The organism is Microbacterium sp. p3-SID336 (assembly GCF_025143365.1).
In the GTDB taxonomy this organism is placed as follows: domain Bacteria; phylum Actinomycetota; class Actinomycetes; order Actinomycetales; family Microbacteriaceae; genus Microbacterium.
The window spans coordinates 1-45,009 of sequence record NZ_JALXPE010000034.1 but is presented as its reverse complement, the minus strand read 5'-3'; the positions used below and the strand labels follow the sequence as shown (position 1 = coordinate 45,009).

46 protein-coding genes, 4 tRNA genes and 1 pseudogene are annotated in these 45,009 nt (G+C 70.6%); 19 read left to right on the top strand and 32 right to left on the bottom strand.

The window, feature by feature from the left end:
• Positions 1-10: 10 nt before the first annotated feature.
• On the bottom strand, positions 11-673 hold the full coding sequence (locus tag M3C17_RS11625) for a GntR family transcriptional regulator (RefSeq protein ID WP_259977914.1): 663 nt from the start codon (positions 671-673) through the stop codon (positions 11-13).
• 85 nt (positions 674-758) lie between these two features.
• Between M3C17_RS11625 and M3C17_RS11620 the strand changes: the two genes are divergently transcribed.
• Genes M3C17_RS11620 through M3C17_RS11610 form a run of 3 tightly spaced genes read left to right on the top strand, consistent with a single transcriptional unit; the run spans position 759 to position 4,782 of the window.
• Positions 759-1,904 (top strand): glycerate kinase, encoded by a 1,146-nt coding sequence (locus tag M3C17_RS11620; protein WP_259977913.1) that lies wholly within the window; start codon positions 759-761, stop codon positions 1,902-1,904.
• Positions 1,905-1,930: 26 nt separating this feature from the next.
• The gene (locus M3C17_RS11615) at positions 1,931-3,355 is read left to right on the top strand and encodes a cytosine permease (RefSeq protein WP_259977912.1); all 1,425 of its coding nucleotides are present in this window, start codon (positions 1,931-1,933) and stop codon (positions 3,353-3,355) included.
• Positions 3,352-4,782, top strand: coding sequence for a C69 family dipeptidase (locus M3C17_RS11610; protein WP_259977911.1), 1,431 nt, complete (start codon positions 3,352-3,354; stop codon positions 4,780-4,782). Before M3C17_RS11615 ends, M3C17_RS11610 begins: the two co-directional genes overlap by 4 nt.
• Positions 4,783-4,788: 6 nt before the next feature.
• On the opposite strand, the gene M3C17_RS11605 is transcribed toward M3C17_RS11610, so the two are convergent.
• The 4 genes from M3C17_RS11605 to serS form a co-directional block, all read right to left on the bottom strand.
• On the bottom strand, positions 4,789-6,021 hold the full coding sequence (locus tag M3C17_RS11605; protein ID WP_259977910.1) for an LCP family protein: 1,233 nt from the start codon (positions 6,019-6,021) through the stop codon (positions 4,789-4,791).
• Positions 6,022-6,074: 53 nt separating this feature from the next.
• Positions 6,075-6,159, bottom strand: a tRNA-Ser gene (locus M3C17_RS11600).
• Positions 6,160-6,201: 42 nt separating this feature from the next.
• Positions 6,202-7,023 carry an HAD family hydrolase gene (locus tag M3C17_RS11595; protein WP_259977909.1) on the bottom strand — a complete coding sequence of 274 codons (822 nt, stop codon included), beginning with the start codon at positions 7,021-7,023 and terminating at the stop codon, positions 6,202-6,204.
• Positions 7,020-8,324, bottom strand: a complete 1,305-nt coding sequence (serS, locus tag M3C17_RS11590) for a serine--tRNA ligase (protein ID WP_259977908.1) — start codon at positions 8,322-8,324, stop codon at positions 7,020-7,022. The genes M3C17_RS11595 and serS overlap by 4 nt, the downstream gene beginning before the upstream one ends.
• A gap of 57 nt (positions 8,325-8,381) precedes the next feature.
• On the opposite strand from serS, the gene M3C17_RS11585 reads away from it, so the two are divergent.
• Entirely contained in the window at positions 8,382-9,380 is a 999-nt protein-coding gene (locus M3C17_RS11585) for a diacylglycerol kinase family protein (protein WP_259977906.1), read from the top strand.
• A gap of 16 nt (positions 9,381-9,396) precedes the next feature.
• Here the strand turns inward: M3C17_RS11585 and M3C17_RS11580 are convergent, their stop codons facing one another.
• From M3C17_RS11580 to M3C17_RS11570, 3 genes are all read right to left on the bottom strand, one after another.
• The gene (locus M3C17_RS11580; protein ID WP_259977903.1) at positions 9,397-10,143 is read right to left on the bottom strand and encodes a hypothetical protein; all 747 of its coding nucleotides are present in this window, start codon (positions 10,141-10,143) and stop codon (positions 9,397-9,399) included.
• A 58-nt stretch (positions 10,144-10,201) separates the two neighbouring features.
• A complete protein-coding gene (gene cls / locus M3C17_RS11575) occupies positions 10,202-11,662 on the bottom strand; it encodes a cardiolipin synthase (protein WP_259977902.1) in 1,461 nt (486 codons plus the stop codon).
• Between the two features lie 86 nt (positions 11,663-11,748).
• Positions 11,749-11,922: a hypothetical protein gene (locus tag M3C17_RS11570; RefSeq protein ID WP_259977900.1), complete on the bottom strand. Its 174-nt coding sequence runs from the start codon at positions 11,920-11,922 to the stop codon at positions 11,749-11,751.
• 111 nt (positions 11,923-12,033) lie between these two features.
• Here M3C17_RS11570 and M3C17_RS11565 point away from each other — a divergent pair, with 111 nt between their 5' ends.
• The gene (locus M3C17_RS11565; protein ID WP_259977899.1) at positions 12,034-13,146 is read left to right on the top strand and encodes a DUF4192 domain-containing protein; all 1,113 of its coding nucleotides are present in this window, start codon (positions 12,034-12,036) and stop codon (positions 13,144-13,146) included.
• Positions 13,147-13,156: 10 nt separating this feature from the next.
• On the opposite strand, the gene lysS is transcribed toward M3C17_RS11565, so the two are convergent.
• A complete protein-coding gene (gene lysS, locus M3C17_RS11560) occupies positions 13,157-14,686 on the bottom strand; it encodes a lysine--tRNA ligase (RefSeq protein WP_259977898.1) in 1,530 nt (509 codons plus the stop codon).
• 80 nt (positions 14,687-14,766) lie between these two features.
• Here lysS and M3C17_RS11555 point away from each other — a divergent pair, with 80 nt between their 5' ends.
• On the top strand, positions 14,767-16,635 hold the full coding sequence (locus tag M3C17_RS11555) for a DUF2207 domain-containing protein (protein WP_259977897.1): 1,869 nt from the start codon (positions 14,767-14,769) through the stop codon (positions 16,633-16,635).
• A gap of 331 nt (positions 16,636-16,966) precedes the next feature.
• Here the strand turns inward: M3C17_RS11555 and M3C17_RS11550 are convergent, their stop codons facing one another.
• From M3C17_RS11550 to M3C17_RS11485, 14 genes are all read right to left on the bottom strand, one after another.
• A complete protein-coding gene (locus M3C17_RS11550; RefSeq protein WP_259977896.1) occupies positions 16,967-17,659 on the bottom strand; it encodes a DUF2520 domain-containing protein in 693 nt (230 codons plus the stop codon).
• A 2-nt stretch (positions 17,660-17,661) separates the two neighbouring features.
• Positions 17,662-19,635, bottom strand: coding sequence for a PH domain-containing protein (locus M3C17_RS11545; RefSeq protein WP_259977895.1), 1,974 nt, complete (start codon positions 19,633-19,635; stop codon positions 17,662-17,664).
• A gap of 83 nt (positions 19,636-19,718) precedes the next feature.
• Positions 19,719-20,300 (bottom strand): PH domain-containing protein, encoded by a 582-nt coding sequence (locus tag M3C17_RS11540; protein ID WP_259977894.1) that lies wholly within the window; start codon positions 20,298-20,300, stop codon positions 19,719-19,721.
• Positions 20,251-20,733: a DUF3180 domain-containing protein gene (locus M3C17_RS11535; RefSeq protein ID WP_259977893.1), complete on the bottom strand. Its 483-nt coding sequence runs from the start codon at positions 20,731-20,733 to the stop codon at positions 20,251-20,253. Before M3C17_RS11535 ends, M3C17_RS11540 begins: the two co-directional genes overlap by 50 nt.
• Positions 20,730-21,269, bottom strand: a complete 540-nt coding sequence (gene folK / locus M3C17_RS11530; RefSeq protein WP_259977892.1) for a 2-amino-4-hydroxy-6-hydroxymethyldihydropteridine diphosphokinase — start codon at positions 21,267-21,269, stop codon at positions 20,730-20,732. Before folK ends, M3C17_RS11535 begins: the two co-directional genes overlap by 4 nt.
• The gene (folB, locus tag M3C17_RS11525) at positions 21,266-21,661 is read right to left on the bottom strand and encodes a dihydroneopterin aldolase (protein WP_259977891.1); all 396 of its coding nucleotides are present in this window, start codon (positions 21,659-21,661) and stop codon (positions 21,266-21,268) included. The genes folK and folB overlap by 4 nt, the downstream gene beginning before the upstream one ends.
• A 33-nt stretch (positions 21,662-21,694) precedes the next feature.
• Positions 21,695-22,504, bottom strand: coding sequence for a dihydropteroate synthase (gene folP / locus M3C17_RS11520; protein ID WP_259977890.1), 810 nt, complete (start codon positions 22,502-22,504; stop codon positions 21,695-21,697).
• A complete protein-coding gene (gene folE, locus M3C17_RS11515; RefSeq protein WP_259977889.1) occupies positions 22,504-23,112 on the bottom strand; it encodes a GTP cyclohydrolase I in 609 nt (202 codons plus the stop codon). Before folE ends, folP begins: the two co-directional genes overlap by 1 nt.
• 1 nt (position 23,113) lies before the next feature.
• Positions 23,114-25,114, bottom strand: coding sequence for an ATP-dependent zinc metalloprotease FtsH (ftsH, locus tag M3C17_RS11510; protein ID WP_259977888.1), 2,001 nt, complete (start codon positions 25,112-25,114; stop codon positions 23,114-23,116).
• A gap of 84 nt (positions 25,115-25,198) precedes the next feature.
• On the bottom strand, positions 25,199-25,750 hold the full coding sequence (gene hpt, locus M3C17_RS11505; protein WP_259977887.1) for a hypoxanthine phosphoribosyltransferase: 552 nt from the start codon (positions 25,748-25,750) through the stop codon (positions 25,199-25,201).
• A gap of 54 nt (positions 25,751-25,804) precedes the next feature.
• Positions 25,805-26,317 carry a hypothetical protein gene (locus M3C17_RS11500; RefSeq protein WP_259977885.1) on the bottom strand — a complete coding sequence of 171 codons (513 nt, stop codon included), beginning with the start codon at positions 26,315-26,317 and terminating at the stop codon, positions 25,805-25,807.
• A gap of 3 nt (positions 26,318-26,320) precedes the next feature.
• A complete protein-coding gene (locus M3C17_RS11495; RefSeq protein ID WP_259977884.1) occupies positions 26,321-26,746 on the bottom strand; it encodes a hypothetical protein in 426 nt (141 codons plus the stop codon).
• 80 nt (positions 26,747-26,826) lie between these two features.
• Complete coding sequence (locus M3C17_RS11490) at positions 26,827-28,728, bottom strand: alpha/beta hydrolase family protein (RefSeq protein WP_259977883.1); 1,902 nt, start codon at positions 28,726-28,728, stop codon at positions 26,827-26,829.
• On the bottom strand, positions 28,725-28,991 hold the full coding sequence (locus M3C17_RS11485) for a hypothetical protein (RefSeq protein ID WP_259977881.1): 267 nt from the start codon (positions 28,989-28,991) through the stop codon (positions 28,725-28,727). Before M3C17_RS11485 ends, M3C17_RS11490 begins: the two co-directional genes overlap by 4 nt.
• 139 nt (positions 28,992-29,130) lie before the next feature.
• On the opposite strand from M3C17_RS11485, the gene M3C17_RS11480 reads away from it, so the two are divergent.
• Positions 29,131-29,733 carry a DUF937 domain-containing protein gene (locus M3C17_RS11480; protein ID WP_259977880.1) on the top strand — a complete coding sequence of 201 codons (603 nt, stop codon included), beginning with the start codon at positions 29,131-29,133 and terminating at the stop codon, positions 29,731-29,733.
• Between the two features lie 254 nt (positions 29,734-29,987).
• Here the strand turns inward: M3C17_RS11480 and tilS are convergent, their stop codons facing one another.
• The gene (tilS, locus tag M3C17_RS11475; RefSeq protein WP_259977878.1) at positions 29,988-30,980 is read right to left on the bottom strand and encodes a tRNA lysidine(34) synthetase TilS; all 993 of its coding nucleotides are present in this window, start codon (positions 30,978-30,980) and stop codon (positions 29,988-29,990) included.
• A gap of 155 nt (positions 30,981-31,135) precedes the next feature.
• Here tilS and M3C17_RS11470 point away from each other — a divergent pair, with 155 nt between their 5' ends.
• Positions 31,136-31,792: a TMEM175 family protein gene (locus M3C17_RS11470; RefSeq protein WP_259977876.1), complete on the top strand. Its 657-nt coding sequence runs from the start codon at positions 31,136-31,138 to the stop codon at positions 31,790-31,792.
• 43 nt (positions 31,793-31,835) lie between these two features.
• Positions 31,836-32,327, top strand: coding sequence for an inorganic diphosphatase (ppa, locus tag M3C17_RS11465; RefSeq protein ID WP_210676590.1), 492 nt, complete (start codon positions 31,836-31,838; stop codon positions 32,325-32,327).
• A 98-nt stretch (positions 32,328-32,425) separates the two neighbouring features.
• On the opposite strand, the gene M3C17_RS11460 is transcribed toward ppa, so the two are convergent.
• Positions 32,426-33,775, bottom strand: coding sequence for a peptidoglycan DD-metalloendopeptidase family protein (locus tag M3C17_RS11460; protein WP_259977873.1), 1,350 nt, complete (start codon positions 33,773-33,775; stop codon positions 32,426-32,428).
• 210 nt (positions 33,776-33,985) lie between these two features.
• On the opposite strand from M3C17_RS11460, the gene M3C17_RS11455 reads away from it, so the two are divergent.
• From M3C17_RS11455 to M3C17_RS11445, 3 genes are all read left to right on the top strand, one after another.
• A tRNA-Glu gene (locus tag M3C17_RS11455) sits at positions 33,986-34,058 on the top strand.
• 30 nt (positions 34,059-34,088) lie between these two features.
• A tRNA-Asp gene (locus M3C17_RS11450) sits at positions 34,089-34,162 on the top strand.
• A gap of 68 nt (positions 34,163-34,230) precedes the next feature.
• A tRNA-Phe gene (locus M3C17_RS11445) sits at positions 34,231-34,303 on the top strand.
• 99 nt (positions 34,304-34,402) lie between these two features.
• Here M3C17_RS11445 and M3C17_RS11440 read toward each other — a convergent pair.
• The 3 genes and pseudogenes from M3C17_RS11440 to M3C17_RS11430 all read right to left on the bottom strand — a co-directional run.
• Positions 34,403-34,666 (bottom strand): annotated as a pseudogene (locus M3C17_RS11440) (ArsR/SmtB family transcription factor); the annotation flags it as partial.
• Between the two features lie 31 nt (positions 34,667-34,697).
• Positions 34,698-35,540, bottom strand: coding sequence for an alpha/beta fold hydrolase (locus tag M3C17_RS11435; protein ID WP_259977872.1), 843 nt, complete (start codon positions 35,538-35,540; stop codon positions 34,698-34,700).
• 33 nt (positions 35,541-35,573) lie between these two features.
• The gene (locus tag M3C17_RS11430; protein WP_259977871.1) at positions 35,574-36,053 is read right to left on the bottom strand and encodes a DUF1579 domain-containing protein; all 480 of its coding nucleotides are present in this window, start codon (positions 36,051-36,053) and stop codon (positions 35,574-35,576) included.
• Positions 36,054-36,358: 305 nt separating this feature from the next.
• On the opposite strand from M3C17_RS11430, the gene M3C17_RS11425 reads away from it, so the two are divergent.
• From M3C17_RS11425 to M3C17_RS11410, 4 genes are all read left to right on the top strand, one after another.
• Entirely contained in the window at positions 36,359-37,024 is a 666-nt protein-coding gene (locus M3C17_RS11425) for a DUF998 domain-containing protein (protein ID WP_259977915.1), read from the top strand.
• Positions 37,025-37,057: 33 nt separating this feature from the next.
• Entirely contained in the window at positions 37,058-37,426 is a 369-nt protein-coding gene (locus M3C17_RS11420; protein ID WP_259977870.1) for a YciI family protein, read from the top strand.
• Positions 37,423-38,658: an RNA polymerase sigma factor gene (locus M3C17_RS11415; protein ID WP_259977869.1), complete on the top strand. Its 1,236-nt coding sequence runs from the start codon at positions 37,423-37,425 to the stop codon at positions 38,656-38,658. The genes M3C17_RS11420 and M3C17_RS11415 overlap by 4 nt, the downstream gene beginning before the upstream one ends.
• A 106-nt stretch (positions 38,659-38,764) precedes the next feature.
• Entirely contained in the window at positions 38,765-39,223 is a 459-nt protein-coding gene (locus M3C17_RS11410; RefSeq protein WP_259977868.1) for a DUF1772 domain-containing protein, read from the top strand.
• A 12-nt stretch (positions 39,224-39,235) separates the two neighbouring features.
• On the opposite strand, the gene M3C17_RS11405 is transcribed toward M3C17_RS11410, so the two are convergent.
• The 4 genes from M3C17_RS11405 to M3C17_RS11390 form a co-directional block, all read right to left on the bottom strand.
• Positions 39,236-39,643: a hypothetical protein gene (locus tag M3C17_RS11405; RefSeq protein WP_259977867.1), complete on the bottom strand. Its 408-nt coding sequence runs from the start codon at positions 39,641-39,643 to the stop codon at positions 39,236-39,238.
• A 119-nt stretch (positions 39,644-39,762) separates the two neighbouring features.
• Complete coding sequence (locus tag M3C17_RS11400) at positions 39,763-40,608, bottom strand: transposase (protein ID WP_259977865.1); 846 nt, start codon at positions 40,606-40,608, stop codon at positions 39,763-39,765.
• A gap of 26 nt (positions 40,609-40,634) precedes the next feature.
• A complete protein-coding gene (locus M3C17_RS11395; protein WP_259977864.1) occupies positions 40,635-41,960 on the bottom strand; it encodes a VCBS repeat domain-containing M23 family metallopeptidase in 1,326 nt (441 codons plus the stop codon).
• 143 nt (positions 41,961-42,103) lie between these two features.
• Positions 42,104-42,391 (bottom strand): hypothetical protein, encoded by a 288-nt coding sequence (locus M3C17_RS11390; RefSeq protein WP_259977862.1) that lies wholly within the window; start codon positions 42,389-42,391, stop codon positions 42,104-42,106.
• 130 nt (positions 42,392-42,521) lie between these two features.
• Between M3C17_RS11390 and M3C17_RS11385 the strand changes: the two genes are divergently transcribed.
• The 3 genes from M3C17_RS11385 to M3C17_RS11375 all read left to right on the top strand — a co-directional run.
• Complete coding sequence (locus M3C17_RS11385) at positions 42,522-42,824, top strand: hypothetical protein (RefSeq protein ID WP_259977861.1); 303 nt, start codon at positions 42,522-42,524, stop codon at positions 42,822-42,824.
• A 29-nt stretch (positions 42,825-42,853) separates the two neighbouring features.
• Positions 42,854-43,378 carry a hypothetical protein gene (locus M3C17_RS11380; RefSeq protein WP_259977860.1) on the top strand — a complete coding sequence of 175 codons (525 nt, stop codon included), beginning with the start codon at positions 42,854-42,856 and terminating at the stop codon, positions 43,376-43,378.
• 204 nt (positions 43,379-43,582) lie between these two features.
• A partial coding sequence (locus M3C17_RS11375) for a hypothetical protein (protein WP_259977858.1) occupies positions 43,583-45,009 on the top strand: 1,427 nt, incomplete at its 3' end.

Here is a 45,009-nt window from a genome sequence, read left to right as displayed (position 1 = left end):
GATCTCGGCGTCAGGCGTCCTCGTCGAGGAACGTCAGCAGACGGTCCTGCGCGTTCTGGAGATGCTCGCGGCCCCGCTGCTCGGCGAGTTCGGGATCGGCCGCGCGGATCGCGTCGAGGATCCCGCGGTGCTCCCGTTCGATCACCTGAGGGTCCAGGAGGTGGTTCACCTGCACCTGGGCGAGGCACAGCCGCATCCGATTGATCACCTTGTCGTGGATCGCGCTCAGCCCCGGGCTCTCCAGCAGATCGACCAGCGCTCGGTGGAACTGCACGTCCGCATCGACCAGGCTCACCACGTCGCCCTCGCTCGCCGCCGCGCGAAGCCGCGCGATCTCGCTGTCCGCACCATCCAGCGATCGATCGTGCGCAGCGAGCAGGCGGTACACCCCGGTCTCGATGACCGAGCGGGTCAGGTACATGTCCCGGAGCGTCTCCGGGGTGAGCGTCAGCACGCGCGCCGCGTGATGAGCGGGCCTCTCCAAGAGCCCTTCGGCGATCAGCCGCTCGACGGCGACGCGGGCGCTCGGCCGCGACACCTTGAAGTCCTGGGCGATCGCCGCCTCGGCCACGCGCGCACCAGCCGGGATGCGCTGGGTCAGGATGCGCTCGCGGAGCACCGCGGTGAGGGAGTCTGCGACCGAGACCACCGAGAGCGTGCTGCTGTCGTCCATCCGCCCAGAATATCCGGTCTCGAGGTGTGCAAGACGTGCGTACATGTATTACAGTTTTGCTCGCACCCCGACGACGAGGAGTCTCATGCGCATCCTGGTGGCGATGGACAAGTTCAAAGGCACAGCCACAGCCGCTGATGCCTGCGCCGCCGTCCGTCGAGGTCTCGGTGCCGCCCGCGCCGATCTGGTGGTGCGCGACCTGCCCATGGCCGATGGCGGAGACGGCACCCTGCAGGCCCTGATCCACGCCGGTTTCGTCGCGGAGGACGTCGTGGTGCGCGATGCGCTGGGCGCGCCGCTCGACAGCACGATCGCCCACCAGGACGGCGTGTGGCTGATCGAAGTCGCGACGGTGTGCGGGCTCGGAGGGCGCCGCCCCACGACCGACGAGGCGGAGCGCGCCGACTCGTCCGGTGTCGGCGATGCCGTGCGGCACGCCCTCGACGCGGGTGCCACGGCCGTGCACGTCGCCCTGGGCGGCAGCGCGACGAGCGACGGCGGCGCGGGGATGCTGCGGCAGCTGGGTGTGCGTCTCCTCGACCGCGCGGGGGCACCGCTCCCCCGCGGCGGCGCGGCGCTGACGGACCTGCACCGCATCGACTGGTCCGGGCTCGACCCCCGCCTGACCTCGGTCGCGCTGACCGGACTGTGCGACGTGGACACGCCACTTCTGGGGACGGACGGCGCCGCGGCGGGATTCGGACCCCAGAAGGGTGCCGACGCGGGCGCTGTCGCGCGACTCGAAGCCGGCCTGGCCCGCTTCGCCGAGGTCGCGACGCACGACCGACCGCCGTCCGGTGCCGTCGATCCGCGACACCCCGGAGCGGGCGCGGCTGGCGGGCTCGGCTGGGGCCTGCTGCTGCTCGGAGCCGAGCTGCGCAGTGGCGGCGAAGCCGTGGCCGAGGTGATGGGGCTCGACGCGGAGATCGCCCGGAGCGACGCGGTGATCACGGGCGAAGGCCGGCTCGATGCACAGTCCCTCGCGGGGAAGGTGCCGTCCGTCGTCGTGCGGATGGCCGCGCGCCATGGCGTTCCGGTGTACGCCATCGTCGGCCAGGACCAGCTCGGCGAGCGGGCACGCGCCGCGGGTCTCGCCGGCGTCCTCTCCCTCGGCGACCTCGCACCCGGCACCGAGCACGACCCCGCCCTGACCCTGCTGACCCTCGAACAGGCGGGAGCGCACCTGGCACTCCCGCTCCTGCGGACGGCCGACCCGGCCCGCACACACTGACCACGACCCACCCTGAAAGGACGACGATGTCACTCAAAGACGTGCGCCGCAGCCTGCGCGGACCGGAAGCGTCGATCGACGACCAGATCGAGAGCTACTCGACCGCCCGCGTCCCGGCGCAGCAGCGCTGGCCCATCCCGGCCATCAGCCTCGTGTTGCTCGGGAACGCCACGGCGATGTTCTTCTTCTCGTTCGGCGCCCAGCAGCTCTTCACCGTCGGCTGGCCGCTCATGCTGCTGCCGATCGGCTACTTCTTCATCGGCGCCCTCGTGATCGGGGCGCTCACGATGCGCATGGCGAGCCGGGAGGGACTGTCGCAGGGACTGCTGTCGCGCGGCCTCGGCTTCGGCGCCCGAGGAGCCGCCGTCACCTCCTTCATCTACGCGATCAACTTCGTGTTCTACTTCCTCTTCGAGGGCACGATCGTGTCGCATGCGATCGCCTACTCCCTCGGCATCGACATCGGCTCGCTCGGCGGCATCGTCATCTTCGCCCTGGTCGGCCTGCTCACGATCGGGCTCGTCTGGCGCGGCATGTACTCCATGTCGATCCTGCAGACGTGGGGGTTCCCGATCTTCGTGGTCCTGCTCGTCTGGGCGATCGTGGCGATGGCGAATCAGCCGGGCGGCGCCGAGGCGTTCCAGTGGGGACCGATCGGCGCGGGCGGCGGCGCCGGCCTCGCCGCGGCGATGAGCCTCGCCAACGGGCAGATGATCTTCCAGGGACTCATGGCGACCGACTACGGCCGCTTCGCCGCCCGCGACATCCGCTACCGCGGGACGGCCACCATCATGCTGCTGGAGCTGATCCCGATGTTCGCGGTGATCGGTCTCGGCGCGTACTTCGGCGCGGGTCTCGTCGGCGCCTTCGGGCCGGAGAAGGCGCAGGACCCTGGCTTCGTGTTCGTGCACCTGATGGGCGTCGCCGGCGTGATCTTCGTCGTGATCACCCAGATCCGCATCAATGTGATGAACCTGTACGGCGGCTCGATCACGCTGGCCGCCGGCTTCGACGTCATCGCGCACTTCCGCCCCGGCCGGCCCTGGTGGATGTTCGGCGTCTGGCTGTTCGGCGTCGTGTTCTACGCCGGGAATGTGATCAACCATCTGGACACGTTCCTCGCCATCACCGGCGTCCTCACCAACACCTGGGTACTCGTCCTGCTGACCGACTACTTCATCTGCCGTCGCCTGCTGAAGCTCGGCCGCACGGAGGACATCGAGTTCGAGGAGGGCAAGGTCAGGGCCTGGAACCCCTGCGGTCTGCTCTCCCTGGGAGCCGCTGTCGCCGTCGGCGCCGCCGGGATCCTCGGGCTGTACCCCATGGAGTACGCCTCGTTCGTCGCGATGATCGTCGGCCCGGTGCTGCACGTCATCCTGACCGCGGCGACCAAGGGACGCTTCTACCGGCCGAAGGTCGAGCCCGCCGTCGTCGAGGAGACGGCGCGATGACGCCCGCGACCGAGACCTGGGCGCCCGCGTGGAGCTGCGACTCGATCGTGGCGACCCCTGCCGGGTCGAGCACGGGGCGGACGATCTTCGGAAAGAACAGCGACCGCCCTGCGGGGGAGTCGCAGCCGCTCCGGCTGCGACCTGCTCGGAACGCGGGGGCTCCGCTCGCGCTGGCGCAGCTGGTCATCGACGACGCGCCCGCCTCCGCGCACATCGGCTCCGCGCCCTTCTGGTGCTGGGGCTACGAATCCGGCGTGAACGAGCATCGGGTGGCGATCGGCAACGAGGCGCTGTTCACGACGCCTCTGCGTGCGGCGATCGCCGCGGCGCGCGACGGCGAGGAACCGGCGCCGGGGGTGCTCGGCATGGAACTCGTGCGGCTCGGGCTCGAACGGGCCCGAACCGCCAGGGAGGCCGTCGACGTCATCACCGCGCTGCTGGAGAAGCACGGCCAATGGGGTTCGGGGAAGTTCGGCGAGAGCGCGATCACCGGGGCGTACGACAACGCCTTCCTGATCGCGGATCCGCAGGAGGCCTGGATCCTCGAGACCGCGGGGCGGGAGTGGGCGGCACGGCGTGCGGATGCGGTGGACAGCATCAGCAACGAGATCAGCATCCGCCGGGACGCCGAGCTGCAGAGCGAGCACGCCGCACGGGAGGCCGCGGCGCACGGATATACGGCGACCGCGGAACTGGACTTCGCCGCCGCGTTCACCGATCCCCTCGTGCCGCTGCAGGTGTCGCACATCCGGCGCGCGCGGTCGCGGGACCTCTTGGAACGCGCGCGCCTCGCGGGCGGCGTCGACATCGACCACATGCGCGGCATCCTCCGCGATCACCTGGAGGACTCGTTCCTCGGCGGCCCCACGTTCGACGCGGCGTCACCCGACTTCCTCACCCTGTGCATGCACGAGGCGCCGTCCGGCTTCACGTGGGGCAACACCGCGTCGTCGATGATCGTCGAGCTGTCGCCGGACCCGGACGCCCTCGACGTGGTGTGGTGGGCGGCGGCGACGCCCTGCACCACCGCGTACATCCCCGTCTTCCCCGATGCGTCACTGGCGGGCGGCCTGTCCCTCCCGGGCGAGCGCGCCGCGATGCCGCCGCATCAGTACCGTCAGGACCTGTTCGACCCTCGCTCGTACTGGTGGCGGACGCAGCGGGCGCTCGACAGCGCGCGGCTCTCCGGACGCTTCGGCGCGGCGCAGCAGGCGCTGCGGGCGCACCTGGACCCGGTGGAACGCGATGCCACCCAGCGCGTCGCCGAGCTGCAGTCCGCGCGCGCCAGGGAGGGCGCCACGGAGACGCTCCGCCGCCGCTGCGCTGCTCTCACCGCCGATGTGGTCCGCGCGGTGGACGCGGCGACGGAGGCAGCGCTGACCGAAACCGGCATCGCGGTTCAGGTCGACCCCCGCTGGAGGCCGTGACACCGGTCAGCGCACGTTGCCGTTCGAGCAGGTCTGCTGCGCGGCGGAGTTGCCCTTGATGCTGTCCGGCAGCGCGACGACGTCGCTCGGAGTGGCGTTCGGATCGGGCGTCGCATCGACCGGCGTGGTCGGCTCCTGCACGATCACGCCGTCGTTGCTGGTGTTCTGATGCGTGACCTGCAGCTGCGCGTTCGCCTCGATGGCCTCCCACATCACCGAAGCGGCCTGCTGGTTCGGGACGACCTTGTTCGGGTCGGCGCTGTCGGTGTTCGTCGGGTACTGCAGGAAGACGATGTCCTCGAACGGCACCGACTTCACGGCGAGCGCGATCTGCACGATCTTCATCGGGTCGGCGAGCGAGGTGCTGGTCTCGAGGTTGTTGAGGCCGATGTTGGCGAGCTTGAGCATGACAGGGACGTTGCCGAGCGTCTCGCCGCTGATCAGGGCGCGGGCCAGGCTCGACATGTACTGCTGCTGGTTGCCGATGCGCCCGAGATCGCTGCCGTCGCCGACGCCGTGCCGGGTGCGCAGGAACTGCAGCGCCTGCAGACCCTGCAGCCAGTGCGTACCCGCCTCCATGTCGAGGCCGGTGTAGCGGTCCTTGATCGGGTTCGCGAGGCACACCTCGACGCCGCCGATCGCATTGGTGATCTCGATCACGCCGCCGAAGGTCACCGAGGCCGCGAACTGCACCTCCTGGTCGGTCAGCTGCGAGATGGTCTTCGCGACGCAGTTGAGGCCGCCGTCGGTGTACGCGGTGTTGAGGGGCTGCTTGCTCATGGCGGAGTGGACGTCGCCGTCCTCATCCGTGCATTCGGGGATGGGCACCATCAGGTCGCGCGGGAAGCTGACGACCGTGATCCGACGCGGCTCCTGGGAGACGTGGACGAGCAGGTTCACGTCGTTGAGCGTGCCGCCCGCGTCGCGACCGGTGCAGCGGTCGCCGAAGAGGTCCTTGTACTTCTCCTCGCAGGTGTCGACACCGGTGAGCACGAGATTGAAGCCGCCCTTGTACTCGCCGATGTCCGGCGGCAGCTCCTCCTGGCCCTCCAGGTCGACTGCGTTCGCGGAGACAGTGCTGGAGAAGTCGTAGAGAAGGTACGCCCCGACGCCGAACCCGCTGACGAGGACCACGGAGAGACCGATCGCGACGAACTTCAGCAGCTGCCCGAGGGGTCCCGGGGTGCGCTGTTGACCGTGTCGTGCGATGGTACGGCGGCGGCGGGGGGTGTCGCTCACTCGGGCCCTTTCGAATTCGGCGCGGCTCGGGGGGACTCACCGTGCGCGGTATGCGGAGGGTGTGGGATTCGAACCCACGAGACATCTCTGCCCACTGGTTTTCAAGACCAGCTCCATCGGCCGCTCGGACAACCCTCCCGACAGATGCGTCTGCCGACCAGGCGTGAGTCTAGCCGAACTCTATTCTCGTGCGTCGACCTGGGCGGGTGCTGGAAGCGTGTCGAGCGCCAGCGCGAGGCCACCGTCGACGACATCCGCCGTGGTCTCCCCCGCTGCGCGCTTCACCTCGGCCGGCGCCTGCCCCATGGCCACCGCACGACCGCCCCCGGCGAGCGCCCATCCGAACATGCCGATGTCGTTGCGACCGTCCCCGGCGACGAGCACCCGCTCCGCGTGCAGGCCCAGTTCCGCGCGTACGCGTTCGAGCGCCGTGCCCTTATCGACGCCCTGCGGCGCGATGTCGAGCCACGCCGTCCAGCCGATCGCGTAGGAGACCTCGTTGAGACCGGCGTCGGCGACCAGACGATGGAAGTCCTCCTCGTCGTGCCCTGGCGAGACGACGACGATGCGGGAGACGGGAAGCACGCTGAGCTCGTCGAACTCCACCTGCCGACCGCCGTCGAGCGTCCAGTCGTCGAGCTGCTCCGTGTAGAGGCGCTGTCCCGAGCCGAGCTCGACCATGTACCGTGCCTCCGGCAGCCGGTCGCGCAGCAGCGCCAGCGCCGGCGTGGGATCGAAGGTCTCGACGTGCCACCGCTCCCAGTCGTCACCGACCCGGCGCATGGTCACCGCGCCGTTCGAGCAGACCACGTGATCGGGCGTGATACCGAGCTCCTCGACGTACCGTCGCGTGGCCATCCAGCTGCGGCCGGTCGCGATCGTCACGAGGTGACCCGCGTCGCGGACCCGAGCCACGGCCTCCGGTACGCCGGGGCTCATGGTCTCGTCCTGCAGCAGGATCGTCCCGTCGACGTCGAGGCCGACCAGCCAGGGGGCGGTCACCGGGCAGCTCGCTCGTCGGCGAGCGGGCTGATCACCTCGAGCCCGCCGAGGTAGGGGCGCAGCACCGCCGGCACGCGCACGGAGCCGTCGGCCTGCTGGTGCGTCTCCAGCAGCGCCACGATCCACCGCGTCGTGGCCAGGGTGCCGTTGAGCGTGGCGACGTGCTGGGTCTTGGGCGCGCCAGACCCCTCCTCGGCCTCCGGCCGGTGCCGCACGTCGAGCCGGCGGGCCTGGTACGTCGTGCAGTTCGACGTGGAGGTCAGTTCGCGGAAGGCGCCCTGCGTGGGCACCCAGGCCTCGATGTCGTACTTGCGCGCAGCGCTGGAGCCGAGGTCGCCCGCTGCGACGTCGATCACCCGGTACGCCAGGCCGAGCGCCGTGAGCATCTCCTCCTGCAGCGCGACGAGCCGCAGGTGCTCGGCCTCGGCGTCCTCGGCCGTGGTGTACACGAACATCTCGAGCTTGTTGAACTGGTGCACGCGGATGATCCCGCGGGTGTCCTTGCCGTGCGACCCCGCCTCCCGGCGGTAGCACGTGGACCAGCCGGCGTAGCGCAGCGCCCCGTCGGAGAGGTCCACGATCTCGTCCTTGTGGTATCCGGCGAGCGCGACCTCACTCGTGCCGACCAGGTACAGGTCGTCGTCCTTGTCGAGGTGGTACACCTCGTCCGCGTGCTCGCCGAGGAAGCCGGTGCCCTGCATGATCTCCGGCCGCACGAGAGTGGGCGTGATCAGTGGCACGAAGCCGTTCTGCAGCGCCTTGTCGAGCGCGAGGTTCATGAGGGCGATCTCGAGGCGGGCGCCGATGCCGCGCAGGAAGTAGAACCGGGCCCCGGACACCTTGGCGCCGCGCTCCATGTCGATCGCGCCGAGCAGTTCGCCGAGCTCCAGGTGGTCGCGGGGCTCGAAGTCGAACGCGGGGAGCTCGCCGACGCGACGCAGCTCGATGAAGTCCTCCTCGCCGCCCGCCGGCACCCCGTCGATCACGATGTTCTCGATGCGGGCGAGGGCGACGGCCGCCGCCTCCGACGCCGCGTTGGCCTCGGCCTGCGCCTGCTTCACGCGCTCGGCGAGATCCTTGGCCTGAGCGACGAGCGCGGCCTTCTCCTCCTTCGGCGCCTTCGCGACCTGCTTGCCGAAGGCGTTCTGCTCGGCCCGCAGCTCCTCGAACGCCGTGAGCGCGGCACGGCGCGATCGATCGGCCTCGAGTGCGACGTCGACGGTGCTCTGGTCGTTGCCACGGGCAGCCTGCGAACGGCGGACGATCTCCGGGTTTTCGCGGAGGAGTGCGAGGTCGATCATCCGTCAAGTCTACGAGGTGCGCCGGAGCCCTCCCGGTGCCGGTCTAGAGTAGGCGCCATGACCATGAGCCGCCCTGTCACGAAGCAGGCGGCGCTCGTCTACAACCCGGTGAAGGTCGACGGCAAGACCCTGCGTGCGCAGGTCCGCGCGCTGAGCAGGGAGGCGGGGTGGGAGCATCCCGCGTTCTACCCGACGACGGTCGAGGACGCCGGTCAGGGGGCCACCGCAGAAGCCCTCGCACGGGGCGTCGACGTGGTGCTGGTGGCGGGCGGAGACGGCACGGTCCGGGCGGTCGCCGAGGCCATCGCGAACACCGGCGTGCCGCTGGCGATCCTGCCGAGCGGCACGGGCAACCTGCTCGCCCGCAACCTCGGCCTGCCGCTGACGGACCCCGCCGAGATGATCCGCGCGGCCCTGGGCGACTTCCGGCACGCGATCGACATCGGCTGGGCGCGCATCACCCGCGAGGGCGGCGACGAGGTCGAGCATGCGTTCGTGGTCCTCGCGGGCATCGGGCTCGACGCGGACATGATCGCCAACACCCGCTCGGACCTGAAGAAGTCGGTCGGCTGGATCGCGTACGTCGACGGGGCCGCCCGCTCGCTTCCGCGGGCCAAGCCCTTCCGCACCGTGTACCAGATCGGCGAGGGCCGTCTTCATTCCACCAAGGTGCACAGCGTGCTGTTCGCCAACTGCGGCACCCTCCCCGCCGGGATCAGCCTGATCCCCGATGCCTCCATCACGGATGCGACGCTCGATGTCGCCGTCATCCAGCCGACGGGCGTGCTCGGCTGGCTCGGCGTGTGGCGCAAGATCTGGTGGGACAACTCGGTGCTGCGACGGTTCCGCGCCGGCCGCCTGGTGCTGGAACGTCGAGGCAGGGACGCCTCCGTGCACTACTTCCGCGGCTCCGCGGCCGAGGCCGCCACGTCGCACCCCGTCCCGATCGAGCTCGACGGCGACGAGTTCGGCATCGCGGTGCGCGTCGTGTGCCGCGCCGACCCCGCGGCTCTCCTGCTCGCCCTCCCCACCGGCCACCCGGTGCACATCCTCTAGCCCTTGGGCTGCTGAGTCAGAGCACCTGGACCGTGCCGTCGAGGCCGCCGCCGACCAGCGTGAGCGTGAAGGGTGCGTCGTCGTCGACCTCGTCCTCGGCGAACGCGATGACCGTGCCGCGCGGGACCATGTCCATCGTGCACACCTGCGTGTCGTCCGTGGCGAACGTGACGGTGCCGGTGGATCCGGAGCCCTCGAGCGATTCGACCACCGGGAGGCAGGTGGAGGATCCCCACGTCAGCAGCACGAGACCGCCGTCGTCGTACCATCCCGCCGAGGGTGCGTACTCGGTCGGGCTCCCGGGAGCACCGGTCGCGTCCGGGTCGCCCTCGAGGTCGATGTCGTCGGTCATGTCGCCGTAGGTGACCTGCAGCGTGATGTCCTTCGTAGGATCCACGCCCTCGGGCAGTCCCCCCACGCTTGCGCGGGGCGCGAGGTCCGCGGTGCACGCCCGCTCGGTGGCGCCGTCCCCCTCGGGCTCGGCCAGTGTGACCGACACCGTCTGTCCTTCGGCCGTGACCTCCGCGACCTGCGGGATGCACGTCGATGACCCCCAGCTGACCACGGCGAACATGCGCCCGTCGTCGAGCAGTGCCCCCTCCAGGTCGTTCTGGTCGTCGCCGCTGCCCGCGTCACCAGGGCCGCTGGACGGATCGGAGGTCGCATGCGGCGCGGCGCCGCCCGGGCCCACCGTGCAGCCGGCGAGGAGGACGACCGCGGCGAGGGCGGAGACGGACGCGACGGCGAGACGGCGGGGAGTCATGTCCACAGGGTACCGGCGAGGCCCTCGTGCGGATACGGGGGTTGACGCGCGGTCGCGGTCACTGCAGCGCGGAGGTGAGTCGTGCCAGGTTGTCGAGCACCGTCGAGCGCAGCGGCTGCTGCATCCACTCCTCCAGCGTGAGCTCACGGCTCAGCGAGCGGTACTTGTCCTCGACCTCGCGCATCTCGGTCACGAACTCCTGACCGCGCACGAGCATCGACACTTCGAGGTTGAGGCCGAAGGAGCGCATGTCCATGTTGCTGGACCCGATCACCGCGACCTCGTCGTCGATCGTGAGGCTCTTGGTGTGCAGGATGTAGGGCTTGCGGTACATCCAGATGCGCACCCCCGCACGCAGCAGCGCCTCGTAGTAGCTGCGCTGTGCGTGGTACACCATCGCCCGGTCGCCCTCCTCGGAGACGAAGAGCTCGACCTGCACGCCGCGGTCCACCGCCGCGGTGACGGCCAGCAGCAGAGCCTCGTCGGGGACGAAGTACGGGCTGACGATCATGATCTTCTTCTTCGCCGCGTAGAGCAGCGCGAGGAAGAGGCGCAGGTTGTTCTCGACCTCGAACCCGGGGCCGGACGGCACCACCTGGCAGTCCAGATCGCCGGAGCCGATGTTGGCGTGGACGATGTCTATCTCCTCCAGCACCACGTCGGTCTCGCTGTACCAGTCGCTTAGGAAGATCGCGTTCACGCTCAGCACCACGGGGCCGTCGAGCCGCACCATCAGGTCGACCCAGTGCAGGCCGCGCTTGATGTTCTTCTTGAGGTTGTACGTGGAGTCGGTGATGTTCTGCGATCCGAGGAATGCGATGTTGCCGTCCACCACGAGCAGCTTGCGGTGGTTGCGCAGGTCGGGCCTCTGCATCTTGCCCTTGAGGGGCTGCACCGGGAGCATCAGATGCCACTCCGCACCCATGGCCTTGAGGCGGGCGATGGTCTGACGGTAGCGGGGCTTGCCGCGATTGGCCCAGTGGTCGAGCAGTACCCTGACCTCGACGCCGCGCGCCGCCACCTCTTCCAGCGCCCGGAAGAAGTTGTCCGTCGATTCGTCGGACTGCAGGATGTAGAACTCGACGTGCACGTAGTCCAGTGCGGTGCGGATGGCCTCCGCCATCTCGTCGAGCGACTCCTGATAGTCGGAGATCAGGTGAGCGCCGTTGTCACCCGACAGCGGCAATGCTCCGAGGCGCTGGTTCATCTGCACGATCGGCCCGAACCACGCCGGCGCGTGGGGCCGCAGCGTGCCGAAGTGCAGATGTTCGCTCGTCTCGGCGATGTACGCGTTGATCTGATCCTGCTTCCGGCGTCGGGCACGCGGGAGACGCGGGTTGCCGATCAGCAGGAACAGGAAGACGCCGACGAAGGGGATGAAGAAGACGGCGAGCAGCCAGGCCATGGCCGCCGTGGGCCGCCGGTTGCGCGGAATGATGATGATGGCAGTGACACGGATGACGATGTCGAGCGCCACGAGGAAGGCGGCCAACCACCAGCCCCAGGACCCTGCCGTCATCGCGCCCCCTCACCCACGTCGAGGCGTGTCGCCTCGCGGCGCACCGGAGCCGGTGCGCTCGCTTCACAGTAGCGGATGGGTCGGACTCAGGCGCGCGGCGGGAGCCCGCGTGCAGCGCGCTCCTCGGCTTCGATCTTGGCGTGCACCTTCCGCTCGGTGCGGTCGAAGCGGAGAATCCCGCGCAGCACGATGAAGAACACGATGCTGACTCCCACGGTCGGCAGAAGCGACCATGCCGCGGCGAGCCAGAAGTTGTCCATACCCCCCATGGTACGCGAGCGGCTCCTGCACAGGCGCCGCGCGGCGAGATTCGCGTCCACATCTCGGGATCCTTCCTCCGCGGCGGTCGCCATCGGTCGATGCTGTCCGTCATGACAACCGTGCTCCGCGCCTCCGACTCTGCTCAATTCCTCGGCATCGTCCCGATGCTTGCCGGTTTCACGCCCCGGCGCAGCGTCGTCCTGCTGCCGTTCCGCGGGACCCGCACGGAGGGTGCGATGCGGCTCGATCTGCCGGACACCGGCGCCGCGCTCGACCGTTACGCCGCCGCCGCGATCGAGCTCGTCCGCCGCGTGGCGGGCACCGATGCGGTCGCGGTGGTGGTGTACACCGACGAGGACACGACCCTGACTCCGGATGGCCTCGTGCTACCCGCCGCGGTCGCGGTGGATCACGTGCTCGGCTGCGCACACGCCGCCGGGCTGCGGATCGTGGACGCCCTGTGCGTCGCGCGGGACGGCTGGTCGAGCTACCTCGAGGAGGCGCCGGCGCGACATCCGCTCACCGAGATCCCTCCGATGCCCGACCTCCCCGAGGCGAGCGACGTGTCCGGCGACCAGTTCGCGGGGGCGCAGCTGCCCGCGGTCGCCAGAGTCGAAAGGGAGCGCGTCATCCGTGCGCTCAGGCGCCTCGGTGCACTGCTGGATGGAGACGCCCGGCCGACCGGCCGCACGGACCCGCAGGCCATCGCCGCGCTGGTGCTGCTGGAGGACATCCCGGCGTTCTTCGAGTCGGTGCTCTCGGCCCCGGAGGAGCTGCCGCCGTTCGCGACGGCCGCGCTGCTGTGGTGCCTCGAGCAGCCGATGCTGCGCGACACCGCGATCGCGCAGTGGGCCACCGACCTGGCGGGCGGCGTGCGCACGCTCGGCGCGCAGGTCGCCTACTCCGCGCGGGGGACCGAGCTGCCGGACGACATCGGGCGCCTGTTCGCGGGGCACGGCGCGGCGCCCGACAACGAACGGCTTCGGCGGGCGCTCCTCGTCGTGCGCCACGCGGCCGCCCTCGCTCCGCGCGCCGCGCGCCCCGCTCCACTCACCGCCGCCGCCTGGCTGTCCTGGGCCCTGGGCCGCGCGACGCACGCGGGGCGCTATCTCGACCTGGCCCGCCGCATCGACCCGGACTACCGGCTCGCCGTGATGATCGACATGCTGATCGCCACCGTGCCGCTTCCCGAATGGGCGTTCCGTGGGCGGCGAGACGGATGAGGGACGCGGACTACTTGACGAGCGGGAACAGGATGGTCTCGCGGATGCCGAGGCCCGTGATGGCCATCAGCAGCCGGTCGATGCCCATGCCCATGCCACCCGAGGGCGGCATGCCGTGCTCGAGAGCCCGCAGGAACTCCTCGTCGATCGGCATCGCCTCGACGTCGCCACGCGCGGCGAGCTTGGCCTGCTCGACGAAGCGCTCGCGCTGGATCACGGGATCGACGAGCTCGGAGTAGCCCGTGGCCAGTTCGAACCCGCGGATGTACAGGTCCCACTTCTCCACGACGCCCTCGACCGAGCGGTGCTCGCGCACGAGCGGGGACGTGTCGACGGGGAAGTCCATCACGAAGGTCGGGCGCACCAGGTCCCCCTTCACGAAGTGCTCCCACAGCTCCTCGACGAGCTTGCCGTGGGTGGCCTGCGGCGGCACGTCCACACCGTGCTCCTCGGCGAAGGCGATCAGGTCTTCCACCGCATCCTGCGGGGTGACGGTGCGCCCCGAGGCCGCCGACAGCGACTCGTACATGGAGATGCGGTCCCACTCGCCACCGAGGTCGTACTCGGTGCCATCGGCCCAGGTCACCGTGGTGGACCCGGCCACCGCGATCGCCGCCTGCTGCACGAGCTCCTGCGTGAGCGCCGCCATCTGGTTGTAGTCGCCGTAGGCCTGGTACGCCTCCAGCATCGCGAACTCCGGGCTGTGCGTGGAGTCGGCACCCTCGTTGCGGAAGTTGCGGTTGATCTCGAACACGCGCTCGATCCCGCCGACCACGGCCCTCTTCAGATACAGCTCCGGCGCGATGCGCAGGTACAGCTCGGTGTCGAACGCGTTGGAGTGGGTGACGAACGGCCGCGCGGACGCGCCGCCGTGCTGCACCTGCAGCATCGGCGTCTCCACCTCGAGGTAGTCGTGGCTGGCGAAGGTGGCGCGGAGGCTGGCGTTGACGGCGGCGCGGGCGCGCACGGTGGTGCGCGCCTGCTCACGGACGATCAGGTCGAGGTAGCGACTGCGGACACGACCTTCCTCGCTCAGCTCCGCATAGGCGTTCGGAAGCGGGAGGATCGCCTTGGATGCGATGGCCCAGGCGTCGGCCATGATCGACAGCTCACCGCGGCGGCTGGAGATCACCTCGCCGTGCACGAACACGTGATCGCCGAGGTCGACGTACTCCTTCCAGTCCGCGAGCGATTCCTCGCCGACGTTGGCGAGCGAGATCATCGCCTGGATGCGCGAGCCGTCGCCGGCCTGGAGCGTGGCGAAGCAGAGCTTGCCGGTGTTGCGGCTGAACACCACGCGACCGGCGACACCCACCTCGACCCCGGTCTCCGCGCCCGCCTCGAGGTCGCCGTACTCGGCGCGCAGCGCCGGGATGCTGTGCGTCACCGGGACACCGACCGGGAAGGCGCCTCCGCCGGCGTCCGCACGCTTCTGGATCAGACGCTCGCGCTTGGCGAGGCGCACAGCCTTCTGCTCGTGGACATCCTCCGCTGAGGGGTCGTTCGAGTCGGATTCGGGCGCGGCGGACGCGTCAGTCATGAGTGGGGCTCCTTGGAGGTCGCCCCCAGTTTACCGAGGCGCGATGCCGTGCCTCCGCGGCGGCTGGGTAGCCTCGAGGCATGGCCTCCTCCCGGATCGTCCACACTGCTGCCACTCTCGCCGTCGCGGCGGCCGCCGTCCGCGCCCCGAGCGCTGCGGCCGCCGCGGCGGCAGGAGGAGGAAGCGCCGTCCCCGCAGGAACCGTCGCCGCCGACGTCGACGTGGACGACGTCTCGTACGCGTCGTGGGACGCACAGTACGACGTGGGAGTCGACGACGCGGGACGCGCGGTCATGCACGTGACCGAGACGCTGGTCGCTCGGTTCCCTGACGCGGATCAGAACCGTGGGATCGTCCGCGGACTCGCCACGTCGTACGAGAACGCAAGCATCGACACGCGGGTGCTGTCGGTCACGGACGACGCCGGCGACCCCGTGCCCTACGAGACCGATGAGGAGGACGGCCTCCTGCTGGTGCTCACCGGAGACGACGATTTCGTGCACGGCCTCACCACCTACGTGATCGAGTACGAGATGCGCGACGTCATCCTGGCGACGACCCCCGCCGACGCGTCGACTCCGGCAGCGGACGAGTTCTACTGGGACCTGCTCCCCCTCGACAGCACGCAGGACATCGAGCGGTTCACGGCAGAGATCAGCTTCGACGCGACGATGAGCGAGAACCTGAGCGGCTCGACCCGCTGCTACACCGGGGCGCAGGGGTCGCGTGCGGAGTGCACGCTCGACGGCCCGCGCGCGGAGGACGGCTCGGCTTCCTTCCGCACGGCGGCAGAGGCGGTACCGGCAGGGCAGGGCGTGACGGTTGCGATCGGCTTCGAGCCCGGGACCGTCGTGCAGCCCTCCGCGCGCACGCCCAACCCGGTGACGGACGTCGGACCGGTGATCGCGGCGGCGGGTGCCGTCGGCCTCTCCGTCGCCGGGTGGTTGGCGGTCGGCGGGTTCGCACGCAGACGGCGCCGTGCCACGGGCATCGTGGTCGCGCAGTACGACGTGCCGGACGACCTGCCTCCGCTTCTCGCCGCCGCCGTGATCCCGAACGCGAAGGACGTGATCCCCGCCGAGATCGTGCACCTCGCCGTACGAGGACTGCTGCGGATCGAGGAGGGGGCGGCGCCGGAGCAGCCGCGGTTGCGGCGCCTGGCAGCAGAGCGCGTACCCGATCCGCTCGATCAGGCGGCGCTCGACGAGGTCTTCGCCGGAGCGGACTCGCAGGGGGTCGTCGATCTGCCTGCCGCGAGTGAGGACTTCGCGATGCAGATGACCGCCCTGGCCCAGCGTGGAGTCTCGGCAGGGGCGGAGCGCGGCCTGACCGAGAGGGCGCGCAGCCGGGGCGCCGTCGTTCTGCAGTGGTGTGCGATCGTCCTCGCCCTCGTCGGGCTCACGCTCGGCATCTGGGGTGTCGCGACCGGACGGCTCGCCGCGATACCGGGGATGGTCGCGATCTCCTTCGGCGCGGTGCTCGTGGCGATCTCGACGTTCTATACCTTCTCCCGGCACACGGTGCTCACCGCGGAGGGGGCGCATCGGCTCGAATACCTCGAAGGTGTCCGCGAGTTCATCCGCGTGGCCGAGGAGGATCGGCTGCGCATGCTGCAGTCCTATCGCGGTGCCGAGCGCCGACAGGACGGGGGCGCGGACGTGATCCACCTGTACGAGCGGCTGCTGCCCTACGCGATGCTGTTCGGCATGGAGGACGAGTGGGGCGGGGTGCTGGAGAGCGCCTACACGCGCGAGCAGCGCGGCGCGTCGTGGATCGGGGATCCGACCTCGCTCGCACTGCGCGCACCGCTGGCGGCGTTCATGAGCTCCTCACAGTCCGCGGCGACCTACACCGCGCCGACGACCGGAAGCTCGTCCAGCGCGGGAGGGTCGTTCGGCGGCGGGTTCTCCGGTGGCGGCGGGGGCGGCGGCTTCTCCGGCGGACGCTGACGCCGCGTCGGGGCAGGCGGCAGACACCAAACCCCGCCGCGTCTCGGCAGAGCGAGCGGGAACCGGACGCCGCGTCAGCGCAGACGCCGGGATGCGGACACCGGGCGACGCCGGGTGTCGGCAGAGCCGCCGGGACCGGAGCGATGCCCCCGCCTTCCGCCGGCTGACACCGCAGCGCAGAGGCGGGGCAGGCACCGCGTCAGCGCAGAGGCGGGGCGGACACCGGACGCCGCGTCAGCGCAGACGGCGGGCAGACACCGGACGACGCCGGGTCTCGGCAGAGCCGCCGGCGGCTGGAGCGATGCCCCGCCTTCCGGCGGTCGTCACCGAGTCATAGCAGGGGCGGAGGGTCCGAGGCCTCGCGCAGCGCGCGCTCGACCGTCGACTGCACGAGCGCCGAGAGGTAGCCGCCGGGGTTCTCGACTCCGATGTCGCGCAGCGCCGATGTCGACTGACCGATGATCGAGCGCGAGAACTCGGTGACGGTCTCGATCGCGTCGGCGTACGCGGCGCGATCGGCCTCGGCGATCACGACGGGCTCGCATCCCATCTCGACGGCGAGCGCCTGCGCGATCGGGAGCACGGCAGCCGGCGCGGTGACCGCGGCGTATCCGGCCTGCAGCTGCCGCAGGTCGATCGACGTGCCGGTGAACGTGATCGCGGGATGCACCGCGAGCGGGATCGCACCGCGCTCGGCGGCGGGGCGCAGCACCTCGATGCCGTGCCCGGCGTCGGTGTGCAGCACGAGCTGTCCGATCTGCCAGCCGCCCACCTCGGCGACGCCCGCGACCAGCGACGCCAGCTGGTCGGACGGGACGGCGAGGACCACGAGCTCTGCTCGCCGCACGACCTCCTGGGCCTCCAGCACCGGGACGCCGGGGAGGACGGCAGAGGCGCGCTCGTCGTCCGATCCGCTGGTGATGCCGACGACCGCATGACCCGCGCCCGCCAGGGCCGCGCCCACCACGGGGCCCACCCGGCCGGCGCCGATGATGCCGATGCCGAGGCGCCCGTCGCGCACCACGGTCACTCCTCCGTCTGCGCGGACCGTGCCGCCCGCCGCGTCGGCGGGACCGCAGGCGGCTCGACCGGCGGAACCGGAGGCGGCGACACCGCGGGCGGCGGGACCGCAGGCGGCTCGACCGGCGGAACCGGAGGCGGCGACACCGCAGGCGGCCCGACCGGAGGAACCGGAGGCGGCGACACCGCAGGCGGCCCGACCGGAGGAACCGGAGGCGGAGACACCGCAGGCGAAGCGACCGGAGGCGGGAAGGCCACGGGAGATCCCACCGGCGGCACCGCGGGCTGGGCGGCGACCGGCGCTGCCGCAGGAGGTGCGGGCGCTCCGGGGGGTGCGAACGGCGCGGGCTGCGCGCCCAGCGGAGGCGGAGGCGCGTCGAAAGGCGGCGGGGCCTGCGGCGCGGCGTGCTCGCTCCACCGGTGCGTGCGGTCGCGCGAGGCGGCCTCCGCGGCGGCGCGGCTCGCCTCCTCCAGCAGGGCCAGAGCATCCGCGCGCTCGAGCCCCGCGAGGACCCCCGTGATGGGGCCGGGCACGGTGTGCACCTGCGCGCCGGACACCCGCTGCATCCGGTCGATCGGCCCCTGGTTCAGCGACACTCCCTGCAGGCGCGCGAGCGGGAACACGGCGAGCTTGCGCCACACGATGCCCCGACGCAGCAGCAGGCCGTCGGGGGTCACCGCGTACCCGTGCCGCTTCCACGAGAACGGGCGGCGCCACCACGCACGCTGCGGCATCGTGCGGTACGGGTCCTGCTCGGCAGGCCCGACCACCCCCTGCTCCCACAGTGCCGGGATGCTCGCGGCAGGCACGTCGGGGAGCACGAGTGCGAGCACGCGCTCCACGTCGGCGCGCTTGCCCACCGGCAGCACCACGTTGAACTGCTGCCCGCTGCCGGACGACTGCTGCGCGACGCTCTTGCCGCTCATCCGGTTGATCTTGATGGTCCACCAGCCGAACGGGCGCCACAGCAGCGACTGCGACACCTCGACCGCGAAGATCCGCCCGGGGGGCAGCGTCTCGGTCACGGTGGTCAGCAGGCCGTAGGTGATGCGCACGCCGTCCGGCGTGGGCGCGATCGAATAGCGGAGCGACTTCGAGATCTGCGCCCAGGTGATGCCGACCACCGCCACGGCCATCGGGACGCCCATGCCGAGGCCGATGCCGAGCAGCACGACGCCGCCGTCCGGGTCTCCGTCGACCAGCATGCCGATGATCGTGCTGCCGATCGCGATCGCGAAGATCGCGCCGAAGAACACCAGCCAGAGCAGCCCGGAGATCAGCTGCGAGCCCACCAGCCGCCCGGTCGGGATCTTGACGACGCTCTCGGGCACCACGTCCTGCAGGTCGACGCCCGCGATGAGGCTCGTGACGCCCTCGTTGACCGAGCCGACCAGCTGTGCGCGCGCCGACGCGGTCCCGGGTGCGGCCGGGGCCGTCGCGCCCGGGTTCATCGCCGCATGGCGTGCAGCGCGGGCCCCCGAGGCGAGCCGCAGGATCTCGGCGCGCACACCCTCCGCGCGGGGAGTCGCCAGGTACTCGAGCTCCACGTTCGCGTCGGTGCCTGCACCCACCACCTCGAGCTTGGCGAGGCCGATGATGCGCGCGGGGAAGGGGCGCGTGAGGTTCACGCCCTGCACGCGGTCGAGGGGCGCCCGACGATGCGAGCGGAAGATGATGCCCTTGCGCACCTCGACGTGGTCGCCGGTGATGCGGAACTGCTGGAAGCGCCACACGAACCAGAAGATCGCGACGAGCACCACGACGAGCCCGAGCACGCTGAGCAGCGCGACGAGCACGAGGTTGTTCGACAGCACCCAGTCGACGGGGTCGCCGCCGGTGTAGTCGCCGTAGTGCGCCTCTTCGGGCGTGAACAGCGCGACGAGCCAGGCAATGACGCGATCGCGCATGTTCGCGATCACGATGCCGGCCACGATGATCAGCGCCAGCCCGCCCTTGAACAGGGGGGTCAGCGGGTGCATCCGATGCCATTCGCCGTCCGCCAGGTTCGTGGACGGTGCGGGCGCTGGCGCGAAAGGGACGCCGTGTTGCTGCTGCGGCTCGCTCACAGGCCGGTCCGACGCGTCTCGGCCACCTGGATGAGCGTGTCGCGCAGGGCCTCCGCGGCCGCCTGGGTGAGCCCGGGGATCTGCACCCCGGTGGTCGCGGCGGCCGTCACCATCTTCAGCTGGGACACCCCGAAGGCGCGGTCGAGCGGGCCCTGCGTGATGTCGACGAGCTGCATCCGCCCGTACGGCACCGCGATCATGCGCTGCCACAGGATGCCTTTGCGGAACACGATGTCGTCGGCGCGCAGCATGTAGCCGATGGCGCGAGCCTGCCGAGGGAGGATGAGCAGCGTGATGACCGTTATCAGCAGGATCACGCCGGCAGGGATCCACACCCAGTCCTGCTCCAGCACGACGTTGAGGACAACGGCGGCGACCACGACGATCACGATGAGGATCACGTTCTGCACGATCTGGGACACGACGTAGCGCGGCGAGATCTGGTGCCAGGTGCCGTCGAGCTCGAGCCGTGCCTCGTTGCGCGCCGTCCGCAGCTGCGTGTACGTACCGCGGTCCAGAGCGTCGAGGTCAGTGCCCTCCGCCGGGTTCAGGGGCGCGGTCTCTGGGTTCTGAGTCATCGGGGTCCTTCGGGAGGGTGCAGAACTGTTCGGCGACGAGTGCGGCGATCACCAGCACGATCGCACTCCCGATCAGCGCCGCCATCGCCACTGTCGACCCTATCGGTGGATCGATCGGCCTCGTCAGGAGGAACACCAGCAGCCCCGCGCCGAAGCCGGCCATGATCGCGCCGAGGAGGCTGGACGCCCGGGCGAGAGTGGCCGCGCGCAGCGCGCGGAACGGGTCGATCCGCACCCCGGACCGCACGCTGCGGCGCACGGGCCACGCCACACCGAGGGCGGCCGCCGCGATCAGCACCAGCAGCACCGGCAGCAGCAGGGAGGGCGTGAACGTGGCGCGGCCGCTCGCGGTCAGCAGCTGATCGAGCGCGAAGCCGACGGCGCCGCCGAGCAATGCGAGCACGGCGAGCAGCCCCGCCGAGGTGCGCTTCATCCCTCGCCCCGCGCGCGCAGGGCCGCCGCGAGGTCGGCCACGCGACCGTGACCGTGCAGCTCCGCGTCCGGGTCGACGTCGAGCCAGGGCTCGAGCACGAACAGCCGCTGCGCCGCGCGCGGGTGGGGCAGCTCCAGCCGCGGATCGTCGGACTCCACCTCGCCGTAGGCGATCAGGTCGAGGTCGAGGGTGCGGTCGCCCCACCGCTCCTCGCGCACCCGCCCGTTCTCGTCCTCGATCGCGTGCAGCATCCCGAGCAGGATCTCGGGGGCGAGCCGTGTGGTGACGAGCGCCACCGCGTTCACGTACCCTGGCGCGTCCGGGTCGGGGCCGTCGAGTCGCACGGCCACCGTCTCGAAGAGGCGGGAGACGCGCACATCGCTCACGAGGGGAAGCCGACGGATGCGCTCGACGGCGGCGCGGATCGTGCCACGGCGGTCACCGAGGTTCGCGCCGAGCGCCACCACGGCGACCGCCTCCGGTCGCCCGGCACGCGGTGCGGGCACCGTGGGAGGCATCGTGAGATTGCGGCTCATGCGGTGATGTCCTCCAGGGCCTCCGGCGCGCGTGTGCGGTGCACGGTCACGGCGACATCGGCGAACGTGAGCGGGATGGGTGCGTGCGGCTTGTGCACCGTCACCGAGACGCCCTGCACGCGCCGGTCGTCGAGGGCGGCGTCGGCGATCCTGGCCGCGAGCGTCTCGATGAGGTTCACCGGCTCGCCCGACACGACAGCGGCCACGCGCTCGGCGAGCTCGCCGTAGTGCACGGTGTCGGCCACGTCATCCGAGGTCGCGGCCTGCTCGAGCGACAGCTGAAGGCGGAGGTCGATCACGAACTCCTGCCCCTCCTCGCGCTCGTGCGCGTAGACGCCGTGGCGGCCGAACACCGTCAGCCCTGTCAGCACGATCTCGTCGAGGAAGTCCATGCTCCTAGCGTACGGCGATGCTCCGACGCGCACTCAGCCGTGCCAGGCCCTGGCGATCGCCAGAGCGTCGCGGGTCGCCGCCACATCGTGCACGCGCACCGCCCACACCCCGGCCTGTGCGGCGAGGGCGCTGGTGACCGCGGTGGCCAGGTCGCGTCGCTCGACGGAGACCGCGTGGTCGCCGTGGTCTGCGGCGCTCAGCACGTCGGCCAGGAACCGCTTGCGCGATGTGCCGATGAGCACCCGGGGACCGAGCGCCAGGATCTCGTCGAGACCGCGCAGCACGTCCCAGTTCTGCGACCCTGCTTTCGCGAAGCCGATGCCGGGGTCGACGATCAGCCGCGAGGGCGCGATGCCGGCAGCCGCGGCCTCGCCGATGCGCTCCTGCAGCTCGCCCGCGACCTCGCGCGCCACCCGCCGGTACTCCGCGTTGGCGTACATGTCCGCCGAGAAGCCGCGCCAGTGGCCGATCGCGAAGTCCGCGCCCGAGGCGGCGACGGCCGCCCGCATCTCCGGGTCGGCCAGTCCGCCCGAGACGTCGTTGACGATCCGGGCGCCGGCCCGCACCGCAGCGGCCGCCGTCGACGCGTTCAGCGTGTCGATGCTCACCGGCACCCCCGCCGCGGTGAGCTCCTCGATCACGGGAAGGACCCGCCGCTGCTCCTCCGCGGGGTCGACGCGCTCCGCGCCTGGCCGCGTGGACTCGCCGCCGACGTCGAGCACGGTGGCCCCGTCTGCCCGGAGCCGCAGGCCGTGGGCGACGGCGCGATCCGCGTCGAGGTAGCGGCCGCCGTCGCTGAACGAGTCGGGGGTGACGTTGACGATGCCCCAGATGCCTGTCATCAGCGCCCGGTCCCTGCGGCGGGGACGGACATGCCGATCAGGGTGACCAGCTCCGCCCTGGCGACCGCGTCGGTGTAGACGCCGCGCGCGGCGATCGTGAGGGTCGAGGCGTCGGTCTGCCGGCCGCCGCGCATGGTGACGCAGCCGTGGCTGGCGTCCAGCACCACCAGCACTCCCCGGGTGTCGAGGTGCTCGGCGATCGTGTCCGCGATCTGCTCGCCCAGACGCTCCTGCACCTGCGGACGCGCGGCGAGGATCTCCACCACGCGCACCAGCGCACCGAGCCCCACGACCTGCTCGCCCGGAAGGTAGGCGATGTGCGCGTGGCCGGCGAACGGCAGCAGATGGTGCTCGCACACCGAGCGGAAGCGGATGTCGCGCAGCAGCACGGCGCCGGACGGCAGCGTGTCGGGCGCGGGGCCCCTGGTGACGCTGATGGTGTGCGCGAGCGGCGCGGCAGGGTCCTCCCCCACGCCGGAGAAGAACTCCGCGTACAGCTCGGCCATGCGGGCGGGTGTCTGCCGGATCCCCGGGCGGTCGGGGTCTTCGCCGATCGCCTCCAGGAGTTCCCGGGTGAGCCCTTCGACGCGCTGTCTGTCGACCGTCACGTCACGCCGTCGCGGGGCGGGGGTTGCCTGCGCCTGCCGATCCCTGCTGGGTCCGCGGTGCGGCGGCGGGGGCCTCGACCGATGCGGCGAGGGACACGTCCTTGCGCGGCACCTCGATGGGCGGGCGCTCCGACACCGGGCGGTCTTCGCTCGACAGCCACAGCGGCCGCTCCGGGAGCTTCTTCACCTCGGTGAAGATCTCGGCGATGCGGTTGTGGTCGAGGGTCTCCTCCTCGAGCAGTGCCAGGGCGAGGCGGTCGAGGATGTCGCGGTTCTCGCTGATCACCGCATACGCCTCGTTGTGCGCCTGTTCGATCAGCGCCCGCACCTCGGCGTCCACGCGCTCCGCGACCTTCTCGGAGTACTCGCGGCCGCGGCCCATGTCGCGCGCGACGAACATGTCGCCGCCTTCGGTCCCGAGCTTCACCGGACCGACCTGCGTCGTCATGCCGTACTCGATCACCATCTTGCGGGCGATCGACGTGGCCTTCTCGATGTCGTTCGAGGCGCCGGTGGTCGGATCGTGGAAGACGATCTCCTCGGCCACGCGGCCGCCCATGGCATAGGTGAGCTGGTCCTGCAGCTCGTTGCGGGTGACGGAGTACTTGTCGTCGACCGGCAGCACCATGGTGTAGCCCAGCGCCTTGCCGCGGGGCAGGATCGTGATCTTCGTCACGGGGTCGGTGTAGTTCATCGCCGCCGCCGCGAGCGCATGACCGCCCTCGTGATACGCCGTGATGAGCTTCTCCTTGTCCTTCATCACGCGGGTGCGGCGCTGCGGACCGGCGATCACGCGGTCGATCGCCTCATCCAGCGCACGGTTGTCGATGAGCTGCGCGTTCGACCGCGCCGTGAGCAGCGCGGCCTCGTTCAGCACGTTCGCGAGGTCGGCACCGGTGAACCCGGGCGTCTTGCGGGCCACGACCTCCAGGTCGACGCTCTTCGACAGCGGCTTGCCCTTGGCGTGCACCTCGAGGATCCGCTGGCGGCCCTTGAGGTCGGGGGCGTCGACACCGATCTGACGGTCGAAGCGGCCGGGACGCAGCAGCGCGGGGTCGAGGATGTCGGGACGGTTCGTGGCGGCGATCACGATGACGTTCGCGTTCGGGTCGAAGCCGTCCATCTCGACGAGCATCTGGTTGAGCGTCTGCTCGCGCTCGTCGTTGCCGCCGCCCATGCCGGCGCCGCGGTGGCGGCCGACCGCGTCGATCTCGTCGATGAAGATGATGGCCGGCGCGTTCTCCTTCGCCTGGCTGAACAGATCGCGCACGCGGGAGGCGCCGACGCCCACGAACATCTCCACGAAGTCCGAGCCGGAGATCGAGTAGAAGGGGGCTCCGGCCTCGCCGGCCACCGCGCGGGCGAGGAGCGTCTTGCCGGTTCCGGGAGGGCCGTACAGCAGCACGCCCTTCGGGATGCGGGCGCCGATCGCCTGGAACTTCGCCGGGTCCTGCAGGAACTCCTTGATCTCGTGGAGCTCCTCGATGGCCTCGTCGGCGCCAGCGACATCGGCGAACGTGACCGTCGGCGTCTCTTTGTTGACCAGCTTGGCCTTGGACTTGCCGAACTGCATGACCTTGCCGCCGCCGCCCTGCATGGACGAGAGCAGCCACCAGAACAGCAGGCCGAGCAGCACGAGCGGGAGCAGGAGGGAGAGGAAGCCGTCGAACCAGGTCGCGCGCGGCACGGCGTCGTTGAAGCCGTCCTTCGGAGCGGCCGCGTCGATCGCCGAGACCACCTCATCGGCACGCGCCTCGACGTAGTAGAACTGCACGTTCTCGGAGCCCTCGAAGGGCTTCGACAGCGTCATGTCGACGCGCTGGTCGCCATCGGTCGTGACGACCTCGGTGACGGTCTTGCCGGAGAGGAGCTCGAGACCCTGCTGCGTGGTGATCTGCTTCGGCGCGCCGAGGTTGGAGATCAGCAGGAACCCGCCGAAGAGCAGCACGCCGATGAGTGCGACGTAGATCAGCGGGTTGCGGGTGAGCTTCTTCACATCCATGGTCGGATCAGCGTATCGCCTCCCCGCTAGGGGGCCGCTGTGCGTTCACCCACGGCGTACCGCCGCGAGCGGGCGCGGGCGGGGTCAGCTGTAGACGTGGGGAGCGAGCACGGCGACATCACGCAGGTTGCGGTACCGCTCGGCGTAGTCGAGGCCGTAGCCGACCACGAACTCCACCGGGATGTCGAAGCCGACGTACTTGCAGTCGATCTCGACCTTCGCCGCCTCCGGCTTGCGCAGCAGCGCCAGCACCTCGATCGACTCCGCACCGCGGGACTCGAAGTTCTCCAGCAGCCAGCTCAGGGTGAGACCGGAGTCGATGATGTCCTCGACGATCAGCACGTGCTTGCCGTGCAGATCGGTGTCGAGGTCCTTCCGGATCTGCACCACACCGCTCGACTTCGTGCTGGCGCCGTAGCTGGACACCGCCATCCAATCCATCGGGGCGTGGAACGGCAGCGCGCGGGCGAAGTCGGCCATGACCATGACCGCGCCCTTGAGCACACCGACGAGGATCAGATCCTTGCCCTCGTAGTCGGCGGCGACCCGCTGCGCGAGCTCTTCGAGCTTGGCGTGGATCTCCTCCTCGGTGACGAGGATCTGTGCAAGGTCGTCCTGGATCTCCGCGGCGCGCATGGATCGATTTTAGGCGACGACGGCCGATGCTCCGCCCCGAGGCCGCCCGACACGTCAGGAGCGGATCTCGTCGTGGTCGCCACGGATTGTCTTCGGGCTGAGGACGGACAGCTCGACGGTCTCGAACTTGCCCTCCTCGGAGCGGACCCAGGTCACCTCGACGAACCAGTCGTCCTTCGTGTACGCGTCCGCGGTCCGCCTGCCCTCTCCGGTCTCGCGCGCGTCAGTGTGCTCCCACCCGCCGGCGATGAGTCCGGACGCGATCGCCGACGCCGCATCCTCCGAGGCGGCGGGGCGCTGCACGGGCTCGACATAGACATCCACCTGCCACCACACCGAGTCGTCGGGCGACGGGTCGGCAGAGACCGGGTTCGGCACCATGCGCCCGCGGGACTCGGCATCGGGCTCGATCGCCGGCGCCAGGTCGGCCGGGATGAGGGCGATCATCTCGTCGACCAGGCTCTCGGCCTCCGCCTCGTACTCCTCGATTCGGCTGTCGCCCGCAGAGGCACACGAGCTCAGCACGAGAGCGATGCCGAGCAGCGCCGCCGCGAGCAGTCGTCGCACGGGTCAGGACGAGATTTCGTCGTGATCGCCGCGCACCGTGTCAGGGCTGACCACGAGGACACCCAGGTCCTCGACGATGTCGGGCGCCGAGAGCACCCAGGAGATCGACACGTACCAGCCGTCGCGGCGGTACTCGTCCGTCTGATAGACGGGATCGGAGGAGCCCTTCTCCTGAGCCTTCGTCCACCCGTCCGCGACCAGCGCGTCGGCGACCGCCGTCGCCGCCTGCTCCGAGGTCGTCGGCTCTTCCACGAGGTCGACCGTGGTGCTCACCTCCCACCATGCCGGTGTCTGCGGGGTATCGCCGCTACTTGGCGCCAGGCGCCCCGTCGAATCGAGGTCGGAATCGGCCTGCGCGACGAGGGCGTCGGGAATCGACTCCACAATCTGCTGCGAGATGGCCTCGCCCTCGCTCCGGAAATCGTCCAAGCGGCTCTCCACCGACACAGCGCATCCTCCCAGAAGGGCCGCGCCTGCGAGCAGCGCGACGAACGTGACTGATCTCCGCATCAGTCGATCTTCACATACTGCGGCTCGTAGTCCGCGGCGTCGATCCCATCGACCACGATGGTCGAGTACCCGCCCGTCACGTACTCGTTCGGGGCCCAGGTGATCGCCTCACCACCGATGATGACCTCCACGATGTTGTGGAACGCGGTCGTCCCCGGCTTCATCACCGAACTGTGGCTCTCGATCCCGCTCGGGAAGCCGTGGTCTTCGAGATCGGTGCTGTCGGGGTCGCCGTGATCCATCCAGCCGGTCTCGAGCCTGATCACACCCTCGGCCGTCAGGGGAGACTGGCCATGGATGGCATGCCACTCCCCCTCCTTGCCCTGGATGAGACCCACGACCGCATCGTTCCTGGCCATCATCGAGTAGTGGGGCACATCGGCGGTGTAGGGGAAGTCGCTGAGCCCGGCGACGTCCTTCCCCATGCCGGCGGCCGAGACGTAGAGGATGCGATCCGCCTTCAGTCCCGCTTGCTCCGCGAGCCCGACGGTGGCCCCGCCGTAGCTGTGCCCGAGCACGGTGAGTGTGGAGTCGGCGGGGCGATCGATCCCGGCGACGAAATCGACCAGCTTGGGAGCCAAATCCCGCGAGTAGGACGCGTCGGTCGGACCGGGAAGCTCCAACTGCGGGAACGTCCCTCCTGCCCACTGGAAGACCGCGGTGGACGGACCGTTTTCTCGCACCGCGGCACGGTAGAGGGAAGAGCCGGTGCCGTCCCCGAAGTCGGTGATGGTCGTCGTCGTTCCGGGAACGGAGACGGCGACATTGCGGATCCAGGCAGGGATGTCGCCTGTGACGGGATCGATGGGTCCCTGATAGGTCGCGATGGCATCGGCCCGGGGATCGAACACCACGACCCGGGCACCCGCCTTTTTCTCGACGTGCTTCTGGTTCGACTGGTCCCACCACGTGTAGTCCTGCTCGAGCAGACGCTGCCAGGGTTCGATCGGCGCGCGCAGCTTCGCGATCTCGTCGAGGTAGCCCTTCGCCTCCCACGCGTCGGCGCGGTCGCCCGTCTTGAGGTCGTCCACCAGGGCCTGCAGCCGCGCGATCTCCGCTTCGCGTCGCGCGATCTCATCCCGGATGTTCTTGTGGTTCGCGGTGACTCGGTCCTGGATCGGGATGCCGTTGAGGTTGCCGAGGAGGAGGGAGGAGGCGGCGAGGAGCGCGGCCTGGGTCTCCTCGTCCATCGCGTTCCAGGTCGCCCGGATGATGTCGGGGGCGCCGAGCCCGGCGAGGGATTCCGCGGTGATGGCGTTCACGTCGCCCGCCCAGATCAGGCTCGCGGCCGTGAACCCCGACAGGCCCACCTTGCCACCCTGCGTGACGGCGGTGATCAGGGGAACCGCGGCGAGCGCGCTCACGGCGCGCTGGTCGATCGTGCGGCGTTCGTCCCCCAGCGCGTTGTACGCATCGCGAGCCGTGTAATAGGAGTCGATCGCGTTCTGCCAGCGGTGCAGGTAGCCCGGGTCGTCGAGGTACATCCACGAGGGCAGCACCGCGTCCCAGGGCAGCGCCCATCCGGTGACGAACTCGCTCGCGGCGTTCAGGGCCTCCGCGCGGCGGACGAAGATGTGGTCGTATGCGTTCTGCGCCGCCCGCAGCTTGCGAGCGGCATCGGCCTTCAGCGCCTCGAGATCGCTCGCGTAGGCGGTGATCGCGGCGGAGATGCCGCCCAGTCCTTCCTCCGCCTCACCCAGCCGCTGCGCGAGCAGCAGCACGCGAGCGCCGAGGGCATCCGCAGACGTGGAGGTCATCGACGTGAGGCTCGCGAGGGCCGTGTCCGCGTCGGTCTTCCGGGCGCGGGAGGAACCGGCACGCGTGGTGAATGCGGCAGCCGAGCCGTTCACCGCGCCCACGTCGCCGCGGGCCGGGTCGTCGATCAGTCCGGGGAGGCTCATCGCGCCGCCTGCGCGAGGGTGTCTTCGGAGGTCGTCCAGGTGCTGGCCATGGATGCTGCATCGGCGGCGGAGTTCGCCGCGGTCTGCCCGAGCGCCGAGAGGATCTGCGTCAGCAGCGCCTCGGCCTCACCCAACGCGGACTCGACAGTGGCGGATCCGGTCCCGGCGAACGACAGGCACGAGGTGATCACCGGCGCGCCCGCCGACGTGAGTCGCGCCTTCGCCGCGTCGAGCGCGTCGCGCTGCACATCCAGATCGGTCATCCTCGGTCCTTCCCCCCGGAGCCTCCCACGATAGGCGGTGGCCCGGACGGCGGCGATGGGCAGATCTCCCCATCCGGCGATGCTCCCTATTACTGTGAGCGGAGACGCGGGCGAACGCCCACCGACGGAAGGAATCCTCATGGCTCTCGACGACATCCTCAGCCAGGTCCCGATCGACGACATCGCCCAGAAGCTGGGCGTCTCCCGTGACGAGGCGAAGATCGCGGTCGAGCAGGGTGGAGCGGTGCTGCTGGGCGGCCTGGCCAAGAACGCCGAGACCACCGAGGGCTCCGCCGCGATCCAGAAGGCGCTGAAGAAGCACGAGGGTGCGACCGGCGCAGCGCGCGTCGACGACATCGATCAGGCCGACGGCGGCAAGATCGTCGCGCACATCCTCGGCTCCAAGGAGAAGGAGGTCACCGAGAAGCTCACCGAGTCGAAGGAGACCCCCGGCATCGACTTCGGCAAGCTGCTGCCGATCCTCGCGCCCATCGTGATGGGCCTGATCGCCAACGCCACCAAGGGGAAGACTCCGCAGGCGGGCGAGGCGGAGAGCTCCGGCGGGATCGGCGACCTGATCGGCGGGATGCTCGGCGGAGGGAACAGCGGCGGCTCCGGCGGATCCGGCGGCGGCTTGGGCGATGTGATCGGCGGGATCCTCGGCGGAGGCAGCCGCTCCGGGGGGTCCGGTGGCGGCATCGACCTCGGCGGGATCCTCGGCGGCCTGTTCGGCAAGAAGTAGCGCGAGCCCGCGGGGCGCTCAGCGGTCGGGATGCCGCGCAGCGGAACCCCGACCGCCCGTTCGGCGGAAGGAGCGCGATCCGCACGTCACGCGAGAGCACCTGGGGTCGCCCGAGCCCGGCGGGATCCTCGGCGGCCTGTTCAGCGGGAAGGAGCGCGAGCCGCACGTCACGCGAGTGCATCTCGAGTCGCCGCCGGTCCGGTGGGATCCTCGGCGACCCGTTCGGCCGGAAGGAGCGCAGGCCTCGGCGCCGCTCAGCGACCGGTCGCGGTGAACACGAGCTGTCCGCCTCGGCGGGTGGCCGCGCAGCCGGGGAGGTCGATGGGGCCCTGCCCTGCCCAGTCGGTGACGAGGCGCGCGACCTCCACGGTCTGCGTGCGGGTGAGGCTGACGCCGAACTCGCTGTCCACGACGAGGCGGATGATGCGGTTGCGCAGCGCCGCCGGGTTGGCCGCGAGCGCCGCGACGCTCACCGAGATGCCCGCCTCCGCATGCTCGACGATGTCCTCGATGGTCTCGTGGATCATCTCGTCGAACGCCTCCGCATCCTCACGCAGCTGCTCGGCCGTGCGGGCGAGGGCCTCCGCGATGCCAGGGCCGAGCTCCGTCTCCAGCACAGGCAGCACGCGCTCGCGCACGCGGACCCGGGTATAGCGATCGTCGCGGTTGTGTGGGTCGTCCCAGGGCTCCAGCCCCGCGGCCGCACAGGCCGCCCGGGTGGTCGTGCGACGTGCGCCGAGCAGCGGCCGGAGCCAGCGCACACCCTCGTCATCCTCGCGCTCGGGTGCCATGCCCTGGAGGCTCGCGGCGCCGGAGCCGCGGGCGAGTCCGAGCAGGACGGTCTCTGCCTGATCGTCGAGGGTGTGGCCCAGCAGCACCGCTGCCGCCCGCGCGTCCGCTGCCGCATCGCGCAGCACCCGGTACCGCGCCGCACGTGCGGCGGCCTCGGGCCCGCCGTCGCCCGACACGTCCACCCGCACCACGAGCGGGTCGAGGCCCAGGTCGGCGGCAGCGCGGGCGGCACGGGCGGCGGTCTCGGCCGAATCCGCCTGGAGCCCGTGGTCGACCGTGACCGCCGCGGCGCCCAGCCCGAGCTTGGGCGCCTCGAACGCGGTGGCCGCGGCGAGCGCGAGGGAGTCGGCGCCCCCGGACAGCGCGACGATCACCGTGCTCCCTTCGGGGAGGTCGGCGAGCGCGGTGCGCACGGCGAGGCGGATCTCGGCGATGGCGGGGTCGAGGGACGGCACCTCTCCACGCTAGGGCACACGGCGCAGGCGCCGCGTCGGTGCTCTGCGGTCACCCCCGTTCTCGCGTCGGCGCTCCCCGGTCGCGTCGCATCCCGCATGCTCCCGCCGCCCCGCCGCCCCTGGTCGCGGCACGTCCGCGCCGATATTCTGGCCCGGTGACCGAACGCCCGCGCGCGCAGCCGTTCCGCACCGAGCGGTTCAAGGCCTTCGTGGATGCGGTCGTGGCGATCGCGATGACCCTGCTGATCCTGCCGCTGCTGGAAGCCGTCTCCGACGCGGCGTCCGGCAAGCTCACCACCGCCGAGTTCTTCACCGAGCACTCCGGGCAGCTGCTGAGCTTCGCACTGAGCTTCCTCCTCATCGCGGTGTTCTGGATGGGGCACCACAGTCAGTACCGCAACGTCGAGGGGATCACCCCGGCGCTGCTGTGGATCAACGTCGCGTGGATGTCGACGATCGTGTGGCTCCCGGTGCCGACGGCCATGCTGGGCCAGATGGACGCCGACCCGCTGCAGGCCGTCGCCTACATCGGCACGCTTCTGCTGACGCAGGTCACCACACTCGGCGGGTGGCTCTACCTGCTCCGGCATCCGAATCTCACCGCCGACCCGCGCTCCGTGCTGAGGGCGGGCGTCGTGGGCGATGTCGCGGCGATCGTGCTGTTCGCCGTGGCGCTCGTGATCGCGATCGCCGCCTCCCCCAACGGGTACATCGGGCTGCTCGTGCTCCTGCTGAACGGACCGCTCGCCCGGCTGCTGAGCAGTGCGGTGCAGCGGCGCCATCCGGACTCGGACGCAGCGCCCCGCGAGTAGGCTGGTCCGCGGCATCCAACCGATCTTCCTGAGGAGCACACGCATGGGCGCACACGACGCCGTCATCGAGATCCCGCGCGGCAGCCGCGTGAAGTACGAGGTCGACCACGAGACCGGGCGAGTGCACCTCGACCGCGTGCTCTACACGACCTTCGGCTACCCGGCCGACTACGGCTACTTCGACAACACGCTCGGTGAGGACGGCGACCCGCTGGACGTGCTCGTGCTCCTCGACCACGCGATCTACCCCGGGGTGGTCGTCGAGGTCCGTCCCGTCGCGGTGCTCAAGATGAGCGACGAGGCCGGTGGCGACGACAAGCTCGTGGCCGTGCTGTCGAAGGACCCGCGCTGGGCGCACATTCAGGACATCGACGACGTGCCCGAGTACACGAAGAAGGAGATCGCGCACTTCTTCGAGCACTACAAGGACCTCGAGCCCAACAAGTGGGTCAAGGTCGACGAGTGGGGGAACGCGGCTGAGGCGCAGCGCATCCTCGACGAGGCCATCGTCCGGTTCGGCGAGCAGGGCCACTGAGCTGACACGGAGGCCCCCGGTGCGCGCGGCGCCCGGGGGTCTTCTGCTGTCTCGGCCCGTCAGTGGGGCGCCGCGCTCGTCGCCCGGGCGGCGGCGTGTCAGACCCAGACGCCGCGAGCGGCCATGAAGTCGATCGGGTTCGTGTACCGGCCGTTGATGTAGACCTCGAAGTGCAGGTGGCAGCCGAACGAGCCGCCCGTGTTACCGGCATAGGCGATGACCTGACCGGCCTCGACCCACTGCCCGTTGCGCACCGCGAAGCCGCCCGGCTTGATGTGGGCGTAGCCCGTGGCGATGCCGCCGCCGTGCTGGATGCGCACGTAGTTGCCGTAGCCGCCGTTGTAGAACGCCGCATCGACGGTTCCCGCGTGCGCCGCATAGATCGCCGCACCGCAGCCGTTCGCCAGGTCGACGCCGTAGTGCCAGCGCGAGGAGCAGCCGTTCGAGTTGCACTGCTGCGAGCGCGGACCGTAGCCCGAGCTGCGGTAGCCGCCGTGCGGGCGGACCCACCCGCCGGTGCCGGGGGTTCCCCCGCCGCCGCTGTTGCCGCCTGCACCCGCCGCGGCCTCTTCGGCGGCACGGCGCTCCGCTTCCTTGCGGGCGGCCTCCACTCCCGCCTGGTACTGGGCGACCGTGGTGGCCGTGGTGTCCCTCAGGGCCGCCAGCTGCGCCTGCATCGTCGCGAGGTTCGCGGACTGCTCGTCGAGGGCGGCCTGCGCCGCATCCGCCGCCTGCTGCGCGACGACCATCTTCTCCTCGGCGATCTTCTGCAGCCGGTCGCGCTCGTCGCGAGCGACGACGGCCTGGTCGCTGAGCGACTGTGCGGCGTTGCGGGCCGCGACCGCGTCGTCGTACACCGACTGGTTGTACTCGAGCAGCTTGTCCATCGAGCCGAGACGGGCGAGGAGCTCGTCGGCGCTGCCGGCGGATCCTGCGAAGAACAGTTCGAGCGACGTGTCGTCGCCGCCGTTGCGATACAGCTGCGCCGCGACCTGACCGGCCTTGCGGGCGGCCTCATCCGCGGCGGCGGCCTGCGCATCGGCCTTCTCCTGCAGCGCGTCGGCTTCGGCGATCGCGGCGAAGTAGGCCTGCTGGGCGTTGTAGAACTCCGTGGAGGCGGCTTCGGCGGCGGCCTGCGTCTCGGCGACCTTCTGGGTGAGGGACTGGATGAGGCCTTCGATGCGGGCGACCTCGGCGGCCTTGGCGGCTTCGTTCTGCTTGGCCTGCTGCACGTCGTCCCAGCTCGGGTACGACGCCGCATAGGCCGCGGAGACCCCGGACGAGATGCCGAACGCAGTTAGGGCCACCACGCCGAGCGCGCCGAGTCCGAGAGCGCCGCGACGGCTGATGCCGGCCTTCCAGAAGGCGCGGCTCTCCGCCGGCGTCGGCGCGCACCCGCATTCCGCGGATGCGGCAGCCGCTGCATCCGCCGTGATGTCGTCGTTCACACGGCCCCTTCCGCCGGTTTCACAGATGTCACACTAACAACAACTTTCACATCCGCACCAGCGCCCCGGTACGGTCCCCGCGCACCATCGGTCCCCCCATCGTCCTCCCGAAACACGCCCGGGGGAAGACGTCTTCGGGCCGGATTCGCGATTTGCCGGACTCATCCCTTATGCTTGAGCGTCGGCAAGGAAGTCCCCCGGGACTGACTCGGCCCCATCGTTTAGCGGCCTAGGACGCCGCCCTTTCACGGCGGTAGCACGGGTTCGAATCCCGTTGGGGTCACACCTTCCGATACAATTGAAAAACCAGTATGGCCCTGTAGCGCAGTTGGTTAGCGTGCCGCCCTGTCACGGCGGAGGTCGCGGGTTCAAGTCCCGTCAGGGTCGCTCCGTGCGATGAGCCTTTTCTTCGGAGAGGGCTCTTCGTCTAGGACGCGGTAGCATCATCGCCGCGCGGCTCTGTAGCTCAGTTGGTAGAGCGTTCGACTGAAAATCGAAAGGTCACCGGATCGATGCCGGTCGGAGCCACACGAGTGATCATTACAATCACTCCAGAAACCCTCGCGTAGCTTCTACATCGCGGGGGTTTTGCTTTGCCCCCCTTCGCTACCCACCACCGAGGGCGCGAAGGAGCTGGGCGGCGCGGCGGAGGGTGGCGGGGTCGGCGCGAGCGACGCGCTCGCGCCCGCGGGTGCGCTTCACGAGGAGTCCTGCGCGCTCGAGCACCGAGACGTGCTTCTGCACGGCGGCGAAGCTCATGTCGTAGTGGCGGGCGAGCGCGCTCACGGACTGCTCCTCGACGAGCGTTCGGGCGAGGATGTCGCGGCGGGTCGCGTTGCTCAGGGCGCGGAAGACCCGGTCCGCCTCGCTGCGGCTGAGTTCGCCGGGCATCACGGCGGACCGGGTTCCACGTCGGTCGCGGTCAGGGGTGCGTCGCGCTGAGGAACGACGCGACCGAGGGGATCAGCGCGGCTGGTCTCATCATCGGCGTCGCGTGATGCGCACCCTCGATCGTCTCGTGCCGGGCGCCGATCTGCGACGACAGTTCGCACGTCCCGCTCTGCAGGAATGGTTCGCTCTTGCTGCCGACGAGCACGAGCGAAGGCACCGTGAGGTCACTCCACCGGTCGGCGGCGAGAGGCGTCCCGTCCTGCAGCCCCGCACAGAGGCGCGTGTCGTAGACGGCCGTCTGGGCCATGGCGACCATGGTCCGCCAGGGCCCCAGCATGAGGCGCATGGCTCCGACCATGAACGGCGAGGCACCGAGGGCGACGCGATTGAACTCGCGAACCGCATCCGACCCCCGCCCCTCGTCGACCAGCTGCTGCAGGCGGTCGGCGAGGTCGCGAGGGACGGGTCCGCGTCGACCGTCGACGATCACCGGGGGCTCGAACGCGATGACGCTCGCGACCTTCTCGGGGAGAGCCGCCGCCGCGTCCAGCGCGAGGACCGCGCCGGACGACGCACCGAAGAGAACGGCCCACCCGCCGTGCGCATCGATCAGCGCCTCGATGTCCTCGACCTCGCGCGCGATGCACCAGCCGCCGGGGTCCCCGCTGTTCCCGCGCCCCCGACGGTCGTAGTTCACGACCGTGTGGCCTTCGGCGAGCAGCGCGGCGAGCCGTCGATTGTCGCGGAGGTCGGACAGCGCCTGCGCGACGAGGATCACGACCGGCCCCTCTCCCTGGCGTTCGTACGAGATCGTCGTGCCATCCGCTGACACCACCTGGTGCAGCGAAGGTTCGGCGGAGGACTTCTTCGGCATGGTGACTCTGTTCTTTCTCGAGAAGGGGGTGGGTCAGCGGCGGGTCATCGTAGAGGCGTATCCGCCGTCACCGGGGTAGACCCAGGCGCCGTCGAGCACGCGGTCGTCATCGCTGAACGTGCCGACGAAGTGGGCGGGGCTGCCCTTGGTTCCCGCCCAGATGGTGAGCGTGTCGCCCTCCAGCTCGTAGACGTAGTCGAGGGTGTTGCCCATCGAGTCGTAGAAGCGGGAGGCGATGTCCGTGCCCGCGGGCTCGCCGAACGGCCGGAGGTGACCGATGACCTCGATGCCGGTGATGGTCTGGCCGAACTGCTCCAGCTCCACGTGCTGGATCAGGAAGAACCGTCCGGCCATCCACTCGTACCGGACGACTCCCTCGGCTCCTCCCGTGACCGTCCATTCGCCGACGAGCCGGTCGAGCGCCTGCACAGCGTTCGACGGCGTGGGCCGCTCGCCGAGACCGTAGGCGTCGATCTGCTCGGCGGTGATGTTCTCCAGAGGCTTGTCATTCATCAGGTGTCCCTTTCGCATGCAGCCCGGCGGGCCGCTCTTGCAGATACCTCGGAGCAGAGCGCCGCGGATTGACATCGGGGCTCGAATCCGCGGAGAACGCTTCGCCGGGTCCCGCGGGCGCACGCCGCGACGGCCCGCCTGCGAACCCCGCCGAGGCCCGCGACCGCACGTCGCGACGGCCCGCCTGCGAACCCCGCCGGGCACTGCGGCCGCACGTCGCGACGGCACGATGTCAAGATCCGTCGTGCGGCTCCGAGGTATCAGTGCAGCAACACTCGACCCCGAAGAGGAGCAACCCCGTGACCATGAACTCCGCACCACGCCTCGCGCACAGCGACACGCGAGCACTCGCCCGCTCGACCCGCCCCCTCCTGCTCGCCGGCGCGTTCGCCGGGCCGCTGTTCTACGCCTCCGCACTCGTCCAGATGCTGACGCGGCCGGGCTTCGACCTCCGCATCCATCCGCTCAGCCAGCTCTCCACGGGCGACCTCGGCTGGATCCAGGTCCTCACCTTCGTCTTGGTGGGACTCGGCGTGATCTGCCTGGCGATCGGTCACCGCCGGATCGTGACCGACGGGCTCGGCCGCACCGCCATCCCGGTCCTCGTCGCGATCACCGGGGCGGGATTCATCGCTGCCGGCGTCTTCCCGCAGGACCCGGCGAACGGCTTCCCGCTCGGCACGCCGGACGGCCCCACGGCCGAGCCCACCTGGCATGCTCTCGTCCACATGGGGGCGGCGATCGTCGGGTTCACTGCGCTGGCCGTGGCAGCCGTCATCGCGCTCATCCGCGCCATCCGCGAACGACGTGCGGCCGCAGCGATCGGGAACGGCGTGGTCGCGATCGCCCTCCTCGCTCCCGTCGTCCCGGACATCGCCAGCATCCAGGTGGCGGTCACCGGCCTCTTCGCCTTCGGATGGTGCACGGCGACAGCCATCGCCCTGCTCGGGTCGCCGCGTGTGTCTCGCTAGCCTGGACTCCCACCGACTCGAGGAGATGAGACCGTGAAGTTCCTCATTCTCGGCTACACGCCGAGCAGCAGCTGGGACGCCTCCACCGCGGATGCTCCCACCGAGGAGGCGCTCGCCGCCTTCGCCGCGTATCAGCAGTTCGAAGCCGAGCTGCGTGCCAGCGGAGAGTTCGTCAGCACCGAAGGACTCGGGCATCCGGCCGTGTCCACGACCGTGCGCAAAGTCGACGGGAACATCGTCATGACCGACGGCCCCTTCGTCGAGCTGAAGGAGGTCCTCGCGTCGTTCGCCGTGATCGACGTGTCCGGCGTGGAACGGGCGAAGGACATCGTCGCACGCATGGTCGAGATGCTCGGCGAGCCGATGGAGATCCGTCCGATCATGGGCGACGACTTCGCGTGACGACCCGACCCGACGCCATCGAGGACCTGCTGCGCACGGAGGCGCCGCAGGTCCTCGGGGCGTTGGTGCGCCGCTTCGGTCACTTCGACATCGCCGAGGAGGCCACGCAGGACGCGCTGCTCGCCGCCAGCCAGCAGTGGCGGCCGGACGCTGTCCCCGCGCAGCCCCGGTCGTGGCTGATCCGCGTCGCCTACCGCCGCATGGTCGACACGCTGCGCGCCGAATCGGCCGACCGCCGCCGCGAAGAGCAGTACGTGGCCTCCGAACCGCACACACCCTTCTCGCACCCGACCCCGGCCGACCACGACGACAGCCTGAACCTGCTGCTGCTGTGCTGTCATCCCGCCCTGTCCTCCGCCTCCCGCATCGCCCTGACGCTGCGCGCCGTCGGCGGGTTGACCACCGCGGAGATCGCGCACGCCTATGGCGTGACGGAGCAGACGATGGCGGTGCGGATCAGCCGCGCGAAGCAGCAGATCCGCAACAGCGGCGCGCGGTTCGAGTTCGCTGCCGACGACGACCTCCCGACACGCCTCTCCGCCGTCATGCGAGTGCTGTACCTGATCTTCAACGAGGGATACACGGTCACCACCGGCACCGAGCTCACCCGCACGGACCTCACCGGCGAGGCGATCCAACTCGCGCGACTCCTCCACGCCCTCGTCCCGGACGATCCGGAGCCGACGGGTCTTCTCGCGCTCATGCTGCTGATCGACTCGCGACGCGCGACACGCGCCACGGCCGACGGTGACCTCGTCCCCCTCTCCGACCAGGACCGCACACGCTGGGACCAGGCGTCCATCCGGGAGGGGTCCGAACTCATCCGTGCGGCGTGGTCCCAGGGGGACGTGGGAACGTACCGGCTGCAGGCCGCGATCGCCGCCGAGCACGCCTCCGCTCCCACGACCGAGCAGACCGATTGGGCGCAGATCGCGGCTCTGTACCTGGCACTCGAACAGGTCGAACCCAGCGGACCCGTCCGGCTCGCCCGGGTCGTCGCCGTCGCCCACGCCTTCGGACCCGCGCGCGCCATCGCCCTGCTCGAAGAGCTGGACCGCGAGCACGGACTCCTCCAGCATCCGCTGACGCAGCACCGCGCCCTCGCGATCCGCGCGCACCTTCGCGAAGCCGAGGGGGATCCCGCGGCTCGAGAGGACTTCCTGGCCGCCGCCGATCTGACGTCGAACGAACCCGAGCACCGCTACCTCTCCCGGAAGGCATCCGGCGACTGACCCGGGCTCGGCACGGCGCCCTCGGGCCAGGGGCCGTCCGCGTCGCCGAGGTCGTCCTGGCACTCGCCGCCGCCCCACGTCGTGGCCATGTCGTAGAGTGCCCGACGTGGAGCTCACTGACGCACTCGCCGCCATCGGTCTCGTCCTTCTCGCGCTCGGAGGAGGCACATTCTGGTCCTTCTCGACCGGGGTCATGCCGGGCCTGGCGCGCACGGACGACCAGACTTTCGTGACGTCGATGCGAGCGATCAACCGCGCCGTGGTGAACCCGCTGTTCCTGCTGCCGATCTTCCTGCCTCCGGTGTTCCTCGTCTGGGCAGGGCTGCTCGATCTGACCGGCGCGCGCGGATGGCTGCTCGCCGCCGGCGGAGTCGTGTTCCTCCTCGGGGCGATCGTCGTCACTGTCGCCGGGAACGTCCCGCTGAACAACGCCCTGGAGGGCTCGTCCTCATCGGCGACGGCGGCACGCACAGCGTTCGAACGCCGGTGGAACGTGCTCAACGGCGTGCGCTCGGCAACGTCCGTCCTCGCCATCGCGGTCACCGTGTGGGCGCTCCTGGTCTGAGAGCGCCGCGACTCAGCGCTCCGGGATGAAGATGTTGTCGAAGAGCTTCCTGGTGCCGGCGGGGGCCGGAGCGCCGTCGGGCGCCACCTCCCAGGAGCCGACCTCGCCACGCACGGCGAGCCCGCCGCCCTCCCCGGAGCAGCCGGAGACCCAGGCGTCGTCGCTGCGGTACGCCACCAGGCAGATCGTGCTCGCCTCCACCCCGCGGACGAGCCACAGCGATGCGCCGTCGTCCTCTCCGACGAATCGCGCGGTCTCCGGTTCGAGCAGCTCGGTCTCCACCGCGCCAGGCAGGGCGTCGGCCGCCTCGGCCTCGCGATCGAGCACGGCGTACGAGGTTCCGGATATGCAGCCCGTCAGCAGCACACCGAGCATCAGCAGCCCTCCGCTCGCACCCGCGACTGTGATGGATCTGCGCACGAGGCCCCCGCCTTTCGGTGTGCCCGCCATCCTGCCATACCCGTCGAGCCATGCCCCGGCACGCTCACGACCGCCCCGCTGCCGAACGGCGCGGGATCCTCACGGACCCACCCGCAGGATCACAGCTCGTCGAGCGCCTGCTTCGCCTCGGCCACCGCGTCCGCCGCCGCGTCCTTCCGCTCCGCCGCCTCCGCCCGCTTCTCGGTCTCCGCGGGAAGGTCGTGCTCCACGCGCTCGGCCTCCGCCCGCAGCCGCTCGAGCTGCGCCTCGAGGTCGGCAATGCCGTCCGCCAGCTCCTCCGCGCGCGCGGTCAGTGTCTGCACGACCTCGTCCTGCTTCGCGAAAGCGCGCTCCGCGGCTGCGAGGTCCTTCTCCGCAGTGGTGACGCGGCGCTCGGCCTCACGCCGCTCCCGGCGCGCCTGCAGCTCGTCCGGCGGACGCGGCGCACTCGGCTGCAGCGTCGGCAGTTCTCCGGCGACCGCGTCGCGGATGTCGTCCGTCGACGCCGTGGGCTCCAGCGCGCGCACCAACCGCCCCGAGGCCACCGCGGCCGCGGCGTCCTGGTCGAAGAAGGCCGCCGAGATGGTCTGCTCCACCGCGTCGAGCGTCGCGGGCGTCACCCGCTCGCCGCGGGAGCCCGCGAGCTCCCCCGCCGTCTGCGCGAGCCGCCGCGTGAGGGCACGCCTCTCTCTGCCCAGCTTCGCCAGAGCCGGTGCGTCCAGGTCGGCCTGTGCCTCCCGGAGCTCCGCCGCCAGACTCAGCGCCTCCCCCAGCTGGGCCGCGCGCTCCCTGGCGAAGAGGTTGACCACCCACGCCGCGACCGACGGTTTGCGCAGCGCCTTCACGGCCGCGGAGACCGCTGCGTCCCCGGCATCCTTGGCCCTGGCATTGCGCGCCGAGACGAACTCCTCGGGAGGTCCTGCGTACAGCTCGGCCGCGATCTCGTCGAACGTGGGGGCGGCCATGCGACCACGATACGCGGGGCGGTGTCCTACTCGAACGTGAGGTAGCTGCTCCAGTCGCTTCCCACGAGGTTCTTCGCGCCGAACGTGCCGTCGCCGAGGCCCGTGTAGAGGTAGAGCTGCCCCGCGGCCGTGCGGCCGACGAGATCGGCGCGCCGGTCGCCGTTGTAGTCCACGCCGCCGCTCATGCCCGTGAACTCGAGCCACCCCTCACCGACCAGGCGTGCATTCTGGAAGCCGTTGTTGACGCCGCGGTAGAAGTAGAGACTGCCGGTGTCGGACGCGGCCATGAGGTCGCCGCGGCCGTCGTTGTCGAAGTCGCCGGCGACGATGTACTGGAATCCCTGCCAGCCGCTGCCGATCAGGGTGGTGCGCCCGGTGAACCCCCCGGACCCGTTGCCCTCGTAGAGGGTCATCACCCCGCTGGCGGACACACCGATGACGTCCTGCTTGCCGTCCCCCGTGAAGTCCGCACCCGAGACGACGTGCAGCAGCCCGTACCAGCCGTTGCCGATGGCCTTGCCGACGGCGAAACCGCCCGCCCCGTTGCCGGCGAAGAACTCGAGTGTGCCGTCCACCCTGGCGGCGAGCACATCGGCCTTGTTGTCGCCGTTGAAGTCGCCGTGGGTGACGTGTCGCCTGGTGCCGCCCCAGAGCCCGAGTGCGGTGGTCGCCGGGGCGAACACGCCCTGCCCGTTGCCGGTGCGGATGCGCAGATCCCCGTTGCCCGCGACGACCAGCACGTCCGCATTGCCGTCGCCGGTGTAGTCGGCCGAGGCGACCATGCCGGCGCCGGTGCCGAGGCCGGGGATGAACAGCGGGATCGTGCCGCCTCGCGTCACGTTGGAGAGGCAGGTGAAGCCGTCGTTGATGCCTGACCACACCCGACCGTTGAGCCACACCTCGAAGTGCAGGTGGTAGGCGGCGGAGTTGCCGGTGTTGCCGACCACGCCGATCTGCTGCCCGCGCAGCACCTTCGTGCCGGGGGCGTACCAGGGCGTCCCCGCCATGTGTGCGTAACGCGTGACGTAGCCACCGGGGTGCTCGATGTCCGTGTAGTTGCCGTAGCCGCCGTTGTAGGTGCGGGTGCGCACGACGCCGTCGTACGCGGCGAGGATCGGGGTGCCGCCGTTTCCGGAGATGTCGATGCCGTCGTGGGCCCGGTAGTTGCCGCGGCAGCCGTCGCCGACCTTCGACTGGATGTTGCCGGACGACGGATAGACCATGTAACCGTCCGGCGCGGCGGCCACAGCGGGATCACCCGCGGTGAGGGCGGGAGCGAGGGTGCCGAGCATCATCGCGAGCACGACGACGATCCCGATGCGGCCACGGCGCAGACGGGACGTGCGCTTCATCTCGACGATCTCTCCTGCTCAGCGGCCCCAGGGACGTGATGTCCACCGTCGTCACCGTACCAAGCAGGTGCTGCCGCACCCGCCAACGCCACCCGGCCACCACAGGATTTTCCACGGCGCGTCCTCACGGGGCCGCGCGCGCCTCACAGCAGGTCGTACACGCCGCTGTACGGCTCGGGGTCGTCCGGCAGATCCGCGACGTGCGCCTCCTCGACCGCGATCACGATATGCGTCGCCGTCGACACGAGAACGCTGACCAGGCTTCCCCCCGCCGGCGTGAAATCGACGAAACCGCCTCCGCGCGCGATCGCCTCGCGGATGTCGGCCTTCAGCTTGTCGACCGCGCGACTGTCGGCAAGCAGGAAATCACTGTCGTTCACCACGATGCGCGCGCGCACGTCCCCGCTGTCCTCGGTCATCGCGATCGCCACCTCCTGGCCCTTGCACCGATTTCCCGCCCGAATCGCGACCATACGCAGGAGCTGACCGCGTCGAACAGGGGGTTGCGCCAGAGACCGAGGAGAGGCAGAGAGATGCCCGCGGGGGTGTACCGTCAGCAGTATGGGCAGACTGCGTTACGACGGGCACTCCGATCCGATCGTGATCGACGACGAGACCCTTGCGCACCTGAAGCTCGTGATCGCGACGAAGCTCCGTCGCCAGGAGAGCTTCATGATGACCTGGAAGCCGGTGGACGGCGGCATCGATCGTCGCGCGAGCGTCTGGATCCATCCCGCCATCCCGCTGCAGTTCGGCTTCGACCAGCCCGACATCCACGTGGTCGATCCGCGTCGCATTCAGGAGATCATGCAGGGCCTGAATGCCACCGGCGAACTGGTCCTCGATCACCTCTCGGACCTCTGAGGCCGACTGCCCCGTCCCCCGCCACCCCCGTGGATACCGTTCTCTTCCTCCTGCTCGGGGTGGTCATCCTGGCCATCATCGTCGGCGCGGCGTTCCTGCGCCCCTGGCTGAACCGCAGTGCCACGGCCGCGGGTGAGCGCGCAGGGAGACGTTTCGCGCAGGAGCAGGTGCAGAGGGCGCTGGCCGAGTTCGGGACGACACTGCGGATCCACGCACCCGCGGCGGAGGCGCAGGCGATCCTCGCCACGGCTCGGCAGACCCGGAGCAAGGACTTCCTCTCCCTGGGGGGCGAGACCATCGGCATCCGCTTCGTCGAGCCGGACGACACCGTGATCCGTCTCCTCCCCGACGGCGATGCGATGCTCCTGCGGGTCGAGACGTTCCGCGAGTACATGGGGTTCCCGCAGACCGCGCCCCTGTGGAAGGACCTGCGCTCCCGCGTGACGGCGGAGGCCGAGGCGCGCGGGGTGCCGGTCACCGCGGGGCCGTCGGCCTCGTACAGTCGGGGTCCGCTGCTCGACGATCGCAACGCACGCTGGTCCCGCGACGCCTGAGGTCGTGCCGCCGCTCGGGCGCATCGAAGACGGACTCACGCTCTGCGCCGGTCGCAACTAGGCTAGGACCCGCGCCGCGCCGGTCCGCCTCCGACGAGGACACCGTCGTGGCGTATGCCGGGCGACCTCCTCGCCCGTGCGTGCGATCCCGTCCCGTGCACGGAGCCCCCGCTCCGCGTGTGGACACGCCAGAAAGGCATGAACATGAGCGAATCCTCGGGCAGCTCCCGCGACGACGAGCGGTCGCCGGACTTCTTCGACCAGTTGATCGAGACCACGCCGCGGGAGCAGCAGTCCGGGTCGGGGGCGCCGTCGGCGTTCACGATCGGGTTCCGCGGGTACGACAAGGGCGAGGTGGATGCCGCGCTGAGCTCGCTGCGCACACAGCTGCAGCGCGTGTCGGACGAGCTCGCCGAGGCGCAGAGGGGTGCCACCGATTCGGTCGAGGCCGTCCGCGCCGAGGAGCGCGCGGCGCGCGAGGCGCTAGAGGCGGAGCTCGCTGCCGCGAACGCCAAGGCCGCGGATGCCGAGCAGCAGGTGGCGACACTGACCTCCGAGCTGGTCGACACCCCGCAGGCCGATGGCGGCGAGGCCCCGTCGCGCCAGCAGTTCGAGGCGATCCTGCGCGTGGCCGAGGAGCAGGCCAACGTGCTCATCCAGAACGCGGCCGTGCAGGCGGACCGCCTCATGGCGGCGGCCAGGGAAGAGGTCGCGGCGCAGCGTGCGGAAGCACAGGCCGACGCCGAGCGGATCACCTCCCAGGCGCAGCGCGACGCCGACCAGGTCCGCCTGAAGATGGAGACCGAGTACACGGCCCACGAGGCGCGCATCGAGCGTGAGGCCGCGCACGCCGCGGAGAAGGTGAACCAGGCGTCGCAGGAGGCGACCGCGATCCGCACCGAGGCGGAGAAGGGTGCCGCAGCACTGCGCTCGCTGGTCACCAGGGAGACCACCCAGCTGCGTGCGGACGCCGAGCGCGAGGTGCGCGAGATGAACGCGCGCGTGCTCGAGTTCGAGGAGAGCCTGACCCGCCGGCAGGACGACGCGCAGCAGGAGTTCCTGGTGCTGCACAACCAGGCCGTCGCGCATGCCGAGCGCATCACCACGGACGCCAACGAGCAGGTCACCGCGTCGCTGGAGCACGCGCAGCGCATCTCGGCGAAGGCCGACGACTACGAGAAGCTGATGCGGTCGCAGGCGCAGGCCATCGAGGCCGATGCGCAGGTGCGCGCCCGAGAGATCCTCGACAGGGCGCGCGTGAAGTCGCAGAAGATCGTGGACGCGGTCACCGGTCACACGACCGCGGTGCTGCACGACGCCGAAGACCGGACGCGGCAGCTGCGCTGGCAGCAGCAGCAGCTGACGAGCTTCATGGCCGAGGTGCGCGAGCTCATCCGCCCCGACGGCATCTTCAGCGACGACGGACTCCCCGCGCCACTCGCCGAGGCTTCGATCGATGCGGACGACGAGGACGCCGAGGTCGAGGTCGCGGAGGTCGAGGTCGAGGAGGAGACGTCGCCCGAGGAGACCTTCCTCGGCGATGAGGTGCTGGACGACGAGCTCGACGACGACCGACCGCTCGAGAAGATCACGATCGACGTGGTGGAGACCGACGACAAGACGAAGCGGTA

Coding starts and splice junctions, on each gene's coding strand:
- M3C17_RS11585 (WP_259977906.1), top strand. CDS start 8,382: ATGACCATGAGCCGCCCTGTCACGAAGCAGGCGGCGCTCGTCTACAAC.
- M3C17_RS11615 (WP_259977912.1), top strand. CDS start 1,931: ATGTCACTCAAAGACGTGCGCCGCAGCCTGCGCGGACCGGAAGCGTCG.
- M3C17_RS11580 (WP_259977903.1), bottom strand. CDS start 10,143: ATGACTCCCCGCCGTCTCGCCGTCGCGTCCGTCTCCGCCCTCGCCGCG.
- M3C17_RS11570 (WP_259977900.1), bottom strand. CDS start 11,922: ATGGACAACTTCTGGCTCGCCGCGGCATGGTCGCTTCTGCCGACCGTG.
- M3C17_RS11535 (WP_259977893.1), bottom strand. CDS start 20,733: ATGAAGCGCACCTCGGCGGGGCTGCTCGCCGTGCTCGCATTGCTCGGC.
- folK (WP_259977892.1), bottom strand. CDS start 21,269: ATGAGCCGCAATCTCACGATGCCTCCCACGGTGCCCGCACCGCGTGCC.
- M3C17_RS11395 (WP_259977864.1), bottom strand. CDS start 41,960: ATGAAGCGCACGTCCCGTCTGCGCCGTGGCCGCATCGGGATCGTCGTC.
- M3C17_RS11620 (WP_259977913.1), top strand. CDS start 759: ATGCGCATCCTGGTGGCGATGGACAAGTTCAAAGGCACAGCCACAGCC.
- ppa (WP_210676590.1), top strand. CDS start 31,836: ATGGGCGCACACGACGCCGTCATCGAGATCCCGCGCGGCAGCCGCGTG.
- lysS (WP_259977898.1), bottom strand. CDS start 14,686: ATGACTGACGCGTCCGCCGCGCCCGAATCCGACTCGAACGACCCCTCA.
- M3C17_RS11545 (WP_259977895.1), bottom strand. CDS start 19,635: ATGCACCCGCTGACCCCCCTGTTCAAGGGCGGGCTGGCGCTGATCATC.
- M3C17_RS11480 (WP_259977880.1), top strand. CDS start 29,131: ATGGCTCTCGACGACATCCTCAGCCAGGTCCCGATCGACGACATCGCC.
- M3C17_RS11540 (WP_259977894.1), bottom strand. CDS start 20,300: ATGACTCAGAACCCAGAGACCGCGCCCCTGAACCCGGCGGAGGGCACT.
- M3C17_RS11435 (WP_259977872.1), bottom strand. CDS start 35,540: ATGCCGAAGAAGTCCTCCGCCGAACCTTCGCTGCACCAGGTGGTGTCA.
- cls (WP_259977902.1), bottom strand. CDS start 11,662: ATGACGGCAGGGTCCTGGGGCTGGTGGTTGGCCGCCTTCCTCGTGGCG.
- folP (WP_259977890.1), bottom strand. CDS start 22,504: ATGACAGGCATCTGGGGCATCGTCAACGTCACCCCCGACTCGTTCAGC.
- hpt (WP_259977887.1), bottom strand. CDS start 25,750: ATGCGCGCCGCGGAGATCCAGGACGACCTTGCACAGATCCTCGTCACC.
- M3C17_RS11425 (WP_259977915.1), top strand. CDS start 36,359: ATGAACTCCGCACCACGCCTCGCGCACAGCGACACGCGAGCACTCGCC.
- folB (WP_259977891.1), bottom strand. CDS start 21,661: ATGGACTTCCTCGACGAGATCGTGCTGACAGGGCTGACGGTGTTCGGC.
- serS (WP_259977908.1), bottom strand. CDS start 8,324: ATGATCGACCTCGCACTCCTCCGCGAAAACCCGGAGATCGTCCGCCGT.
- M3C17_RS11555 (WP_259977897.1), top strand. CDS start 14,767: ATGGCCTCCTCCCGGATCGTCCACACTGCTGCCACTCTCGCCGTCGCG.
- M3C17_RS11400 (WP_259977865.1), bottom strand. CDS start 40,608: ATGGCCGCCCCCACGTTCGACGAGATCGCGGCCGAGCTGTACGCAGGA.
- ftsH (WP_259977888.1), bottom strand. CDS start 25,114: ATGGATGTGAAGAAGCTCACCCGCAACCCGCTGATCTACGTCGCACTC.
- M3C17_RS11610 (WP_259977911.1), top strand. CDS start 3,352: ATGACGCCCGCGACCGAGACCTGGGCGCCCGCGTGGAGCTGCGACTCG.
- M3C17_RS11385 (WP_259977861.1), top strand. CDS start 42,522: ATGGGCAGACTGCGTTACGACGGGCACTCCGATCCGATCGTGATCGAC.
- M3C17_RS11625 (WP_259977914.1), bottom strand. CDS start 673: ATGGACGACAGCAGCACGCTCTCGGTGGTCTCGGTCGCAGACTCCCTC.
- M3C17_RS11490 (WP_259977883.1), bottom strand. CDS start 28,728: ATGAGCCTCCCCGGACTGATCGACGACCCGGCCCGCGGCGACGTGGGC.
- M3C17_RS11565 (WP_259977899.1), top strand. CDS start 12,034: ATGACAACCGTGCTCCGCGCCTCCGACTCTGCTCAATTCCTCGGCATC.
- M3C17_RS11485 (WP_259977881.1), bottom strand. CDS start 28,991: ATGACCGATCTGGATGTGCAGCGCGACGCGCTCGACGCGGCGAAGGCG.
- M3C17_RS11430 (WP_259977871.1), bottom strand. CDS start 36,053: ATGAATGACAAGCCTCTGGAGAACATCACCGCCGAGCAGATCGACGCC.